This is a genomic window from Methanosarcina baikalica, assembly GCF_031461075.1.
GTDB lineage: Archaea > Halobacteriota > Methanosarcinia > Methanosarcinales > Methanosarcinaceae > Methanosarcina > Methanosarcina baikalica.
Genome location: NZ_JAVKPK010000011.1, coordinates 1 through 57671, shown reverse-complemented (window position 1 = coordinate 57671; position 57671 = coordinate 1). Strand labels below are relative to the sequence as shown.

At 42.6% G+C, this 57671-nt stretch carries 56 protein-coding genes, 1 tRNA gene and 1 other RNA gene (1 of these 58 running past the window's edge); 30 read left to right on the top strand and 28 right to left on the bottom strand.

The window, feature by feature from the left end:
* Both RG963_RS04115 and RG963_RS04110 read left to right on the top strand, forming a co-directional pair.
* A protein-coding gene (locus RG963_RS04115; RefSeq protein WP_310575011.1) for a hypothetical protein crosses the window boundary here: on the top strand, window positions 1-132 show its 3' portion. Its footprint begins 42 nt before the window's first position; 132 of the gene's 174 nt are visible here — the last part of the coding sequence; the start codon falls outside the window, past its left edge; it ends in the stop codon at window positions 130-132.
* Between the two features lie 189 nt (window positions 133-321).
* The gene (locus RG963_RS04110) at window positions 322-1653 is read left to right on the top strand and encodes a formylmethanofuran dehydrogenase subunit B (RefSeq protein WP_310575010.1); all 1332 of its coding nucleotides are present in this window, start codon (window positions 322-324) and stop codon (window positions 1651-1653) included.
* A 142-nt stretch (window positions 1654-1795) separates the two neighbouring features.
* Here RG963_RS04110 and RG963_RS04105 read toward each other — a convergent pair.
* The 9 genes from RG963_RS04105 to priS form a co-directional block, all read right to left on the bottom strand.
* Window positions 1796-1879: transfer RNA gene (locus RG963_RS04105), tRNA-Ser, on the bottom strand.
* Window positions 1880-1991: 112 nt separating this feature from the next.
* Window positions 1992-3338, bottom strand: coding sequence for a TIGR00375 family protein (locus RG963_RS04100; RefSeq protein ID WP_310575009.1), 1347 nt, complete (start codon window positions 3336-3338; stop codon window positions 1992-1994).
* A 64-nt stretch (window positions 3339-3402) separates the two neighbouring features.
* Window positions 3403-4173, bottom strand: coding sequence for a proteasome assembly chaperone family protein (locus RG963_RS04095; protein ID WP_310575008.1), 771 nt, complete (start codon window positions 4171-4173; stop codon window positions 3403-3405).
* Between the two features lie 9 nt (window positions 4174-4182).
* Complete coding sequence (locus RG963_RS04090) at window positions 4183-4338, bottom strand: RNA-protein complex protein Nop10 (RefSeq protein ID WP_310575007.1); 156 nt, start codon at window positions 4336-4338, stop codon at window positions 4183-4185.
* Window positions 4339-4344: 6 nt separating this feature from the next.
* Window positions 4345-5151, bottom strand: a complete 807-nt coding sequence (locus RG963_RS04085; RefSeq protein WP_310575006.1) for a translation initiation factor IF-2 subunit alpha — start codon at window positions 5149-5151, stop codon at window positions 4345-4347.
* 72 nt (window positions 5152-5223) lie between these two features.
* On the bottom strand, window positions 5224-5412 hold the full coding sequence (locus RG963_RS04080; RefSeq protein WP_011020692.1) for a 30S ribosomal protein S27e: 189 nt from the start codon (window positions 5410-5412) through the stop codon (window positions 5224-5226).
* 6 nt (window positions 5413-5418) lie between these two features.
* Window positions 5419-5697: a 50S ribosomal protein L44e gene (locus RG963_RS04075; RefSeq protein ID WP_310575003.1), complete on the bottom strand. Its 279-nt coding sequence runs from the start codon at window positions 5695-5697 to the stop codon at window positions 5419-5421.
* A gap of 392 nt (window positions 5698-6089) precedes the next feature.
* Complete coding sequence (locus RG963_RS04070) at window positions 6090-6797, bottom strand: DNA replication complex subunit Gins51 (protein ID WP_310575002.1); 708 nt, start codon at window positions 6795-6797, stop codon at window positions 6090-6092.
* Window positions 6763-8007 (bottom strand): DNA primase catalytic subunit PriS, encoded by a 1245-nt coding sequence (gene priS, locus RG963_RS04065; protein ID WP_310575001.1) that lies wholly within the window; start codon window positions 8005-8007, stop codon window positions 6763-6765. Before priS ends, RG963_RS04070 begins: the two co-directional genes overlap by 35 nt.
* 285 nt (window positions 8008-8292) lie before the next feature.
* Here priS and RG963_RS04060 point away from each other — a divergent pair, with 285 nt between their 5' ends.
* The 3 genes from RG963_RS04060 to RG963_RS04050 all read left to right on the top strand — a co-directional run bounded on the left by RG963_RS04060 (window position 8293) and on the right by RG963_RS04050 (window position 11412).
* A complete protein-coding gene (locus RG963_RS04060) occupies window positions 8293-9108 on the top strand; it encodes a formylglycine-generating enzyme family protein (protein ID WP_310575000.1) in 816 nt (271 codons plus the stop codon).
* Window positions 9109-9271: 163 nt separating this feature from the next.
* Window positions 9272-9700 carry a hypothetical protein gene (locus RG963_RS04055; protein WP_310574998.1) on the top strand — a complete coding sequence of 143 codons (429 nt, stop codon included), beginning with the start codon at window positions 9272-9274 and terminating at the stop codon, window positions 9698-9700.
* A gap of 17 nt (window positions 9701-9717) precedes the next feature.
* Window positions 9718-11412 (top strand): SUMF1/EgtB/PvdO family nonheme iron enzyme, encoded by a 1695-nt coding sequence (locus RG963_RS04050; protein WP_310574997.1) that lies wholly within the window; start codon window positions 9718-9720, stop codon window positions 11410-11412.
* On the opposite strand, the gene RG963_RS04045 is transcribed toward RG963_RS04050, so the two are convergent.
* Entirely contained in the window at window positions 11383-11604 is a 222-nt protein-coding gene (locus RG963_RS04045; protein WP_310574996.1) for a hypothetical protein, read from the bottom strand. The genes RG963_RS04050 and RG963_RS04045 overlap by 30 nt on opposite strands.
* A gap of 64 nt (window positions 11605-11668) precedes the next feature.
* Here RG963_RS04045 and rqcH point away from each other — a divergent pair, with 64 nt between their 5' ends.
* The 3 genes from rqcH to RG963_RS04030 all read left to right on the top strand — a co-directional run bounded on the left by rqcH (window position 11669) and on the right by RG963_RS04030 (window position 18043).
* Window positions 11669-14086, top strand: coding sequence for a ribosome rescue protein RqcH (rqcH, locus tag RG963_RS04040; RefSeq protein WP_310574995.1), 2418 nt, complete (start codon window positions 11669-11671; stop codon window positions 14084-14086).
* A 46-nt stretch (window positions 14087-14132) separates the two neighbouring features.
* Window positions 14133-15185, top strand: a complete 1053-nt coding sequence (locus tag RG963_RS04035) for an mRNA surveillance protein pelota (protein WP_310574994.1) — start codon at window positions 14133-14135, stop codon at window positions 15183-15185.
* Window positions 15186-15826: 641 nt separating this feature from the next.
* Entirely contained in the window at window positions 15827-18043 is a 2217-nt protein-coding gene (locus tag RG963_RS04030) for an S-layer protein domain-containing protein (RefSeq protein ID WP_310574993.1), read from the top strand.
* Between the two features lie 222 nt (window positions 18044-18265).
* On the opposite strand, the gene RG963_RS04025 is transcribed toward RG963_RS04030, so the two are convergent.
* On the bottom strand, window positions 18266-18985 hold the full coding sequence (locus RG963_RS04025; RefSeq protein ID WP_310574992.1) for a DUF1614 domain-containing protein: 720 nt from the start codon (window positions 18983-18985) through the stop codon (window positions 18266-18268).
* Between the two features lie 175 nt (window positions 18986-19160).
* Complete coding sequence (locus tag RG963_RS04020) at window positions 19161-20036, bottom strand: DNA integrity scanning protein DisA nucleotide-binding domain protein (protein ID WP_310574991.1); 876 nt, start codon at window positions 20034-20036, stop codon at window positions 19161-19163.
* A 438-nt stretch (window positions 20037-20474) separates the two neighbouring features.
* Here RG963_RS04020 and thpR point away from each other — a divergent pair, with 438 nt between their 5' ends.
* The 4 genes from thpR (at window position 20475) to RG963_RS04000 (ending at window position 23735) form a co-directional block, all read left to right on the top strand.
* Window positions 20475-21020 carry an RNA 2',3'-cyclic phosphodiesterase gene (gene thpR / locus RG963_RS04015; RefSeq protein ID WP_310574990.1) on the top strand — a complete coding sequence of 182 codons (546 nt, stop codon included), beginning with the start codon at window positions 20475-20477 and terminating at the stop codon, window positions 21018-21020.
* 475 nt (window positions 21021-21495) lie between these two features.
* Window positions 21496-22485 (top strand): replication factor C small subunit, encoded by a 990-nt coding sequence (locus RG963_RS04010; RefSeq protein WP_310575020.1) that lies wholly within the window; start codon window positions 21496-21498, stop codon window positions 22483-22485.
* A gap of 303 nt (window positions 22486-22788) precedes the next feature.
* Entirely contained in the window at window positions 22789-23301 is a 513-nt protein-coding gene (locus RG963_RS04005; RefSeq protein WP_310574989.1) for a COG2426 family protein, read from the top strand.
* Window positions 23302-23501: 200 nt separating this feature from the next.
* A complete protein-coding gene (locus RG963_RS04000; protein ID WP_310575019.1) occupies window positions 23502-23735 on the top strand; it encodes a 4Fe-4S binding protein in 234 nt (77 codons plus the stop codon).
* A 112-nt stretch (window positions 23736-23847) separates the two neighbouring features.
* Here RG963_RS04000 and RG963_RS03995 read toward each other — a convergent pair whose 3' ends face one another.
* Complete coding sequence (locus RG963_RS03995) at window positions 23848-24069, bottom strand: histone family protein (protein WP_255420828.1); 222 nt, start codon at window positions 24067-24069, stop codon at window positions 23848-23850.
* Window positions 24070-24721: 652 nt separating this feature from the next.
* On the opposite strand from RG963_RS03995, the gene RG963_RS03990 reads away from it, so the two are divergent.
* From RG963_RS03990 to RG963_RS03970, 5 genes are all read left to right on the top strand, one after another.
* Entirely contained in the window at window positions 24722-25675 is a 954-nt protein-coding gene (locus tag RG963_RS03990; protein ID WP_310574988.1) for a class I SAM-dependent methyltransferase, read from the top strand.
* A 564-nt stretch (window positions 25676-26239) separates the two neighbouring features.
* Complete coding sequence (gene oadA / locus RG963_RS03985) at window positions 26240-27961, top strand: sodium-extruding oxaloacetate decarboxylase subunit alpha (protein WP_310574987.1); 1722 nt, start codon at window positions 26240-26242, stop codon at window positions 27959-27961.
* Between the two features lie 22 nt (window positions 27962-27983).
* A complete protein-coding gene (locus tag RG963_RS03980; protein WP_310574986.1) occupies window positions 27984-29465 on the top strand; it encodes an acetyl-CoA carboxylase biotin carboxylase subunit in 1482 nt (493 codons plus the stop codon).
* Between the two features lie 112 nt (window positions 29466-29577).
* Window positions 29578-30555, top strand: a complete 978-nt coding sequence (locus RG963_RS03975) for a biotin--[acetyl-CoA-carboxylase] ligase (protein WP_310574985.1) — start codon at window positions 29578-29580, stop codon at window positions 30553-30555.
* Window positions 30539-31162, top strand: a complete 624-nt coding sequence (locus tag RG963_RS03970; RefSeq protein WP_310574984.1) for an S-layer protein domain-containing protein — start codon at window positions 30539-30541, stop codon at window positions 31160-31162. The genes RG963_RS03975 and RG963_RS03970 overlap by 17 nt, the downstream gene beginning before the upstream one ends.
* A gap of 112 nt (window positions 31163-31274) precedes the next feature.
* Here RG963_RS03970 and RG963_RS03965 read toward each other — a convergent pair whose 3' ends face one another.
* The 6 genes from RG963_RS03965 to RG963_RS03940 all read right to left on the bottom strand — a co-directional run bounded on the left by RG963_RS03965 (window position 31275) and on the right by RG963_RS03940 (window position 36661).
* Window positions 31275-32234 (bottom strand): coiled-coil protein, encoded by a 960-nt coding sequence (locus tag RG963_RS03965; RefSeq protein WP_310574983.1) that lies wholly within the window; start codon window positions 32232-32234, stop codon window positions 31275-31277.
* Between the two features lie 31 nt (window positions 32235-32265).
* Window positions 32266-32889 carry a hypothetical protein gene (locus RG963_RS03960; RefSeq protein WP_310574982.1) on the bottom strand — a complete coding sequence of 208 codons (624 nt, stop codon included), beginning with the start codon at window positions 32887-32889 and terminating at the stop codon, window positions 32266-32268.
* A gap of 128 nt (window positions 32890-33017) precedes the next feature.
* The gene (locus RG963_RS03955; protein ID WP_310574981.1) at window positions 33018-33305 is read right to left on the bottom strand and encodes a DUF424 domain-containing protein; all 288 of its coding nucleotides are present in this window, start codon (window positions 33303-33305) and stop codon (window positions 33018-33020) included.
* A 143-nt stretch (window positions 33306-33448) separates the two neighbouring features.
* On the bottom strand, window positions 33449-35557 hold the full coding sequence (locus RG963_RS03950; RefSeq protein ID WP_310574980.1) for a minichromosome maintenance protein MCM: 2109 nt from the start codon (window positions 35555-35557) through the stop codon (window positions 33449-33451).
* A 125-nt stretch (window positions 35558-35682) separates the two neighbouring features.
* Window positions 35683-36441 (bottom strand): RNA methyltransferase, encoded by a 759-nt coding sequence (locus RG963_RS03945; protein ID WP_310574979.1) that lies wholly within the window; start codon window positions 36439-36441, stop codon window positions 35683-35685.
* A gap of 100 nt (window positions 36442-36541) precedes the next feature.
* Window positions 36542-36661 carry a 4Fe-4S dicluster domain-containing protein gene (locus tag RG963_RS03940; RefSeq protein WP_310574978.1) on the bottom strand — a complete coding sequence of 40 codons (120 nt, stop codon included), beginning with the start codon at window positions 36659-36661 and terminating at the stop codon, window positions 36542-36544.
* A gap of 275 nt (window positions 36662-36936) precedes the next feature.
* On the opposite strand from RG963_RS03940, the gene RG963_RS03935 reads away from it, so the two are divergent.
* From RG963_RS03935 to RG963_RS03900, 8 genes are all read left to right on the top strand, one after another.
* Window positions 36937-37320, top strand: a complete 384-nt coding sequence (locus RG963_RS03935; RefSeq protein ID WP_310574977.1) for a ferritin-like domain-containing protein — start codon at window positions 36937-36939, stop codon at window positions 37318-37320.
* Between the two features lie 516 nt (window positions 37321-37836).
* Entirely contained in the window at window positions 37837-38514 is a 678-nt protein-coding gene (locus RG963_RS03930) for a nitrite/sulfite reductase domain-containing protein (protein WP_310574976.1), read from the top strand.
* A gap of 469 nt (window positions 38515-38983) precedes the next feature.
* Window positions 38984-39766 carry a dihydromethanophenazine:CoB--CoM heterodisulfide reductase subunit HdrE gene (gene hdrE, locus RG963_RS03925; protein WP_310574975.1) on the top strand — a complete coding sequence of 261 codons (783 nt, stop codon included), beginning with the start codon at window positions 38984-38986 and terminating at the stop codon, window positions 39764-39766.
* Window positions 39767-39769: 3 nt separating this feature from the next.
* Window positions 39770-41014, top strand: coding sequence for a dihydromethanophenazine:CoB--CoM heterodisulfide reductase subunit HdrD (gene hdrD / locus RG963_RS03920; RefSeq protein WP_310574974.1), 1245 nt, complete (start codon window positions 39770-39772; stop codon window positions 41012-41014).
* A 95-nt stretch (window positions 41015-41109) separates the two neighbouring features.
* On the top strand, window positions 41110-41745 hold the full coding sequence (locus tag RG963_RS03915) for a DUF116 domain-containing protein (protein WP_310574973.1): 636 nt from the start codon (window positions 41110-41112) through the stop codon (window positions 41743-41745).
* Window positions 41675-42367 (top strand): DUF116 domain-containing protein, encoded by a 693-nt coding sequence (locus tag RG963_RS03910; protein ID WP_310574972.1) that lies wholly within the window; start codon window positions 41675-41677, stop codon window positions 42365-42367. Before RG963_RS03915 ends, RG963_RS03910 begins: the two co-directional genes overlap by 71 nt.
* A 58-nt stretch (window positions 42368-42425) precedes the next feature.
* Window positions 42426-42575, top strand: coding sequence for a hypothetical protein (locus RG963_RS03905; protein ID WP_310574971.1), 150 nt, complete (start codon window positions 42426-42428; stop codon window positions 42573-42575).
* 145 nt (window positions 42576-42720) lie between these two features.
* Window positions 42721-43896: a geranylgeranyl reductase family protein gene (locus RG963_RS03900; RefSeq protein WP_310574970.1), complete on the top strand. Its 1176-nt coding sequence runs from the start codon at window positions 42721-42723 to the stop codon at window positions 43894-43896.
* Between the two features lie 75 nt (window positions 43897-43971).
* Here the strand turns inward: RG963_RS03900 and rnpB are convergent.
* Window positions 43972-44330, bottom strand: an RNA gene (rnpB, locus tag RG963_RS03895) — RNase P RNA component.
* Between the two features lie 342 nt (window positions 44331-44672).
* On the opposite strand from rnpB, the gene RG963_RS03890 reads away from it, so the two are divergent.
* From RG963_RS03890 to RG963_RS03875, 4 genes are all read left to right on the top strand, one after another.
* A complete protein-coding gene (locus RG963_RS03890; RefSeq protein ID WP_310574969.1) occupies window positions 44673-45812 on the top strand; it encodes a methanogenesis marker 9 domain-containing protein in 1140 nt (379 codons plus the stop codon).
* Window positions 45799-46821 (top strand): triphosphoribosyl-dephospho-CoA synthase, encoded by a 1023-nt coding sequence (locus RG963_RS03885; RefSeq protein WP_310574968.1) that lies wholly within the window; start codon window positions 45799-45801, stop codon window positions 46819-46821. Before RG963_RS03890 ends, RG963_RS03885 begins: the two co-directional genes overlap by 14 nt.
* Window positions 46818-47447, top strand: a complete 630-nt coding sequence (locus RG963_RS03880) for a DUF447 domain-containing protein (protein ID WP_310574967.1) — start codon at window positions 46818-46820, stop codon at window positions 47445-47447. Before RG963_RS03885 ends, RG963_RS03880 begins: the two co-directional genes overlap by 4 nt.
* 114 nt (window positions 47448-47561) lie before the next feature.
* Window positions 47562-48281, top strand: a complete 720-nt coding sequence (locus RG963_RS03875; RefSeq protein ID WP_310574966.1) for a dihydromethanopterin reductase (acceptor) — start codon at window positions 47562-47564, stop codon at window positions 48279-48281.
* A gap of 78 nt (window positions 48282-48359) precedes the next feature.
* Here the strand turns inward: RG963_RS03875 and RG963_RS03870 are convergent, their stop codons facing one another.
* The 6 genes from RG963_RS03870 to RG963_RS03845 all read right to left on the bottom strand — a co-directional run bounded on the left by RG963_RS03870 (window position 48360) and on the right by RG963_RS03845 (window position 55314).
* Entirely contained in the window at window positions 48360-49058 is a 699-nt protein-coding gene (locus tag RG963_RS03870) for an ABC transporter ATP-binding protein (RefSeq protein WP_310574965.1), read from the bottom strand.
* Window positions 49040-49993, bottom strand: a complete 954-nt coding sequence (locus RG963_RS03865) for an ABC transporter ATP-binding protein (protein ID WP_310574964.1) — start codon at window positions 49991-49993, stop codon at window positions 49040-49042. The genes RG963_RS03870 and RG963_RS03865 overlap by 19 nt, the downstream gene beginning before the upstream one ends.
* Complete coding sequence (locus RG963_RS03860; protein ID WP_310574963.1) at window positions 49990-50916, bottom strand: ABC transporter permease; 927 nt, start codon at window positions 50914-50916, stop codon at window positions 49990-49992. The genes RG963_RS03865 and RG963_RS03860 overlap by 4 nt, the downstream gene beginning before the upstream one ends.
* A gap of 29 nt (window positions 50917-50945) precedes the next feature.
* Window positions 50946-51893: an ABC transporter permease gene (locus tag RG963_RS03855; RefSeq protein ID WP_310574962.1), complete on the bottom strand. Its 948-nt coding sequence runs from the start codon at window positions 51891-51893 to the stop codon at window positions 50946-50948.
* A 57-nt stretch (window positions 51894-51950) separates the two neighbouring features.
* The gene (locus tag RG963_RS03850) at window positions 51951-53738 is read right to left on the bottom strand and encodes an ABC transporter substrate-binding protein (protein ID WP_310574961.1); all 1788 of its coding nucleotides are present in this window, start codon (window positions 53736-53738) and stop codon (window positions 51951-51953) included.
* 565 nt (window positions 53739-54303) lie between these two features.
* On the bottom strand, window positions 54304-55314 hold the full coding sequence (locus tag RG963_RS03845; protein WP_310574960.1) for a PHP domain-containing protein: 1011 nt from the start codon (window positions 55312-55314) through the stop codon (window positions 54304-54306).
* Between the two features lie 431 nt (window positions 55315-55745).
* Here RG963_RS03845 and RG963_RS03840 point away from each other — a divergent pair, with 431 nt between their 5' ends.
* Window positions 55746-56144 carry a DDE-type integrase/transposase/recombinase gene (locus RG963_RS03840; protein ID WP_310575018.1) on the top strand — a complete coding sequence of 133 codons (399 nt, stop codon included), beginning with the start codon at window positions 55746-55748 and terminating at the stop codon, window positions 56142-56144.
* Between the two features lie 111 nt (window positions 56145-56255).
* Here the strand turns inward: RG963_RS03840 and RG963_RS03835 are convergent, their stop codons facing one another.
* Window positions 56256-56888, bottom strand: coding sequence for an undecaprenyl diphosphate synthase family protein (locus tag RG963_RS03835; protein ID WP_310574959.1), 633 nt, complete (start codon window positions 56886-56888; stop codon window positions 56256-56258).
* A gap of 537 nt (window positions 56889-57425) precedes the next feature.
* A complete protein-coding gene (locus RG963_RS03830; protein ID WP_310574958.1) occupies window positions 57426-57566 on the bottom strand; it encodes a hypothetical protein in 141 nt (46 codons plus the stop codon).
* Window positions 57567-57671: the final 105 nt, after the last annotated feature.

The following is a 57671-nucleotide window of genomic DNA, read 5'->3' as shown; positions in this document are numbered from 1 at the left end:
AGCGAAAAACTTGAACACGGTTTTTTTCTATTGGTGTCTGGAAAGTCCCGGACTCTCTCGGATTCCCCCACCCGTCTTCCTGGCTGCAGGACAAGGCGTATTCCTGAAAACCTGTTGACATTGAAGTACTAGTTCATAAAAATGATACAGTGCTGTATAATTGCTGTGCACTGTTCATTCAGCATGAAAATGAACTGCTGTGCAGCGCACAGAACAATGTTGAGAGGTAAGCAAAATGCAAGATGATACGCGATTATCTATTTTTTCTGAAAAGGGCACCGAAGACTTATTGTTGAAAGTTTATGTCGGAGGGCTGTGACCATGGTTTTCAAAAACATAATCTGTCCGGCATGCGGGGCAGCCTGTGATGATATCCAGGTTGAATTCGGGGAAGAAAAGATTGAAGCTAAAAATTTATGTAAGATGGGGAATGCCAAGTTTAAGGCGATTATAAGTTCCCGAAGGCTCAGGCAACCCCTTATAAAGGAGGGGGGAAAATTGATGGCTGCTGCCTGGGATGAAGCTCTTGAAAAAGCTGCCGATATCCTTGTTTCGGCAAAGCGTCCCCTGCTTTTCATGGGCAGCGAGACCTCATGTGAAGCACATGAAGTGGGGCTTATGATTGGGGAATATCTTGGTGCGATTGTTGATTCTAATACTACGATCGGCAACGGGCCAACAGCCATGGGAATCCAGGAATCCGGAAAAGTAGGTGCAACTGAAGGGCAGAAGAAAAATAGGGGCGACCTCGTAGTTTACTGGGGCACAAATCCTCTTGAATCCATGCCCAGGCAGATGTCCAGATATGGGGTTTTCCCGCGTGGATACTGGACCAAACACGGACGTTTCGACAGGACTATCATTACTGTGGACCCGAGGAAAACTCCAACTGCTACAGCTTCTGACCTGCACGTGCAGCTTAAACCCAACTCCGACTATGAACTGATAAGTGCACTTCTGACGCTTTTACATGGAAAAATTCCTCATCACTCAGTAGAAGAGATTACAGGAGTTCCTATCCCCGTGATGGAAAATATGCTCGATTTAATGAAACACTGTAACTTAGGCTCCATCTCTGTAGGTCTTGGCCTTTCATCATCTCTCGGAAAGCACAGGAACGTCGAAATTGCCATGAATTTTGTAAAGGAGTTGAACAATTATTCTAAGTTTACCTTTGGAATTCTCCGTGGCCACTGCAACGTTGCAGGCTTTAGCCAGATTGCCTCCTACATGTACGGCTATCCCTTCGGGCTTGACTTTACACGCGGGTATCCGCGTTACAATCCCGGAGAATTCACAACCGTGGATGTGCTTCGAGAAAAGGATGTGGACGCCGCCTTTGTGATGTGTACTGATCTTTTAAATCAGATTCCCACCGATTGTGCAGCTTATCTTGCCGAAATTCCTCTGATCTACCTCGATACTTCTCCCTGTCCGACTATGGTTGTCTCAGACATCGTGCTCCCGGGGATAATTGACGCCATGGAATGTGACGGAACCTTCTATAGGCTTGATGATGTGGCTGTTCACGTTGAACCCTTCACGGATTCTCCCTTTGAGTTTACAAAAAGCAACGAAGACACCTTAAAACAGCTTTTCGCAAAAATCAAAGAAAAAAGAAATCATACTGATTTTTCTCCCTTCTACATATAAGGGGGATGAAGAATCAATATCTGAAAATGCTCTCAGATTCTGTGGATTCTTGTGAAATGAAAAATTAGCATATAAAACCGATCTTTTTTGAACAAAAATGATAAATTGAACAAGAGTAATACTAAAATCTGATTTAATTTTACGCCCAGGGCAGGATTTGAACCTGCGCTCTCCCAAAGAAGAAACGGTTTTCGAGACCGTCGCCTTACCACTAGACTACCTGGGCATTTTGCTTTAAATGTAATGAAAATTTTCCGGACATTACCCGATGTTCCTGATGCAGGATTAGTGAATATGCTTTCTCTCTTATATATCTTATTATCAGCGGGATCTATACCTTAAAAATCAAAAAGTGAACTCTGGCCTGCATTATTATCTGGTTCTTCTTTTTCTGTTTCGTCTGTCTCTTTTCGAGGCTTTTCATTACTTTTTTTTTCGGGTTTACTTTTTTTCTCTGGTTTTATCTTTTCAAGGTCTGCAAACGAAATCTGTCCATTGTATCGGGGGTTTACCACTTTCAGGTTTTCAGGCAGCTCCAGCCAGCCATACTGTCCCCCTCCGCCAGGGTGGATTATAACATTGCCTTTCCTGAAGGCCAGGATCGCGTTTACTATCCTGTCATCGTCCACTATTTTAAGAACTTCCGGTTCTGAATATATAAGGGCTTCAACCTCGTTTCCAAAGCGTTCTACAAGCTTATTCCAGGCAGTTTGCACACCTTTTGTCTGGACGCTTGCGTGGCCGAGAGCCATCTGGATTATCTCTGCAAGAGGAATCAGGTGAAGATAAGGGGGACGGTGATCAGGGTGTCTGGATTCTTTAAAATCTGCAAGTTCGTTAATGCGGTCCAAAACCCCTTTCTTTATAATGCCTCCACATATCGGGCAGCGCCATTTATTCTCAACAGCTTCAGGCAACGCATACTGAGTAAAACACTTAATACAGGCTGACCTGTTGTATTTGCCTTCTTCAGGAAAAAACCCCACATTCAGAGTAGCTCTGTATCCCTGTTCTCTCAGAATAGCTTTTTTCAGGCCGTCAAAGGTAATCTCAGGAACCTCAAACTGCGTGAATTCCCTTGCCAGTTTGTTGGTCGAAGGGGAATGGGCGTCGGAGTTTGAAAGAAAAGTCAGGCGGTGCAGCTCTTCGATTCTATCTGCATAATCGCTGTCCGCACTCAGGCCAAGCTCTAGGAACGAAATGTAATCTGTCATATCTCCATAGCAGCTTTTCAGGCTGTTATGGTAGCCGTAAAGTGCTGTCCAGGGAGTAAAGGCATGGCAAGGGCCGATAAGTGCTCCAAGGTCTTTTGCAATTTCTGCAATTTCATTGCCGTCCAACCTGACACTGGGACGGCCATCGGCTTCAAGGTTGCCGAAAGGAGCAATACGTTCTACCAGTTCTTCAGCTTTTGAAATTGAAGGTAAAATGAGAAGGTGATGTACGCGTTTGCTGTCTTCTATCTCGGTAGTAGGGATAAAATAAATGTCTTCGATGCGGATTTCTTCATCCGAAACCGATGCTTTCTTGATTTCTTCGAGCCACTTCGGATGAGTGCAGTCTGCAGTACCTAGCAGTTCCATCCCTTTTTTTGAAGCCTCCCTGGCAATTGTCGGCAATTCCATCTTTCTGGAAGATGCCATGGAGTACTTTGAATGGAGATGGAGGTCTGTATTGACTTTCATTCCCTTCCCTTTTATCAGAGGCTCTAAATTTTAGTTCCTGATTTTTTCAGTTATATATGCTGTCTCAGCCTATGTAGCGCAGGTCTTCTTCAGTAGGTTTGATTTCCGGGAGGGTCTGCTGCTCTTCTTTCTCTTTTAGCTTTTCCAGAATGTTTTCCATTTCCTCGGCTTTTTTCTTAAGGGAGTCGGTGTTTACTTCGATCCCTAACATTTTACATAACACCTTTAGAAGAAACTGGGCACTCTTAGGATCCATAAGATATCCGGGTGTCATACCCATAAGACAGGCAGCATCAATGCCCCGCATCCCGCTGAATGCTACAAGCAGACCAGAGGCTCCTACGATCCCCCCGTTGGGTTCGGATTCCCTGAATTCTATCCCATATTCCTTGATCTCTTCAATCAATTTCGTATTATTGGCAACCCCGAGGACTGTTTCTTCGGAGGTCAGTTTGCCTGTGGGATAACCTCCGAGCGTATAGATCCTGGGTACTCCAAATTCCTCTGCAATGTCAAGGTAAAGAGAACAGAGTTCGTAATGTCCCTGCGAGGTAGTGCTCTGGTGGTCTCCCACAAGGAAAAGGATATCATTCCCGTTTGCTTTCCCGTAGTATATTATGTTGCTTACCGGACGGACAGTGCAGTCTTTATTGACCAGCACCTGAGGTGGAAAATGCGGAGAATAAACCTCCATAATTTTTTCTGCCTCAAGTTCATCTACCAGGTGCTCTGCCACTAGCTTGCCTACGAGCCCTACCCCTGGAAGTCCGACTACCAGTATGGGTTTATTGAGCTCAAATCCTTCTTTCAAGCGGACAAGTGTACTTTGCTGCATAACAATTCCTTATCCTTTCTTTGCCAGTCTGCGGTACCTACCGTAAGGGTCCTTAGGAGAAAAGCGGGCCGGATGTGCGGAGAACGCTTCTCCTCCACAGACCGGACAAAATTCCCTTAAAGTGTACCTGCCGCAATTTTTGCATTTGCGGATCTTTTGTCCCAAAGGGTATCACGCCTTTGTTGATTCGATATGCCGCTTGAAAATCCCGTGTCCGCCAAGCTTTGAAATGGTATCGACTGCTATCTGAGCGGATTTTTTAAGGACTGATTCGGCTTTCTTGTAATCCGGGGCTATTACTTTGATCCTGTATCTTGGAGCCCCTGTGTAACTCACTTCGAGCCTGACATCTTTTCCATCCACATCACTGATAGAGTTTGCAGCACTGAGTGCTTGCTTTATAATCTCTATGCCGTTTGGAAGGTTGCAGGTCAAGTCCACATATCCCGCTATGTCTACGAAGGGCAGTTTGATATTTTCTCCTGCTATTTTTATTATACTCTTTAAGTCTTTCTTATTGACTTTGAGTCCTTTAAAGGCTTTTTCCCCTTCAATAGCAGCTTCTTCAAAAGCGGCATATGCACTTCCGAACTCTTCTACGAGCCTTTCATGCAGAGTTTGAATATTACTTTCATCGGTCTTGGTTTCTTCAGCCACGAACTGGAGCCATTTGGCGGCTTTTTGCTCATTTTTCCATTCCTGGATTTTAGCCCGCCGCTGGTGTTCGTTCACGTCTTTCAATGAAAGGTCGATGTGGCCGCGGGAAGGGTCCACGTTCAGAACCTTGCAGACTATTTTCTGCCCTTCCCTTACGTAGTCCCTGACGTATTTGACCCAGCCTGCTTTAATTTCGGAGATATGGATGAAACCTTCCCTTGCTCCGAATTCCTCAAGCTCGACATAGGCTCCGAAATCCGTTACGTTCTTTACAGTACATACAACAAATTCTCCGACTTCGGGCCAGTTATCGTTTCCCATTCGCACCACTTCTCAAATTTTGTCTTTTATTAATTTTCACTCTTATTTTGTAAAGTACTTTTACCGGTCCGGTTATTCAAGCACTTCCAGAATGTGAGTTGTAATTGTCGATTTTCCACCGGTAGGTTCGGCAAGGGTCCTTCCACAGACAACGCAGGTAATTTTACGGCTAGCGCTTCCGAATATAATCTGTTCGTTTTCGCAGTCGTTGCACTTTACGCGCAGGAACCTGCTTTTTGGCCTCTGGGTATAGTCTACCATTTTATCTTACTCCTTGAACTCGAACTTCTTTGCTCTGAAACAGGGTCTCTGGTGAGCTTTCTTACATACTGTACAGCGGTATCTGAGTGATATACGTTTTGTGGGTTTGTCGCCACCAGGCACCTTGGAGAACTTTCCGCTGTTTCCTATACCTTGTTGTCTCTTCTTCTGCCTTGCAATGTGGGTCATGGATGAAGCCTGACCCTTCTTGACCCTTTCGACTACGTGTTCGCTATGGGTCTTGCAGAACGGGCAGTAAGTTCTGAACCGCTTTGGAATTTTCATTCTTTACACCTTTTTAATGATTATTGGTATTGTAGCTCGCCTTCTCCGGCTTTCGCGGAAAGGCATTGTAATTAGTTATTTAATATAGACATGACGTTTATGTTTGGCGTTTTGATCCTGGGAAGATCTTATTTTGGAAGCCTTTGATTAGATAAACTTGAAAATTTTCCAACCTCTATTCGTCTCGATATTGCGATTGGCAGTCCTTTATCGATGACGAGGTCAGAGCATGCTAACAAGGTTAAGCTACACAGATATAGCTACACATATAAATACTCATACTATTGCCTGAGAGACTTTCCTGCCTTCATGCCTGAACTTAACATTTTCAAGATTTTCAAACTGGATGCCTTCCTTTTTTCAAGCTAAAATAAGCTGTAAATCTCAGGAAATTAATCTTTTCCGGCCTTTTCCTGTCCGGCAATCATTTTAGCTGCATTTCGCTTTATCAGCCCTGCTGCGTTGAGTTGCGGCAAAACAACGACTTCTTCGGCACTGACTGTATAATTTCGGCCGTCTGCACCTGTGAAAGTAGGCAGATCCTTCAGCATCCGAACAACAACGTATTCTTCATTTATATCATTTTTGTCTGGCCCTTTCCCTGTTTCATTTCCGGCTGCAGTTCTGGGGATCTTCTTTCCGGTCTCCTTTTCTTCCCTGACACTGGCAGAAATCTGCCTTCCCCTTTCTATTTCAGGCCAGATTGCAATCTTTTCGGAATCAGGGTACAGAATAGGGCCTAGAAGTTCTATTTTTGCGGTCTCAATTCCCTGCAGTACAAGGTCATAAAGCCTTTTTTCTACAGGAAGCAGCTTTTCAATATCTTTTGCAATGGGTTTGTCTGCATGAGATTGAAAAGTTGCCATGGTAATAACCTTCCCGATCCTTTTCATAAAGATAGTTTCAAGGGCAGAAAGCGCTCCCTCATGCTCGTCATGAAGCATCTTGAATTCAGGAGAACGGGAGTTATTGATTTTTCCAATATCCTCTTCAAGCTGCCGGAGATATTTCTCAGCTTCCAGGTAAAAATCAGCCTGAATTGCCTTCAATTTTTGGTTCTGTTCCTTATACAGGATTTGGCTGATTTCTTCTATGTCCATACTCCGCAACACCTCTACAAATCAAATACACGGCCGCATACTCAGGAACTTCCTGTATACCCTCTTCTATTTTTAAATCCTTGCCCTTCATCTGCACCGAAAAAGGCTTTGAAACTGTTATTTTTACCGACCTTTCATCAAAGACGACGGCATCGTTAAGCGGATCAAATTTCTCTAGTTCGGATAAAGCAAGTTTCTTTACAAGCATCCCGGATCCGCCATGCAAGGAGCCCGGCACCCGGATCAACCGTTTGATGTCCGCAGTTACAGGTTCATCAACGCTGGCTCCGAATCTGTGCAGAAAATCCTCAACTGATTCACGCATAAAATAGGCAGCAATATCCTTAAAGTTTCTGACATCAAAGTCCAGCCTTCCTCTCTCCAGGATGTCCTTTAAACCATTTTCGCTACTTGTAATATTGATCAACTTTTTTATTGTAGTATCCCCAACCTTCTCATGCCTGCGGAGTTCAGGGAACATATCCTTCTTGTATCTCTTTCCGCATTCGGCTTTCATGTAATCCGTAAGGTAAAGTGCAATCCTCTTTCCCCATCCGGAATCATATCCTGCAAGCGTACACTTCATTGGCACATTCTTTATCCCTTTGAAAGTCTTCGACCCTGTCCCGAATTCCCCATCCATTGCAACTTCCCTGAAAAAATATTTGAAATCGAGATCTTTCCCGCTGACATAATTCACAATTTCCCTTCTCTCAGCACTCCCAAGCGTCAGGACTTTCGGACTCGTAACGTGGAAGTGGTACCCTCTCCCCCCGGAAAACACCAGCTCAACTTCCTGTTCTAAAAATCCGAAATCGTCTAAAAGAAAATCCATGAGCTTGAAAGTCTCCTTTTTTACAAGCTCAAGCATATCCGAATAATTTTTAGGGGCATTTGGCAGGTGGTCTGCATCAAGGTCGAAAATCAGCTCTGCCCCAAGCCAGTTCTTTTCATTCATCTTCTTTGCATCAGGATATTCATAATAAGCCGTAGAATTGTAAACATGGGCAGGAGACATGCCATAAAGATAATCAAGAGCCTCGCCTGACGAGCCGAAAGATTTGTGCCTATGCATCATCTTTTCAGGCATATCGTCATAGAAGATAAAAGCCCACTCTCTGTTAGGCAGGTGGTCAGGGAGACCAATTTCGGCATTTTTGTAATAATTCTGAAAGCGGGATTTTAGAAAACGGGCGGTTCTACTGTCCATGGTTCTAGGTTTTTCCGGGTTTTGGATCTTTTTGTTAGGATTTAGTTAGGGGTTTTCTAAGATAAATTAACTCATATTTTACTTTTGGTTATATGAGTTTTTTTAAAATAGTTTAACAGTCAATCCGGGTTTAGATAAATTCTTTTTAGTATGATGGGTTGCATAGCTGTTTTTGGTCCAAGATGTTCTATGGCAGTAAGATTTAATTTTTAACATGAACTACAATAAATGCTATAGAATTATAGAGCATGATATAGTAATAATAAACTTTAGTGGGTGGGCCTTGTGGAAAGCAAAACTAATCTTAAAAATTATATTAATACAGTTAGAGAATACCTGAAAAAAGAAGAGATTGAGAGCTCATCTGTTCTGGCAAACTCTGGAAACCCGGAAAATCATGAAACCTTTTCCAGTCCTTCTACAGGCATGGAATTTGTACTGATCCCAGCCGGTGAATTTGAAATGGGTTCACGTCCTGAAGAGAAGGACAGATTAGATTGCGAATACCCGGTCCATAAAGTAACAATTAAAAACTCTTTTTACCTGGGTAAATCGTCTGTCACGCAAAAACAATGGAAGAAGATTATGGGAAATAACCCTTCACACTTCAAGGGTGAAGATCGGCCTGCTGAGATGATGTCCTGGGAAGATGTTCAAGAATTTGTTAAAAAACTGAATTCAGAAGAAAGCACTGATAAATACCGCTTACCTTCAGAAGCTGAATGGGAGTATGCCTGCAGGGCTGGTACGCAAACAAGGTATTTTTTTGGTGATGATGAGTCAAAGCTTAATGAATATGCCTGGTACGCTGAAAACTCAGGTAGTAAGACTCACCCAATTAGCCAGAAAAAACCAAACCCCTGGGGCCTTTACGATATGCATGGGAATGTCTGGGAATGGGTACAAGACGAATGGCATGAAAATTACAATGGGTCTCCTTCAAATGGAATCGTGTGGAAAGATGAAGACAGTTCAGATCGGGTTTCTCGTGGGGGCAGCTGGTACTGCACTGTTCTATTTTGTCGTTCAGCTGGCCGTTTCAAGCGCGAAGCCGAAAGCCGTTTCGGCAACCTGGGCTTTCGCCTCTTGAGAGAACTGTAACCTTCTTATTTTTTGCAAATAATTTTCAGATAGCCAGTTATCCTAAATATTTCGGGACAATTTTATTTTTGTAAAAATGTTACTTCTTTATGAATGTAAATAGCAAACCATATATTCCCTAAAGAAAATCTAAGTTTTTAATTGTGGAATAACTGGTGGCAAAATGCAAGGATTTCCTGATAAATTTAATTTTTCTCTCATATTGAAATCTGGCGGTGTTGAATATTCTTCGGAATACTGGCAGGAACAGTGCTGCCAGTTATACAGTTCAATTTGCAGGAGTATACCTGATGGTTGGATAGAACCTTTAAAACTTAAGTGCTCTGAAGGGGAGCGAACTGACTTATCAACTATTTTTAGCACACTTGCAGTTTTCGGTATAACAGGAGAAGTTTTCGCTACTATAATCCTTGATGCGATGAAGACATGGCTTGAGTACAGGCCAACTGCTGAAATTGAATTAAAATACCCTGACGGAAGTACGGTTAAAATTTCAAAATTGCCTCTTACAAAAGTATCTAAATTTTTTGAAGAAAACCCGCAGCTATCAATCTGTGAAGGTCTGAGTCGTTTCATGAATTCTAATGAATAATATCATGTGTTAGCATCATGACTGGCAAGAGAATCGGGCTTGTTATTGGAAATAATTATCCTGATTCAAAAAAGGAATTACGTTTTGCAGTAGCTGATGCTCTTTCGATGAAGGAAGTCCTGCTGAATAAAGATATTTGTGGATTTGATGAAGTTGAAGAATCAATAGACAGTACCTTTATAGATGCAAGGATCAAAATTGAAAAAATATTGAAAAACGCAAATCATGACGACCTTGTTTTCATTTATTTTTCCGGTCATGGAAAAAAACATCTGGATAATGGACTGCGTTTGCTATTCAAGGACGCTAAAGAAGATTGTCCTCTGGCAACATCATTAAATTTTGATTACATCAACAGGTGCATGAGATATCCGTCGCTTAAATCAGTTATTATCGTTCTTGATTGCTGCTATAGTGGTGTTGCCGGAATAAAAGGAGACGACTTAGAAGAAGCACTTTCTAATTACTCCTCTGGATCAGGTACTGTTATTCTTACATCTACAGGTCTGATAGGATCACCGAAAGCAAAGGAAGATACAGAACTCAAACACGGAGTTTTTACTAAATACTTGCTGGAAGGTCTGGAAAATGGCAGCGCAGACGAGGATGAAGACGGTTTCATATACATAAATGATTTGTATGAATATGCCCGCAAAAAAACGGCAAAAAGATGTTCTCAGTCTCCCGTTATGAAAACCCAGGTAGAAGGAAAAATTCTAATCGCAAAGAATCCCTTGAAAGTTAAAGAGAAGGAATTCATAAGAAATAAAAACAAATTGGTAAAAAATATCCGAAAAGAACTTCCAGCTACTATTTATGACATCTCCATGAATGTTCTTGTTGATTCCTATGAAAAACCAGAGGAATTAACAGAAATCGATGGAGAAATAAAAAATTCTCTGGAGGATCTTCTGGCCGGCAGAATGAGTGTTAAGACGTATATTCATACTGTTCAATGCTACTTAGAAAATGAAGATATTGAAAAATCGTATGTTCTGGAAAAGTATCGGGAACAAGAAATCCCTAAAACCTTCACCAGCTCTTCTACAAATATGGAATTCTTACTGATCCCCGCAGGCGAGTTCATGATGGGTTCGGAAGATAATGGTCAAGAGAAACCGGTTCACAGAGTAATAATTAAAAACTCTTTTTATATGGGTAAATATCCAGTCACTCAAAAACAGTGGGAGAAGGTTACGGGAAATACTCCTTCAAGCTTCAAAGGTGAAGAACGGCCTGTAGAAAGTGTTTCGTGGGAAGATGTTCAAGAATTTGTTAAAAAACTGAATGAAAAGGAAGGCGCTGATAAATATCGTTTACCATCAGAAGCTGAATGGGAATATTCCTGCCGAGCCGGAACAAATACAAGGTATTCCTTCGGTGATGATGAGTCAAAGCTTAATGAATATGCGTGGTACGATAAAAATTCAGGTTCTGAAACTCATCCAGTTGGCCAGAAGAAACCTAATCCTTGGGGTCTTTATGATATGCATGGGAATGTCTGGGAATGGGTTCAGGACAGATGGCATGGTGGCTATACTGGAGCTCTTTCTGATGGTAGTGCCTGGGAAGATGGAGATGGCTCGTACCTAGTATATAGGGGCGGTAGCTGGATCCGCAGTGCTCGGGACTGTCGTTCAGCTTCTCGCGACAGAGTCGGCCCCAGGAACTGCAATGACTACTTAGGCTTTCGCCTCTTGAGGGAACTCTAAACTTTTTTCTTTTTCCGTCCTTGCGGAAAAGCCGCACCGAAGGTGCGGGACAAGATAGGTCGAAGACGAAATTTCCGATTTCTTTTCCTTCCAATCCCTTTCAAAACTTCTACTAAAACTATCTCCATCAATAAGTCCTCTTGAGCGAAGCGAAAAGGACTTCGTGCTCCCGAAGCGAAATTCGGGAGGCATAACTCTACTGTAAAAAGAATTCTACAGTAACACTTATACATGAATCCTCTCTTATATCCACTTCATGAAACAGGATATGTCAAGTGCCGACGTTGCTGCAGTCGTTGCCGAGCTGTCAGCGGGTCCTAAATCCATTATTGATGCGAAGGTAGGGAAGATCTACCAGCCAGCCAGTGGGGAGATCCGCATCAACCTTTACGTTTATCACCATGGCAGGGACAACCTGGTTATTGAGGTTGGGAAGCGCATCCATCTAAGTAAAAACTTCAGGGTAAGCCCCACGCTTCCGCAGGCTTTTCCAATGCTGCTTAGAAAATACCTGTCTGGGGGCAGGATCATGTCTGTAGAGCAGCACGACTTTGACAGGATCGTGAAAATCGGGATCGAGAGGGCAGGAGTCAGAAATACTCTTATTGTGGAGCTTTTTGCTCGGGGAAACTTGCTTATTGTTGATTCGGAAAACAAGATTATCCTGCCCATGAATCCTGTGACTCTGAAGGACAGGCGGCTTCGGAGTGGAGAAATTTACGAGTTGCCAGTGGCACAGATGAGTCCGGTAGAGGCTAAGGTTTCTGACCTTATGGAGGCTTTTTCCAGATCTACGGCTGATATTGTCCGGACGATTGCCACAAGATTCAATCTGGGGGGAGTTCTGGCAGAAGAAGTTTGTGCCAGGGCAGGAATTGATAAATCAAAGTCTGCAAAGGAAGCAACCGAAGAAGACGCTTCCGGACTCTGCAGCGCTATGCAGGAACTCTTTTCTCCGCTCTTCAGTGGGAGGATGGCAGGTAAGAGAGGGGAACAAACAGAACCTGGAGTTGAACTTGAGGCTGAAATTGAACCTGAGGTTAAGGTTGAACCTGAGGCTGAAATTGAACCTGAGGTTAAGGTTGAACCTGAAGTTGAAATTGAACCCGAAGCTGAGGTTGAATCTGAAGTTGAAATTGAACCACAGGCTGGAATTGAAGCCGAAATTGAACCCCAAATTGGAGTTGAAGCCGAAGCTCCTAAACTCAAACCCCAGCACGTGAAAAAAGAAATTAACGGAAAGATAGAAACTTTCGATGTGCTGCCTTTTGACCTTATTCGCTACTCAGGATTTGAAAAAGAATATTTCGACTCATTTAATACTGCACTTGATGAGTTTTTCGGGAAAAAGGCTCTGGAACAGGTTGCAGAGGTAAAAGAAGCTGAGAAAAAAGAGAAAAACCTTGGGGTCTTCGAACGGCGGCTTCTCCAGCAGGAAGAGAGCCTTGCGAAGTTTGAAAAAGAAATTGAGAAGAACAATACAATTGCAGAAATTGTTTATGCAAATTACCAGCTTATCGAAGAGCTTTTTTCCGTACTCAACGGTGCAAGAGCAAAGGGTTACTCCTGGGACGAGATCCGCTCTATCCTGAAACAGGCAAAAAAAACCATGCCTGCTGCGCAAAATATTACAAATATTGACCAGAAAACCGGGACTGTAACTGTGGAGCTTGACGGGAAGAGCGTCAACCTTGACATCAGGAAGACAGTGCCTCAGAACGCTCAGGAATATTATGAAAAGGTCAAAAAATTCAGCAAAAAGAGGGAAGGCGCGCTCAAAGCTATCGAAGATACCAAAAAGGCTATGGTGAAAAAGGCCGCATCGAAGGCTGCAAAGGCAGGGAGAAAACTGCTGGCTTCCCGGAAAAAGCACTGGTACGACAGGTTCAGATGGTTCGTGTCCTCAGACGGTTTCCTGGTTGTGGGCGGCAGGGATGTAGATACCAATGAGGAAGTTTTCAAAAAATACATGGAAAAGAGAGATATCGTCTTCCACACCCAGACGCCTGGTGCTCCCCTTACGGTTATCAAGACAGGCGGAGAAGAGGTTCCCGAATCTACTCTGCAGGAGGCTGCACAGTTTTCAGTTTCTTATTCCAGCCTCTGGAAAGCCGGGCATTTCAGCGGGGACTGCTACTGGGTCAAAGCCGAGCAGGTCACAAAAACCCCGGAATCCGGAGAATATGTGAAGAAAGGGGCTTTTATCATTCGTGGAGAACGTAATTACTTCAAGGACGTGCCTCTTGGCATTGCAGTCGGGCTTGAACTCAAAGGCGAAACAAGGGTAATAGGCGGGCCCGTATCTGCTGTCCGGAAACAGGGAGATTATATTCTGGAAGTGGTTCCCGGTACTTTTAACCAGAATGACATTTCGAAAAAAATATATAGGATTTATGCGGACGAACTCAATGATCCCCGTTTCGTAAAACAGATTGCATCCCCTGACCTGGTTGCCATGATGATCCCTCCCGGAGAATCGGACTTAAAGAGACAGAAGCCGGAAAGGAAGGGACAGAGAACCGAGCCTGAAGGAAAAGAATACGGAACTCCTGAAGTAGAAGGTGAACCTGAAGACATCGGGGAAGAAATTGAAGAGGAATTCGGAGAGGAATTCGGAGAGGAAGCCGGAGAAAAAGTCGAAGAAGATATTAAAGGGGGACTTGAAGAGGAATGAGAAAAGGAAGTGAAGAGGAGATCGAAATGAGTGGAGTGGAAAAGGTATGAGAGTTACAAACCGTTCCCTTAAGGGAAGGGAAGGGGAAATTGCAGTAACAGCCGAAACCCTCGACGACCTCTGGCATCTGAAATATATAATTGAAAAAGGCGACCTTGTTTTTGCGGTTACCAAGCGAAAGGCTGATACAGCAAGTGACAAAATTCGCCCTGAGAAGGTTGAGAAAGTAAAGGTCAGGCTTGGGATAAGGGTTGATGAAATGGAGTTTCACAAGTTTGCAAACAGGCTGAGAATACATGGCATGATCGAGCAAGGAATGGACGTGAGCTCCTATCACACCTTCAATATCGAAATCGGGACTAATCTTTCCATTATCAAAGAGCACTGGAAGAATGACCAGCTCCAGCGGATTCTGGATGCCGAAGAGGCTTCGAAGCGCCCGAAGGTCGTTATGGTTGCAGTGGAAGAAGGTGATGCAGATATCGGCTTTGTTCACCATTATGGGATAGAGATTTATTCCCATATCCGGCAGTCTTCAGGAAAACGGGAAACGAGCTTAAGAAACGAGTTTTTCAGGGAAATTGTTGAACAGCTCAGGCACGCGGTTCCTGAAGACGCATCTATAGTTATTGCAGGGCCAGGATTTACCAAAGATGATTTCTTGAAGTATTTCCATGAAACTGAGCCTGCTATGGCTTCAAAAGCCCTGACCGAAGATACATCCATGATCGGAATGTCCGGTTTTCAGGAAGTTCTCCGCAGAGGCGCAGTCGACAGGATCATGCAGGAATCCCGCATAGCCCGCGAATCAGCCCTTATGGAAGACCTTATCCGGGAAATCTCAATGGACGGCAAAGCTGCCTATGGTTTTGCAGATGTTAAAAATGCTCTTGGGTACGGCGCTGTCGAAACCCTGCTTATTGCTGACGAAACCCTGAGGGAAGGGCGCGAAAAAGGGGAAGATGTCAACAAACTTCTCATGGAAGTCGAACAGGCCCAGGGAAAAGTTGTTGTTTTCAGCACTACTTTTGAGCCCGGAGAAAAGCTTCATAAATTGGGTGGAATTGCGGCTCTCCTCCGTTTCAAAGTGAGGGGCTAATTATATCTGAGCCTGTGTGTCCTTCAGCTCCAGGCTCTTATCTGTTTATTACATCGGAGCGCGGGGGTCACGAATACTCTGACCTTCAAAGGTCGTCATACAATTACTTTCAGTATTACTTAAATTCCTTTTTTACAATTTAAAGGCTTTAACCTCCTTATTTTTTACCCTACTTTGACAGAAGCATACATTTTTTAATGTATAAATGGGCTTCATGCTTCTGTTTTATTCATACAGTTCAAATTTGTATTATATGGTTATTGATTTTTGACATATATAATTTTGCCGAACTGTAATACGTCAATGCAACGTGTTTTTTGTATGAAAATACTGCATAAATTAACATACGATGTCAAAGTCGGGTTTTTACGCATTTTTGCCTTTTACTTGAATTGTCAGACAGCCTGTTTGGGGTAGAATGGCAGCGTGCAATTTGATTTTTCATTTGTTATTTCGTTTGTTATTTCGTTTGTTATTTCGTTTGTTATTACTCTTATTTTTAGGTTTAATTAGTAAAATTTATTAACTACTTAGATTTATTTGTTGTTACTTTTTATAAAATATATAACACTATTTATTGATATTTTCTTGCTTATTGTGTTTAAATGTTGATAACAAAAGAAAAAGAGTGATAATACATTATGAAACCCAATATCCAAAGAACTTTGTTTTCACTTTTTGTTTCATTTATAGTTTGTTTGATGCTTGCCCCTTTGGGTTTTGCAGCTCCGGCTCCAGTTATCTCTGGATTTCCTTTTGACACCAATGAAACCTTATCTGACGGTTTTAGCTGGAATGCGACCACTTTTGGCGGCTTTAACTACCCTGTAAATAAACACAAGGATTTTGTAGCTTCTGAAAACTGGTGGGGTGAACGCCTTCAGTATGTCGAAAAAGATGGCCAGAATGAACTCGGAAATAGCAACCCTGGAAACCATGTGATAGGCGAAGAAGAACTTGTGTATACTACCCGTCCGTTTTCCTCCAAATATGAACTTGTTTCCGACCTTGAACTGAACGCCAATACAACTCCTGAGAAGCTTGGTGGGATGTTCTACTATAAGCTTCCCTTGTTTGGAAAAACATATGTTACCGTTGGAAACGATTCTACCCAGCTTGCAAACCTTGTAGTTTCTCAGACTTCCAGCGAGAAAAAAACATTAAAGGCCGGAGATTCCTGGGATCTTGGGAGTAATTATTCTCTGGTAGTTAACCAGGTTGACGTTGAAGGCGAAAAGGTATGGTTTGCACTATATAAAAATGGGGAAGAACTCGAGTCAGGAATTGTAAATACAAATGGAAATGTTACTGATAAAACCTTTACTGCAACTGCGGATTTCGGAGATAAAAAAGACCAGCTTTACTTTATCACTTACGTAGATACTGTATTCACAAGTGCTGCTGATTCCTTTGCAGTCTTTAAGTATACCTGGCTCATTGACAAAGATGACGTGATGCTTATCAAGAACGGAGACGAATATCAGGGTTTTGAAGTAAAGGAATCTTCAGAAAGTGAGATCGTCCTGAAAAATTCAAAATCTATCACTCTGAATCTTGATAAGGATAAAAAGACTTATTTCACCGATTCCTGGTATTTCCAGACCTCAGATGAAGGTAAGGGCAGCACTTCTCCTCAAGGCTATATTATCTACCCTGCAAAAGAGCTTAGTAGCCCTGGAAATTACACTTTGAGAGGTTTTCCTTTTGACACCAATGAAACCTTATCTAACGGTTTTAGCTGGAATGCGACCACTTTTGGTGGCTTTAACTACCCTGTAAATAAACACAAGGATTTTGTAGCTTCTGAAAACTGGTGGGGTGAACGCCTTCAGTATGTCGAAAAAGATGGCCAGAATGAACTCGGAAATAGCAACCCCGGAAACCATGTGATAGGCGAAGAAGAACTTGTGTATACTACCCGTCCGTTTTCCTCCAAATATGAACTTGTTTCCGACCTTGAACTGAACGCCAATACAACTCCTGAGAAGCTTGGTGGGATGTTCTACTATAAGCTCCCCTGGTTTGGAAAACCGTATGTTACCGTTGGAAACGACTCCACCCAGCTTGCAAACCTTGTAGTTTCTCAGACTTCCAGCGAGAAAAAAACATTAAAGGCCGGAGATTCCTGGGATCTTGGGAGTAATTATTCTCTGGTAGTTAACCAGGTTGACGTTGAAGGCGAAAAGGTATGGTTTGCACTATATAAAAATGGGGAAGAACTCGAGTCAGGAATTGTAAATACAAATGGAAATGTTACTGATAAAACCTTTACTGCAACTGCGGATTTCGGAGATAAAAAAGACCAGCTTTACTTTATCACTTATGTAGATACTGTATTCACAAGTGCTGCTGATTCCTTTGCAGTCTTTAAGTATACCTGGCTCATTGATAAAGATAATGTGATGCTTATCAAAAATGGAGACGAATATCAGGGTTTTGAAGTAAAGGAATCTTCAGAAAGTGAGATCGTCCTGAAAAATTCAAAATCTATCACTCTGAATCTTGATAAGGATAAAAAGACTTATTTCACCGATTCCTGGTATTTCCAGACCTCAGATGAGGGAAAGGGCAGCACTTCTCCGGAAGGGTATATTATCTATCCAGCAACCGATGTTACTGTAGAGGATAAAGCTGTTTCAGGCATCAATAATTCTGAAAATGTCTCGAATGAGTCTGTATCCTCTACACACTCTGCTCCTCTTATCGAGAGTAAGCCTAACGATTTAAAAGATGGTAGCAGTAGTCTTCCTGAGGAAAAAGCCGGAATAGAAACTCCCGCAAAAACTTCTGGTTTCGAGGTGCTTGCAGGAGTTTTCGGAATAACTCTTTGTCAGACTTTTCTAAAAAGGAGGGGTTAAGAGAATTATCTTGAAAATTCTAATTAAAAAAGGGTGGTCACTTTAAATCCCCCTTTTTTCTCTTCACTTTTCTCTTCCTTTTTCCTGGCATGAAAGCGCTTTCAAGTGCTTTCATTTATTTGGACATGTTATTCGAAGAATATCATGTGCGTATTTTCAGTTAATTCTCTTTACATTTTTAACCTTATGACTGCTTTCTGATCTCTGTTAACTGATTCGTTGTTAAATCAGGAGAAGGGCAATAAACCCACTTAAAAATATTCCGTCAAACGTTCCTGCTCCCCCTATACTTGCAATCGGAGCTCCCAGGTTCCTGATTTTTCTCAGGTTAAGGAGGTCGGCTCCTATTAATGTTCCGAGCACTCCTCCTACATAGGCAGTGACAACGCGGCACTGGTCAATCGGGCAGTCCGGAATTTGAAAAACCGAAGTCAGCAGGATCGCAGCAAGGGCAGCCGTAAGTGGTGGAACCAATGCAGGCGTCGCGATTCCTAGCCCTCGAATTGGCCTCGCTATGGAATAGGTTATGAGTGTAACTATTAAGACCCCAGCCCCTGCAAGAAGGAGAGATGAAGGGAATTTTATAAGGAGATAGGCTGAAATCAGGACAGGGATGATTGCTCCTCCTACATTGACGGCAATTGTTGTTTCGTTTCTTGTCATGCGCCGGATTGGGACCCTGTAAGAAACGCCAAAAACACGGACATAGTTATCTCTAACTACCGGAATTTCGGACTTCAGGGTTGCCACAGGAATATTGATGCTGCTTCCGACAAGGGACAGTACCAGAATAAGGAGTGCATCCCCTGTAGAGAAGCCAATTTTCATAAAGGCGGAAATAATAACTCCAAAAAAGAGAAAACCAAGTCCGAAGATTAGAATAAGAATTAAAAGAAGAAGGAATGTAAGGCTAAAAGGAATGTAAAAAAGTTGCCTTCTCATGAACTCACCCTACTTTCTTAATTTCTCTGCACATTGAGAAATATATTTTCTTTATGAACCTCTGTATTTTTTATCTCTATACTTTATTGAAAATATCCGGTCTTTAACAGTCTGCAATTAAACATTTCTGCAGTGCGATTAAATTTTTTATTATCATGTTCAGATGTATCTTATTTTAGATGTATCTTATTGCAGGCCTCATGCATTCCATGCAGATTATTTCTTTCGCATCTTTATATATCCTGAGAACTCCACCCGACTCTGATATAGTAACTGCGATCGCAACCGTATCTCTGCTGATTGCGGCTGCTGAAACATGCCTGCCCCCCAGTCCCTTTTCGATATCTACGTTTTTCCCATCAACATCAAGGTAGCGCCCCGCTGCATGAATAATGCCTGATTCATCTACCACAAAAACTCCATCAAGCTGGGCAAATTCTTTTATGGACTCCCAGTTTCTCTTGTCAAGGACATTCCGGTAAATTTCATCATGGCCTGCATAAGGATTAAGGATTATTTGGTGAGAGCGTTTCAGGACCTCTTCGGAATCTCCTATAATAAAGGCAGTTCCTATTTTTTGTCCTTCCCTTCCTGTTAGGGCAATGTCAAAAGAAATTTTCATAATTGCACTCATTACTTCCGGTTTTATCCTCTCCTGACACTCCTTTACGGCCTTTACAATGGGGTTTTCGTCGAGATTATGTACGATAATCGAACTGGAACCGCGGGTTTCAATCACGCCTACGATAATCCCGCCTTTTTGTTCTCCAAGCACGTACTCTATAGCTGCAGCCTGCTGCAGGTGGTCAGCATTGCCTGCGGCTTGCTGGCTGATCTGGTCGCTAAGCTCCTTTAGAGGGTTCTTTCCATCTTTTCCTGTGGCGACCAGATGGTCTATTATGCTTTTCGGGCGCATGGAAATGTAGTAGACCGGAATCCCCCCCGTTTCGATCCCTTCAAAATTTAGTTCCCCGGAAACCATAATTGCGGCAGCATCAACTTCCATGGAAATCCGGGCTGCCGTTTCTGCAATTATACGTGCTCTATCCATATGATCCACCGCTTTTTTATTCTTTTGGCAATCTATTTGCGGTTCTGCTTTTTGTTTTTGAAGTTAATATTATTTCTTCGAACTAACATTATTTTTCTCAAATTAGTGTTATTATTTTTTTAACTTAATGTTTTTTTCTCTGGTTTACGTTGTTTTTCCCAGGTTAACATTAAAGACAACTACATAAATACTTAAGCTTGTTTACTCTTCTGTACTGTTATATCTTATATATTATAATTGCCCTGTGGTTGCTTTGATCTCTTCTTCTTTTCCCCTTCTCGCCTTTTTGCACTTCTTTCTCCTCACCTCTTTTTTCTAATAGCATCTTCAGGCAGGTTTACAATTCCTCCTAAAACAATATTCGAATTCACCTTTTCTAAGAAAAAGTTCACAGGAAGATTTTTCTGGTTCTTTTTTCAATTAAGATTGGTGAAAGCTTTGATCAGGACATTTATAGCATTGGAGTTAGATCCCGGTTTTACGGAGAAGATCCGGGAGCTTCAAGATAGATTCTCTGATTTTGATCTGAAGTTTGTTGACCCTGAACTCGTTCACATAACTTTGAAGTTCCTGGGGGATGTGGATGAATCAACGATTCCAGCGCTTTCCGCAGCTCTCGATTCCATTACATGCGAGCCTTTCGAAGCGAGAGTCGGGGGACTTGGGGTTTTTCCCAAGCCTGCAAACCCTAAAGTTCTCTGGCTGGGCGCAGCCGGAAATTTCTGGGCGTTGCATGACGATGTAGAGAATTTACTGAAGCCTTTCAAATTCGAAAAAGATAACAGGGAATTTACTGCCCATGCCACTCTTGCCAGGGTGAAATTCCTCAATAAAGATCAGAAAAACGCTTTCATAAATATACTTAAAGAGTTAAAAGATGTAGAACTTGGTAGCATGTGGGTAGATAAAGTGGTTTTAATGAAAAGCACACTGAATTCAGAAGGTCCCATCTATGAAACCCTGCATACTGTGTACATGGGTTAAGCCTTTTTAATTTTCCATGCTTCCAGACAGGTTATTCCTCTGGAACCGGCTCATACGGTTTTCTCCTTTCCGAGGAACGTTTGTATAGTAGGGGAGTCACAGTAGGGAAATCGTCGTCTTTTTCGGGAATTCCAAAGTGCACCGGAGATCAGCTGGACGACGCTCCCGAACTTTTCTGGCCTGAAAGCCCTCCGCAGACAAGGAAAATGTGTCGATTTTTCCATACTTTTTTCTGTTTAGAAGTGCGGAAGTGAGAGGTGTATTACTCGTTGACTTTTAAAATCATAATCTCTATAATTTTTAAGCTATGTTATTCTTTTATTCCTTGCTTCCTATACGTTCGTATCCTGGCTGTAATTCCGCAGAATCATCGCTCTTCGAAATGCAGTCGATATGCAGCAAAAATCGCAAACATTCGAAAGTTTAAATATTATCTTCTCTAATTAAGGTGCAAGCATTAATGGAGGACTAAACGATTAAAGAAGAGATCTGGATCGAAAAATACAGGCCTGTCAGGCTGGAACAGGTGATAGGGCAGGATGAAGCCATCGAACGCCTGAAGTCCTATGTTGCAACGAAAAACCTCCCCCATCTCCTCTTTTCCGGGCCTCCGGGTGTCGGGAAAACGGCCTCTGCAGTTTCTATTGCAAGGGAGATTTTCGGGGAAGCCCTCTGGCGTGAAAATTTTACCGAACTCAACGCATCGGATGAGAGGGGTATCGATGTTGTCCGGACAAAAATTAAAAACTTTGCAAAAACTGCCCCCATAGGAGGAGCCGGATTCAAGATTATCTTCCTGGATGAAGCTGATGCACTGACGCCGGATGCTCAATCTGCACTCAGAAGGACTATGGAACGCTTTAGCAGCAATTGCCGTTTTATTCTTTCCTGCAACTATTCTTCCAAGATTATCGAGCCTATCCAGTCCCGTTGTGCAGTCTACAGGTTCAGACGTCTTTCCGATGAGGCTATCAAAAAACGCCTTGAATACATAGCTAAAGATCAGGTTTTATCCATCACTGAAGATGGGTATGAAGCTCTTATTTACGTGGCCCAGGGAGATATGAGGAAGGCAGTGAATTCTCTTCAGGCTGCTGCCTTCATAGATCCGGAAAAACCTATATCCAGGGAAACCATTTACAGGACTACTTCAACCGCAAACCCTGAAGACATTATAAGCCTGGTAGAAACTGCCCTGCTTGGGAATTTCAGGGCTGCCAGAAAGGAACTCAACAGGCTGCTCTATGAAGAGGGGCTCTCCGGTGAGGATATAATCGGGCAGATTTACAGGGCGATATCCAGTATGGACAATCGGATAGTTCTGGACCTCGGGCTTTCTGAAAAGCGCATAGTCGAACTGGTAGATATAATCGGGGAAATCGATTTCAGGCTCACTGAAGGAGCCAGCGAAAAGATTCAGCTCGAAGCCTTGCTAGCGCATTTTGTACTTTCTAACGCAGATTGAGTTCGAGTGAATCTTAAGTTCAAATGAATCGAGAATGAATCTCTACAAGCCAGGTCTCTGAAGAAAGGTTGAAGGGTATCGAATCTGACCTTTTTTTTAAACTAAGAATATTAACCCAAGAATCTTAAACTAAGAATATTAACCCAAGAATCTTAAACTAAGAATATTAAACAAAGAATATTAACCCAAGAATCTTAAACTAAGAATATTAAACAAAGAATATTAAACAAAGAATATTAAGAATATTAAGAATATTAAGAATATTAAACCAAGAACATATGGAATTAATAAATCCTGATTACTATGTCTGTTGAAACATTATTAATAGAAATGTTAGGGTCTGTTCCCCACTGGATTGCAGTCCTTATTCTGGGAGCTCTTCCCGTCTCGGAACTGAGAGGGGCAATTCCTGTTGCCATGGGTATCTATGGAATGGGGCCTTTCGAGGCCTTTTTCTTCTCAGTGCTTGGGAATCTTCTTCCTGTGATTCCCCTTCTGCTCTTCCTTGAACCGGTCTCGAATTATCTCAGACGCTACCGGATATTTGATACCTTTTTCATCTGGCTCTTTTCAAGGACCCGCCAAAACAATACCGAAAGTTTTGAAAAATATGGACTCCTTGCTCTGGCGATCTTCGTAGCCATACCCCTGCCGGCTACAGGGGCCTGGTCAGGTTGCGCAGCAGCATTTGTGTTCGGGGTGAAGTTCAAGCACTCGTTTCCTGCGATTGCTGCAGGGGTTATGATGGCAGGAATTCTAGTAACCGTCCTTACTGTCACAGGTATAGGTCTCGTTGATCTGGTTTTCGGAGTTTAACTTCCTGTGAGGTTCTTCAAAATCCTCATATATTTTAAAAGATATCAAATATTTTTTAACAGAACAAATCTAATTTTATTATTATATTTTTTTGGTCAGCTCCTGTTTTTACAGCTTCTTGCGGTTTACTCGCGTTGTCTGGCAGTTTTCTGGAATTTTCGAGGTGATTTTATAGCAAAGGCAGGTTAGAAAAACAAAAAATAGTACAGTCCAAAAAGTGCGTTGGGTGTGGAATCTGTTATTCCGTTTGCTCTGTGAATACAAAACTGATGAAGAGTGACGATTTTTATCCTGATACCGTTGAACTGGCAATTCGGATCGTAGACAGAGCTACAATTATCAGTGACGAAGCCTGCATCCGCTGTGGAATCTGCTCAAAGATTTGCCCTGTGGAATCTCTCACTGTATTGGGGCTTGAATCCGCAACCTCATAACTAATATTAAAGTAAAAATGAGGAAATGCTGTTTCTCAGCATTTTATTTTTATTATCTACCTTAAAGCAGATCTCACTGGAAACTATATTTTCAGGGGTTTCCGGCTTTAACTTACAGCATCTCTTTTGCTAATTTTATGTCTTCAGCTTTTACGGTTTTTCTGCCTGCATGCTCTGCAAGTTTTATTGCTTCTCTGGAAATTTCAAGTCCGTATTCTTCCAGAATTTCCGTAAGGGCCATTCCAGCACTTTCACTTACTCTATGAGCACCTGCAGTTCTTATTAGACGCTCAATTGGTGCGAATGGTATCACTTTTGCCATATTATCCTCCAATCTACTTTTGTTGCTAATATGTATTCCTTTTAATCCTTGATTTTGTAATTAGATTCTATAAATACCTTTGCTTATATTGGAGTCTTTTACTTCTTATTTCGCTTTTAATGCCTTTTTGTTCCTTTATTCACTTCTCAACTACTTATTTCTTTTTTTGTTTATGAATAATTTTATAAGAAGTTTTCCCTGCCTTGCGCCTCGCCCGAGTTGCGCCACCCGAATTGCGCCTCGGGAGTACGCGGTCCTTCTCGCTACGCTCGAGAGGACTAATTTTATGGTTTAAAGCAATGAACTTCTCCACCTAATTGTACTTCGGGATCACAGGAAATCGAATATTTTCTGGGAGTTGCGATGTAATCGCAACAGCACGGGGTCCTTCTCGTTGCGCTTGAGAGGATTAATTTATAATGTTTGGTTTTTTCGCTCTAGTTTCTTTTAGTTCAAGCGGACTAATTTTTCAAGGTTACAATCTTACAAAATTACAGTTATTTTTTCCTGTTTTTCGCATTTTTCCTTATTTTTCGGTGATTATAGAGTTTTGAGTGAATTTTTCGGCTGGTTCTTGCTTTACAAGGTTTCTAAATTTGGAAGGGGTTAAATGTAAATCTCTTTTTCGAAATCTTGATATTAGATTATCCGAATCTAAACAAATATGCTTTTACAGGAACTCCTTGGCATCAATGAAGAGATCTATTTTGTGGAAGAGAGTTATCTCGCCCAGAGATCCATTGAGCGTACGCTGCAGTATCTCAATGGAATCCGAAACTTTTCAGGGGAACAGCTGCGGCTCCTGAGGGTTCGGGAAGGGAAGCACACGCTCGGTCTGTTGCTCTTTAATCCGGCAGATGAGGACGTACCTGTTGATTTCTGGTCGGTTTTTACGGGAGCACTTGCAGCATCTCCTTTGAAAAATGAGTTTGAAGCTCTTGTAGATTCGCTTCTTACCTTTAATCTACCTGAAAAAGATATTGAGATGTCTTCCGAAAGCTGGCGGAATGCTGTAAATGAGTATTACTCCTTAATGCTAGTAAACCGGAACCTCTGTCCAGGTTGTGCTGTCAGGCCTGAGCCTTACAGTTGCATTTTTTCTGAAAATCGTGTGCAGAGAGTAGCAGGAATCTTTGATATTCTTCAAAAAAAGGGATTTTATCCTGAAGGTAGGCTTCTTGAAGTCTGCTGTGGGAACGGGATGTCCACACTTGCTCTCTACAGGCTTGGGCTGGACCCGCTGGCTGTAGAAATCAACAAATGTGCAGTTTGCCAGGGACTTGAGCAGGGAGTGCTGAACCCTCAAAGAGCCATGGTAATGGACGCAACTGTTCTTTCCAGGTACTTCGAGCCAGGAAGCTTTGATACCGTGATGGGATTTATGCTTGGGCTTGTCTATGAATTTAACAAACAACTCTGGACAGGCATTATGAGAGAGGCGGTCTCGGTTGCAGGCGAAGACGCTCTCCTGCTCTTTACAGTTAGCAGCAAACCCGAGATTGAAATTCTTGCCGAGGCCCTCCTCAGAGCAGGGGTAAAAGGTGAGATTGTGGACAATACGGACTCTGAGGGAACATACGATCAATGGTTTTTTGTAGGGAGAAAAGAAAGCACTTAATTTACATACAGAGGGTAGATCTATGGAGACTCTTTCTTTGTCTCAAGCAAATCTGCCTTTTAATTTTCTAATTTTTAAGTATTTTCTCAACTTTATATATTTTAAAGCCCATTTGGATATTCTGTTTTCTCTCAGGTCAAGGAGTCCTCCTCTTCTAGATTTGAACTCTTTTTAATCATACATTTTCTCCTTGAAAACTATGCTTATTTAATGTCAACAGCCGAAAAGTATATACTTGTTAACAATGGTATATTACAGAATTCATATCAACGTGATAACTGTCGAGTATTGCGTTTTAGTTTGTAAAATTCATTTTCCTCTGCTTGCTTTCAGGGAATTCGGCTAAATCTAACCGAAAAACCCTTTCTCCGGCAAAATCAAGGGAAATTGCATAGGAATTGCAGGCAGGGGATTTACACACTTTACTCAAACCGGATCAAAATTTCAACCCGGATAGTTCTGGAAATATCAAACAGAATCCACCGGATAAAAGTTAGTCCCGAAGAGTATGCTATCAGGATAAGCAGAACAAGTTATTTTGATTCGATTTTAAGAGGTTCATCCATGAGTGTAAAAATTACCGAAACCGTCCTCCGGGATGCTCACCAGTCTCTCCTGGCAACCAGAATGCGGACAAGAGACATGCTCGAAATGGTTGAACAATTGGACCAGATCGGGTATTTCTCCCTTGAAATGTGGGGAGGCGCTACCTTTGATAGCTGTATCCGCTACCTCAATGAAGATCCCTGGCAGCGCCTGAGGGAAATCAAGAAAAAGATGAATAATACCAGTGCTCAGATGCTGCTCAGGGGCCAGAACCTCGTAGGGTACAGGCACTATTCGGATGACGTGGTCGAGAAATTCGTTACTAAATCCTACCAGAACGGAATTGATATTTTCCGTATCTTCGATGCTGTCAACGATGTACGGAACATGGAAATGTCAATTAAAGTAGCAAACAGGCTTGGCGCTCACGTACAGGGTACGGTTTGTTACACCATTAGTCCGGTGCATACAGTTGAGAAATACGTGGAACTTGCAAAACAACTTGAAGAACTCGAGTGTGATTCCATTTGCATTAAAGATATGGCAGGCCTTCTCTCACCTCACGAAGCCATTGATATAATCAGTGCCATCAAGAAAGAGATTTCCCTCCCTATTTCCCTGCACTGCCACTGTACCTCAGGAATGGCTCCTATGAGCTATATGGCAGCCTGTAGTGCAGGAGTGGATATTCTGGATACTGCACTTTCTCCTCTCGCCTGGGGGACTTCTCAGCCTCCAACTGAGACTGTTATTGCAGCCCTTAAAGGCACTCCTTATGATACTGGCCTGAATTTGGGAGCTTTTGAGGAGGTTGTCGATTATTTTAAGGGCTTAAAAGAGAAATATAGGGGAATTCTTGACCCGATTACCGAGCAGATCGATACGAAGGTCCTTATCTACCAGATTCCTGGAGGAATGCTATCAAATCTGGTTTCTCAGTTAAAGGAACAGAATGCTCTTGACAAATACGCCGCTGTTCTTACTGAAATGCCAAGGGTTAGAGAAGAACTTGGATATCCACCTCTTGTTACTCCCACAAGTCAAATAGTCGGTACTCAGGCAGTGCTTAATGTACTCATGGGCGAACGCTACAAGGTTATTCCCAAAGAAGTAAAAGACTACGTCCGCGGGCTTTACGGGCGATCACCTGCTCCGATTAGCCCGGAGATTATAGGCAAGATAATCGGAGACGAGGAACCTATTCACTGTCGGCCTGCAGACCTCCTTAAGCCTGAATACGAGAAGAGGAAAAAAGAAGCAGAGGAAATGGGCATCGCAAAGTCCGAAGAAGATATACTTACCTACATCCTCTATCCGGCTATCGCCCCCAAGTTCCTCAAAGGAGAAATGGAAGAAGAATCTCTCGCAGCAGTTGCCCCCTCCCCTGCAGTTCAGCAGGAGTATACAGTCCCAACCCATTTCAAGGTCGAGGTGGACGATGAGGTTTACGAGGTCAAGATCGAGCCTATAGGTGGTGGAGTTTCCATATCCGAAGCTTCCCAAAGAAAGCCGAGTGTCGAGTCCGTTAAAGGAGGTATTAGCAGCTCAATGCAGGGTATGGTTCTTTCTCTTAAGGTCAAGGTTGAAGACATAGTGGCAGAAGGAGATACAGTCGCTGTCATCGAAGCTATGAAGATGGAAAACTCTGTCCATGCTCCCCATTCAGGTACCGTAAAAGAAATTTTTGTTTCCGAAGGAGATTCAGTATCTCCCGGTGACATAATCCTGTCAGTTGAATAAATATAACGAGGTGGAAGGTGTTATGTTCAAAAAAGTACTCATTGCAAATCGCGGTGAGATTGCGATAAGGGTCATGCGTGCCTGCCGGGAACTTGGGATTTCCACTGTGGCTGTCTGTTCGGAAGCCGACAAAAATGCCCTCTTTGCCAAATATGCAGACGAGGCCTACCTTATAGGCCCGGCTCCTTCCAGCCAGAGCTACCTCAATATGGAAGCTATCCTCGCAGTTGCAAAAAATACCGGGTCCGATGCAATCCATCCGGGATACGGCTTCCTTTCCGAAAACCCTGTCTTTGCAAAACGCTGTGAAGAAGAAGGGATCATATTCATCGGCCCTCCCAGCCATGTCATTGCTGAGATGGGGAGCAAGATCAGAGCCAGGAATCTTATGATAAAGGCCGGTGTACCCGTTGTGCCCGGGACAAAGGACGCAGTTGAGGATGTGGACGAAGCTCTAAAGGTAGCTCAAGAGATAGGCTATCCGGTTTTGATTAAAGCATCCGCAGGAGGCGGTGGAATCGGGATGAAAGTAGTTCATTCCAGGGAAGAACTTGCCACTGCGCTTAGTTCTACCAGGCAAATGGCTGGCTCAGCTTTTGGAGACTCTTCGGTTTTTATCGAAAAATATGTAGAGGAACCCAGACACATAGAGATTCAGATTCTGGCCGATGGGTATGGGAACACAGTTTACCTCTCGGATAGGGAATGCTCTATCCAGAGAAGGCATCAGAAGCTTATTGAAGAAGCTCCGTCTCCTATCATGACCCCTGAACTCAGGGCGCAGATGGGAGAAGCCGCCGTAAGAGTAGCAAAGACGATTGGCTACGTAAACGCAGGGACAGTAGAGTTTCTTTATTCAAAAGGTAAATTTTATTTCCTTGAAGTCAATACCCGTTTGCAGGTGGAACATGGAATAACTGAGATGGTCACCGGTATTGATATTGTAAGGGAGCAGCTCAGGATAGCCTGGGGAGAAAAGCTTGAGTTTGAGCAGGAAGATATCGTTATCGACGGGCATTCTATTGAGTGCAGGATCAATGCAGAAGATCCGTTAAATGATTTTGCTCCTTCTCCTGGAAAGATCCGGGGATACCGATCTGCAGGTGGTCCGGGAGTCAGAGTGGACAGCGGAGTACATACAGGTTATACGATTTCTCCGTATTATGACTCAATGATCTCGAAGCTCTGTGTCTGGGCAAAAACTAGAGATGTAGCGATTGCCAGAATGGAAAGAGCTCTTTACGAGTATGTGGTTGTGGGAGTAAAGACCAATATACCCTTCCATAAAGCAGTTATGCGCAACCCGGCGTTTCGCAGGGGTGATCTTACAACTGCTTTTATTGAGGATCATAACATTCTGGAGGCTGTTGAAGAGGTTGTCAAAGCAGATGCCGAAAAAGGTGCTACTCTGGCTTCGGCTCTTGAAGCAAAAGACAAAAAGGTTGCGGCTATTACGGCTGCCGTGCACGCCTATGTGAGCATGGCAGAGAAGACACAGCGGTGACGGGTCCACTCCTGAGAAACAGGAACACTATATTCTGGTCAGTTTTACATGGAACAATTTGAACTAATAAATTATATACGGTGGAACGTATACATTTGTATGGGGTGCACGGATGGGAGATAAAAGGTCTCGAATTATCAAGGCACTTAAAGATGCACAGAGAAATCCCGTTTCAGGAGAAGAATTGGGGGTCAAGCTCGGGATATCCAGGACGATGGTCTGGAAGTATATCAAGTCCCTTCAGGCTGATGGTTATGAGATAGAATCGTCTCCGAAAAGAGGCTATGTTCTGAAATCCGTACCTCAACTCCTGTACCCGGAAGAAATCCAGATGGGGCTCAAAACAACTCTTCTGGGACAGAGTATTCATTATTTCGAAGAAGTGAATTCTACAAATAATGTTGCAAAAGAAATTGCGGCTTCCGAAGAAGAAGGAACGCTTGTGATCGCTGAAATACAGAAGGGCGGCAGAGGCCGCATGGGAAGGGAATGGGTTTCCCCCCATGGCGGGATATGGATGTCTGTGATCCTTAAACCCGGAATTCCTCTCAGGCATGCATCGAGGCTTACTCTGGTTACCGGGCTTGCGGTGGCAAACGTAATTCGCAATATGGGTCTCGACGCCCGCATTAAATGGCCAAACGATGTCCGGATCAATGGAAAGAAAGTCTGTGGAATTCTTACTGAGGCAAAAGCTGAAGTGGATAGAGTGGAGTATGTTGTGTTGGGAATAGGGATTAATGTAAATATGGACTTAAAAGATATTCCCGAGTCTTTCCGTACAGGTTCCACAACTCTGAAAGTCGAGCTTGGAAGGCACATAAAAAGGGTTTCTTTCCTGCAGGATTTTCTCCTGGAGCTTGAGCAGCAGTACATAAATTTCAAGACCCAGCCTTTCTCACATATTCTAAACGATTGGCTTGCTCTTTCAGATACCATCGGAAGAGAAGTAAAAGTCACGACACCTTCACGAATTATAGAAGGTAAAGCCGTAGGAGTAACCCCTGACGGAGCTCTTATAATTAGAAAAGCAGACGATACCAAGGAAGAAATTATTGCAGGTAGATGCATTTATGTACGTCCCAGATAAACACGGAAGAAAGGAAGATAAGGAGACAAACCTTATTCCTGTATTTTCCTTTTTCCTTCTTATCTCCTTATTATTTTCAGTTGTCTTCTACTCCATGTCACCTGCTTTAGCTGCTGACAACAATGAAAAGCTCTCCATTGTTCTGATCAATGGAGAAGAGATCTATGTGAGGTCAGGCAATTCCAATACTTTTTTACAGGACTATCAGCTTTATGTAAAAGGCACGGATACCGAAGGCAAAAGAGTCTGGATTGAACTTAGCAGAAAAGGGGTTCCCCTTCAGGATGCCATTGTCACTGAAGGCTCTCAGTTTGTATATTTGCAGAATTCTACCGAGGTTCTTAATCTGACTGTGAATACGGTCTATGCAGGAGCAGACGGAGTGCTGGTCAGGTTCTCACCTGTATATCAATATCTCGATCCCGAACTTCCTATGCCTCAGACGACACCGATCGAATCTATTACCAATTCTTCGAACAATAACTCTTCCGATTCCCCGGGACTGGAAACCCAGGCCGAGGGTTTTGATATGCCCCTTTTCCTCCTTGTCCTAGGGACTGTGCTTCTCGTTACGGGTTTTTTTGCAGGAAAAGCGAAGAAAAAATAGATTTTCTTTAATGGTGTAACTGGAAAAGAAGTTCAATGTAAAAGAAATAAGCCGGGGATGGTTTCTTTAAAATCTATTTTTCTCCCCGGCTTCTTATGAGTTTCCTGATTTTTTACTCGTTGGAGAATTTGACGTCCCCTTTTTCGATAAGGAGCTTAAGGTCTTCCAGGCTTAAACGAGCGTTTTTCTGGAGCTTTTCGCGGGCATCACTGTGTTTCTGGCTTACTTTGTGCTCTTCTTTAGTAAGCTGCAGGTCTTTTAACTTGTCAAGATACAGGGAGAGTTCTTTCCGGCTGTTAGCAATGATGGTTTTAAGGGGATCAATTTTTTCTTTGATTAAATTTATATTTGTGATTTTATCTGTAAGCTGGGAATGGTACATATTTGCTTCTTTTCGGATTTCATCGGCTGATTTGAAATTTTCGAGCATTTCAAGGTGGCACGCCTGGGATTCATCTGAGAGTACCTGGATTTTTTCATGGAATTCGTCTCCCTCTTTGTGAATTCCCTTTGACTCTTTGTAACTTTCCTGGATTTGCGCGTGCAATTCATTTGCCTTTTTTGCAGCGTCAAGACGCTTGCTGAGGTCATTCAATTTCTGGAATATTTTAATTTCTACTGCAAGAGGCAGTTCCTTATTAAGAAAAGAGTCAATTTCGGCTTCATAAGCCTTTGAGAGAGATTCCACGCTTCCATGGGAAAGCTTGTTGCACTCATTCCTCTGGTCCTTCAGTCCCGCAATTCCTAAAAACAGTTCTTGCGTCTTGGAATTTACGTCACTTCTTTTTCCCTTGTATTCGCCAATTTGCTTGTTAATCTCGTCTCGTTTATCTCTTAGTTCCTGTGCTTTTGCAACCTTTTCCTTAACCTGCTGGTTCAGGGAGTCTCTCTTTCCTTTCAGTTCGTCGATATCGGTCCTGTTTATTTTCAGGTCCTTAAAAATCGAAGCCAACTGTCTTTCGCTTCTCTCTATTTTACTCCTGAGCTCGTTTACCTTGCCCTTCAGCTCCCGTTCATTAAGGTTTGGAAGGTCGGCCGTTGCAATTTCTGTAGTTGAAACGTCGTTGTTCATGTACTACCACTCGCGTGTTTTCGAAAAAGGGTTATACTTTCAATTTTTCCCAGTAATTCAGGGCTTCTTCGTGACTGCTTATTTTGCTGCTGAGCCATTTGTGCTGGGATTTACTTTTAGAAATCTCTTCATTCTTGCTGCCATCATTCTCTTCAAGCTGCTTTTCAGACTGTATTATTTCGTTCAGTTCAAGATTCGAATTCCTGGCTTCCTTTAATCTGGCATCGGTTTGCAGGAGAAGGTTTTCTCCAGGCCCCGCTGCTCGAATAATTTCGCGCAGGTTTTCCATAAATGACTCTTTAAGTTTCTGCTCCTCTCCGGGTTCTATCTGGCCTTTGAGTTTTTTAATATCTTCCTTGAGTTTACTGGCAGTCATCTGGTCCAGTTTAGGGAATAGTTCTTTTTCGAGAATTGCTTCTGCCTGATGGTAAAACTGTTGCCGTTTCTCCTTCAGGATCTCTTTTCTTTCCGCCATTCGGATTCTGGAATTCTTTGAATTCTTTACGTCCTCTTCAACCTGGGTCAGCCTGCTGTCCAGTTCTTCAAATTCTTTCCGGTCTTCTTCCAGAAACCGTCTGTGTTTTTCCACAACCGCGGAGATCAGCTCCCCTTCTGTTAGCACTCTGATCCCGGCTTCTTCGATGTTTCCATTCACTGTATCACATCTGTATTTGTATTTTATATATATGTTATTCTATCCTGGAAATAACTACCCTAAAAGCTAAACCAGACTGATTTTTTGCTGCATTTAGCTTTTCGATGGGTCAATCCGACACTACCTGGTTAAATCCTGAAGATCTGGGCATGGGGCACACCGTCGATCAGTATCACTGAATCCTGATCAATTAACCCACACTCTATGGCACACTTAATAGTTTTTTCCCCAAATATATTTGCAGTCGTAGCATTTTGAAGGGCTTTTTGAAGTTCTTCCTCGGAGACACATTCCCCTTCATAAAAAGCCCTGCTGATCTCAACTACGGTGTTGCCGTTAAGGGTTTTTCCGAGCACTTCTTTATCACAGGCTGCAACAAGAACATGCTCCCTATTTTTATATATTTTTAGATACATATTCTACCTTTTAAATAGTATTTGCCCTTTTAGTATTTACAGCTTAACCGTCTCACATAATTGAAATGTGAGTAACTTCCCGCTTCGGGGGATCTGGAAGATGTATCTTCTTTGCGATCATCAGAGCTTTAATCCGTCTCAAATTAATTGACAAGCCTTATATGGTTCTGATCCGGAGAAAGCAGATCTCCTCCTTGCTTCATTTTCTTAATATACTCTTCGGCATGAATCCTATCTATCCCATGCTTGCTTTCGGCTTCTGTATACACTTCTTCCAATGGGGCCCCTTCTTTTCCGGGATGTCTCTCACTTAGCTTTTTAATTATATCTTTAAGATTTTTTATCTTGTTCCTCTGACTCATGCTTGTGCCAGATGCAAGTATATCTGCGTCAAGAGCTCCTGTATCAGGGTCAATGCCCACATTTTTCAGGCAATTCATTACGATTTTGACAGTTCGTTCTGCATCTTCAAGAGTGATTATATTGCTCAGACGGACTCTTGCGCTCGCTTCCGAGAGACGAACAAGGGCTTCAAGTTGCCTGGCTGTTACAGGCACAGGTGTGTCTTTGCTTTCTCCTGTTTTTCGAAGACCCGTATAGAAATTTATCAGGTGAGAACGTGCATCGCTCTCCATTACCGGATAAACGTTTTTTCGGGCGTATGCAACGTATTTTCGCATGATTTCGGCTTCTATGACAGGTTCTATCACTTCCATTTCAGCTTCTACATGCTCTTCCGTAATCTGGGATCCCGGAAGTTTTTGTCGCTGTTCGAAAAGTTCTCCTGCATAATGAGACTGGATAATATGGTTTGCAATCCTGCTGTCCAGGGCGTGATTAGGAGTGTCGAGCAAAACAAAGATAAGGTCAAAACGGGAAAGAAGCGCCGGAGGCATGTTTATCTGCTCTGCGAGGCCTTCATAACGGTCAAAACGTCCGTATTTGGGATTTGCAGCTCCCAGAAGGGCGCAACGGGACTTAAGAGTGGCAATAATCCCGGCTTTGGCTATACTTATGGTCTGCTGTTCCATTGCCTCGTGCAGGGCGCTTTTGTCCTCTGTCTTCATTTTGTCCATTTCGTCAACCGCAGCGATACCCATATCAGCCATTACAAGGGCGCCGCCTTCGATTGTCCATCTCCCGTCGTTCAGGTCATCTTTTACGGCAGCTGCGGTCAAACCGCTTGCAGACGCACTCCGGCCTGACGTAAACACCCCTCTAGGGGATAGTTTGACCACATAGCGCAGGAGCTGGCTTTTTGCAATCCCCGGGTCTCCTACAAGCATAACATGGATATCGCCCCTTATCCTGGAACCGTCGGGAAGGTTTTTCACCACGCCTGAAAACAATTGAAGAGCAAGGGCTTCCTTTATGTCCTCATACCCGTAAATTGAAGGTGCAATAGAGCCAACAATTTTGTCGTAGATTACAGGGTCACGGGAAAGTTCAAGAATCTGTTCTTCATCTTCAGCAGTTATTTCAAGCTCGTCGTAATCCTTATCCAGGTGTTCGATGGAATTTGCTTCTATCACAAGATCATAGAAGGTAGATTTTCCGTCTTTCAGAGTACGTTGCCTGGATTTCAGGACTCCGTTAATTATGACCCTGTCTCCAGGGGTGACATTTCCTGTTAGGTCGTCTTCAGAATCCACCTCAAGGCTCTGGGGCTGTGAACCTCCTTTGAGGTTTTCGGGAGATTCCTGAATCTGGAGTTTCTGGGCATCGATAAAGGTGGAATCTTCTATCATTACTTTAAAAGGCCCTTTCTTCCCGCAGGTGTCATTTTCACAGCCTGCAAAGGGTTCCTCGAATTTGAAGCTGTTTTGTTCCACCACGGTCAGATGCCCGCACCTGAGGCACTGGAAAGCAGCTTTCGTGATCCTTGGCCTGACCTCTGTAGCTTTCCTTATCATACCTTCTATTGCAACAAACCGGGAGAGATGTTTGCTTCTGAGTTCTCTTATAGATATTCTGTTCGGGATTTTTATTATCCTTACATGAGCCTGCTCAAGGCTCTTCTCCACAGGAAGGTCGATTTCCTTCAATGCTGCTTCAGCTGCTTGTATAAGTTCCCCGGGATGCTCAAGAAACTCTTTTGAGAGCTCTCTGTCATATTTCTCTATATCCGTAAAATCCACGCCAAGGCTTCGCTGGTCCGGATACTCGTTTGCAAGCTGGAGGATTTCATTCCAGTAGTAATCTTTAAAAAACCTTTTTAGCTTTTCATCCCACTTGCTTTCTGTCTCAGTCATATCATTCTCTGAATTATTTGGCTTTAGGTAAAATTTTCATTCTTCAAGGTATTTTCTTTTTAAAAACGATTCTAAAAAAAGCTAAAAAATATATCATAAATTCTGACGTAAGAACAGGTTTATTCTCATATGAACTTTTCCATGCTTTCCGAATCTTCTATTTCCGGGCCTTCAGAATCTTTTAATGCATATCCTATTTTTCTCTCTGTTTTCCTTATTATGCCCCTTAAAGTCTGGACCTCCCTCGGAGTCAGTCCAGCCCTTCCGAGTATTCTTCGCAGCATCAAAAAAGTTTTATCTTTTTTATGAGGAGGGTAATCTATTTCCTCCAGCAGTTCTTCCAGATGCCCGTATAAAAGTTGGAGATCAAATCCATCGGCAAGCGGACTGTTTCCTCCTTCCAGTTCCGAAAGTTCGTAAAGTACCACAGCAACTGCGTGGGAGAGATTCATTATCGGGTATATTTCAGAAGTCGGAACCGTGATGAGCATATCAAAGCTTTTGAGTTCTTCGTTCCGGAAACCGCTATCTTCACGTCCGTAAAGAATAGCAACTTTTCCGTTGTAATCTTTGAGTTTCTCTTTGACTTCCCTTACCGTATAAAGAGGAAGCCGGATATGTTCTCCACCCTTCTGGCTCGCAACACCTGTAGTCCCTATCAGCAAGTTTGCACCTTTTACGGCTTCATCAAGAGTTGAGGTGACAGTTGCCCCTTCAAGCACGTCTCTTGCATGGGACGACATTGCTCTTGCCTGTCCTTCGAGTTTGCAGGGATTTACAAGCACCAGGTCCGTATATCCAAAGTTCTTCATTGCTCTTGCAACAGATCCTACATTTCCCTGGTACATGGGTTCTACGAGCACTATACGAATTTCAAGTGACAAATTTCTCAATCCTTTTTTAATATTTAGTTCTCAAGAGTGATTGCATCTTCCATAAAGACAGTCACACACATTCTGCAGCCCAGGCAGTAAGACGGGTCCTTCAAAATGCAGCTCTTTTTTCCGTTTTTTCTTCTATTGAATAAATTCTCGGGCCTTTAGGACAGGAAGCTTTGCATTTACTACAGCCTGTACATTTCTTCTCATCAATATATATTTTCACGCCGATTATTTTCCATTTATTGTGAGCCTGTTATAGCCTATATTTCTTCCCTGTTTTAATTCTTGCTTTTTTGCAATTTCTTCCTCTTTATTTGCATGCAGAAATCTTATTTATTTCCCTGCATATATTAGTCTTAAGTTTACCGGATAAGATTGAGAAGTTAAATCGTAGGGCTCAAGTTTTGAATCTGCCTGAAATGCGGCTAAAACTTAGCTCGAAGAGCGATCCACATTTAAGTATAAATACGATTATTTTAAAGAAGAAATGGTGATTTCATGAGTCTTGAACAGATTTTAAAAAATACTTTTAAAGGAGAGACCACTGAAGTTGGGTGGTATCTTGCAATGTCAAAGATTGCTGAGCAGGAAGGGCTTGCGGATATTGCAGTCTATCTCCGCCAGATAGCAATGGACGAGGCATGGCATGCTACAGAAGTGGCTGAGATCCTCGGACTTGTTAAGGAAACAACCCTTGAAAACCTTGAAATGATGATTGAGGGAGAAGGCAAAGCCGAAGTTGAAAAAGCCGAAGCTGCAGAACTAGCCAGGAAGGAAGGAAACACAAGAGCCGCCCTTTTCTTTGAGAGGGCTTCTCTGGACGAAGCCAGGCACAAAGCGGGACTTAATGGCTTTTTAAGAAGGCTCAAAAAGCAGCAGTGAAAAAATGAAAATGGATCTTTTATCCATCTTTTTTCATATTTACAATTTTTACAGTTGGTAGCTTTAACCGCTAATTATTCTGATTACTCTGGCTATAATCTGGTTAATTTGTTCAAGATATACAGTCTGGTAGCAGGCTATGTTATTACAGTCTTGCAGCAGGCTACGTTATATTAGACATGCAATTTTATATTGTCTTGAGTGAATATATTCTCTGGATCTGAAGTCCTTTCCGGATCCGAGAGATACTATTCTTTTAATCCGGAAAAGTGGCCGGAATATCGGGATTTTTCGCCTTCTGCATGGAGGTCTAATTTCAGGGGGCTGAAGCGGAATTCTTATTGTCTGCCAATCAATCCGTGAGTTGACTGCTCTCTCGGTTTAGCCTTTGTTTCCGATTTCCGATACCGGTTTTAGGTTAAATAATGATATTGAAACTCAAAATAAATAACAGCTAAAAACAACTAAATCCTGAAACAGAAATGAAATAAATCAGGTTATAAGGAGTGGATAAATATGGTAAGCCATGAGTACGTGAAAGGTGATCTTCCAGAGAAGGCTGCAATCCTGCAAAGAGATGGGGAAACTTATGCAATCGCCCCCCATATTCCCGGAGGAATCATCTACCCAAAGACCCTTCGAAAAATAGCAGACATCGCTGAAAAATATGGGGCAGCGGCCCTCAAACTCACCTCTGCCCAGAGGATCGCAATTGTAGGGCTAAAGGAAGAAAATCTGGATGCGGCGTGGGCAGAACTGGATCTGAAACCTGGAGCTGCCATAGGGCTTTGCGTCCGTAGCATCAAGATATGTCCTGGAACTACTTTCTGCAAGAGGGGCAAACAGGATGCTGTCGGGCTAGGATTGAAACTTGATGAAAAGTATCATGGAATGCAGCTTCCTTCAAAGTTCAAAATGGCTGTTTCCGGCTGCCAGAATTCATGTTCCGAACCTATTATAAAAGATCTGGGACTCATGGGGACGGCAAAAGGCTATACTTTGTCTGTCGGGGGTAGTGCAGGTCCGCGTCCGAGGCTTGGAGATGTAGTGGCAAAGGACCTTTCCGAAGAGCAGGCTTTAGACCTTGTTGAAAGGATAATTAATTTTTACAAGGGATATGGGAAGCCAAGAAGGATCGGAGAAGTACTGGATGAGATCGGGATTGAGAAATTCAAAGCCGAAGTGGGGCTGTAAAAAGTTATTGGGGCTGTAAAAAGTTCTTTTCAGGATAAAGTAACTCAATTATCCGGTTTATTTTTTGCAGATTCATTTTTCTCTTTTTCTGCAATTCTCTTTTCACTTTTCTGCAGCCCAATTTCGTCCTTTTTAACCCGAGATATTTTTATAAAGTCGACTTATAATCTTTATATTATAATTTCGATAATATTCTTCTAATTTTTCCTTTTTTCTTCCTCTGTTCGATTACCTCCATGCTTCTCATTTTTGTGGCTCTTGCGGGCCTTTCGATGCAGTGTTTAATAAAGATAACGTTTAAATATAATAGATACAAAGACTAACAGACTATTCAAACCTTATGCAGACAGTCGCTACGGTTATCATTCTGTCTTTACTATCATTGATCCTGTAACATAACAATTGTAAAAGCAGTATTAGTTCCCAGTTTTTGATCCAGACATAGGAGGAATAAATTATTAGTAGTGAAATGGCATACTTCTCTGGGCTCTCAGACGTACTGAGAATTACGTTTGTCCAGATAATGATACTCAGCACAATAGCCATTGTGATTTTCTTATATGGTATGATGATTAACTTCCAGAAATGGGGGGCCGGAGTCACAGGTTACGGCCTTGAGCCTCAGGAAGGAACAAAAGGAAGTGCGATCAGGTTCTTAAAAACCTGGTGGAAACAGGTAACAGAAGAATCTCATCACGGACATGGAAAGCCTATTCTGGAGGTTCTCATTCTTGACATTGTGTTCCAGAGGAGAATTCTCAAAAGAAGCCCTCTTCGCTGGTTCATGCACTTCACTATTTTCGCAGGCTGGATGACCCTGTTTGCTCTGTCAGGGATGATGTTTGCAGTCGAAATGACCGAAAAGATCGGAATCGAGCTTCCATTCACTCCCGCCGAGTTTCGAGATATACTTTCTATCCCGAACTATATATTCGGGTATATCCTGCTTATCGGAGTCCTCATTGCAATAGTGAGAAGACTGTTTGTTTCTGAAGTAAGGGAAGCTTCCATTATGTATGATTGGACTTTTATCGGAGTAGTTTTCTTAGTTACTATTTCCGGTTTTGTTGCCGATGGAATCCGAACAGGAATTATCTGGAACTTTGGGCTTGACCCAGCATCAGCCCCTCCAGCAGCTCTTTTCCATTCCGTAATTTCCCTGCTCTTCTGTATCGCATATATCCCGTACAGTAAATATATTCACATAATCGCCACACCCCTTGCAATTCTTGCAAATAAAGGAGGCGAATAAAAAATGGCAAAACGTACCCCTTCAATCGATACGAAGAATCTTACCGCAGTCCAGCTTATGGAGCTCGACTCCTGTACCCGCTGCGGTGAATGTGTGAAATGGTGTCCGACTTACGCAGCTTCCGGCCAGAAACCAGGATTAGCTCCCAGGGACAAGATCCTGCGCTGGAAGCAGTACATGAACAAGTCCTATGGAATCAAAGCAAAACTCTTTGGTCCTGAGGAAATCCCTCTATCAGAACTCGAAGAATTCAAAGATGATGTGCACGGCTGTACTACCTGCGGTATATGTGGAACTGTTTGTGAATCAGGCATTAATACTGTGGAACTCTGGGAAGCCATGAGGGCAAACCTCGTAAAGAAAGGTATAGGCCCTTATGGAAAGCAGAATATGTTCCCAAAACTTATTGGACAGTACCATAATCCTTACATGAAGGACCAGAAAGACAGACTTGCCTGGGTTCCCAAAGACGTGAAAATTGAAAACAAAGCAGACATTGTCTATTTCACGGGTTGTACTGCAGGGTATAATCAGCTCTCTTTAGCCTTTGCAACCTCACGTGTGCTCAACAAGCTGGGCATTCCGTTTGCCATGCTTGGGGAAGAGGAATGGTGCTGTGGCTCAGCCCTTATAAGGACAGGCCAGGCACATATCAATGATGTGCCCCGTGAAATTGCAAAACATAACGTCGAGGCAATCCAGAAAAAAGGTGCCAAAAAAGTTGTCTTTGCATGTGCAGGCTGCTTCCGTGCTGCAAAGGTCGACTGGCCTAGGCTTCTCGGCAAAGAACTGCCTTTTGAGGTTATTCACATCACAGAGTTCCTCGCAGGCCTGATAAAGCAAGACAAAATTAAATGGGTAAAGCCTATTAACAAGACAATTACTTACCACGACCCGTGCCACCTTGGCCGTCACGTAGGCGTCTACGATGCTCCCAGGTATGTGCTATCCCATATTCCTGGTGTCAAGTTTGTCGAAATGGACAGGGTAAAGGAATTCCAGCGTTGCTGTGGAGCCGGTGGTGGTGTAAAGGCAGGTATCCCTGATCTTGCTCTGGGAGTCGCAGAATCCAGAGTTAAGGATGCCCTTGCAACTGATTCAGATATTCTGTCCAGCGCTTGCCCATTCTGTAAGAGAAACCTGTCGGATGGCCGAGACTCACTCAAAGTTGATCTCGTTGTCGAGGATGTCATCGAACTGGTTGCAGAGGCTCTGGGCCTGAGCACGGAAGTGCCCAAAGCAGCATGAAGCTGGTTTTTCCAGCTTTCTTTATTTTTTTTCTTAATTCCTTTTTTATTGTTTTATAGCAAAACTTAAATACCGATACTTCCTTCCCCTTGAACATGTACATCCCTTACGAATTCTTCGGAAAAGTATTCGTATATCTTGCGTTCTTCGCCCTGGCTGGCACAGCTTTTGCTCTCTTGGTAGGAGCCTATTCTTTTAAAAAACGTAAGATCATTTTTCCGAGCTTCGTACTTTTCATGCTCTATCTATTTTATTTCCCTTCTAAATTATTGTGCAGAGTTTTTAGAATCCGGGAAACTCTTGTGGACGATATCCTTATAGATGTACGAAACGCCTTAATGTTAGAGCGCTTCGTTCACACGAAAGAGAGAAGGGCTGTGTTTCTTCCTCAATGCATGAGACATCCGGAATGCAAGGCCAGGTGTGATCCTGTTCACGGTTATGAATGCAAACGCTGTGGAAAATGTGATATCTCAACGATCTATGAAGCTGCAGATAGGTGCAATTTCAAGGTGTTTATAATCCCTGGAAGTAGTTTTGTTAAAAAGATCTTCAAGAAATACAGACCCCAGTCTTGTCTGGGTGTCGCATGTTATAATGAGCTTGCAGAAGACATGCAGGAGGTATCCTTCATTCCTGTTCAAGGCGTTCTTCTTCTTCGTGACGGTTGTTTCAACACCAAAGCTAACGTGGAAGAAATTATCAGAAAAATGGAGCTGTGTGATGTATAGTTTTATAGGAAAAGCCCTGCTTTTTACCACGCTTTTTTCGGTTTTGATCTCAATAACTGCTCTTTTGATAAGTCGAATCAGCCTGAAAAGAAAAGTATGGCTGGCAGGCTTTTTTTCAAATGTCCTTGATTTTTTCTACCTGCCAATAAAATATTTTTTCTGTAAGTTTTCAGATCCACGAATATTGGATAAATGGGTAGTATCTTTGAAAAACATAGCTCATGCATCAGATTTCTCAAAAACCAAAAATCGCATAATTGTTGTTCCGCATTGTGTGCGTGCACTAGATTGCCCTGCTTCGTCAACAATTTTAGGGATTCAATGTCGAGACTGCGGGAAGTGCATTGTGTCTCAATTGAAACAAGATGCCAAAAAATATGGATACGATTTATATATTACCACCGGTTCCTCGGCCATCATCAATATCCTTAAAAATAAACCTGCAGATGGTATGCTTGGAATAGCATGTGATTACGAGATTAATAAAGGAATGTGCGCTTTAAATGGGAAAAAAATTGTGACTTATGGCGTTCCTCTGTTGAATGATGGTTGTTATAATACAAAAGTGGACTATAAAAAAGTAATTGAAACGATCGAACATTTCAACAAGAATAAGGTGTAATTTAAAGGTTTCTTATTTCTCGGTTGTCAAATTTAAGATCTTTATATCAAGTGATAAGATGATTGATAAATACCTTGAAATTATGGATTTTACGATTGATTATACGATTGATTATACGATTGATTATACGATTGATTATACGATTGATTATACGATTGATTATAAGGATTATCTACTCTGGTCCCTTATGAATTTCAAACTCAGGTAAGAGAAGTGATCAGAACCTTTTGTCAGGTATTCTCTTCTTCTTTCCTCTATCTTTTTATCGTTCCAGCTTTAATCTACTTTAGGAGCAGGTTATTCCTGGGACGTCGGTATATAGCTGCCCTCAGTCCATAAACAGGTGTCTTAGCATGTATGATCTGATTATAATAGGGGGTGGGCCTTCAGGGGCATCAGCTGGTAGGACAGCCGGAAAAAAGGGACTTTCAACCCTTCTGCTCGAGAAAGAAAATTTCCCAAGGTACAAGCCCTGCGGGGGGGCTCTTTCTTCTTATGGTTTATCTTGCCTTGATTTCAAGCTGCCTGAGTCCGTAATCGAGAGAAATATCTCTAAGGTGAGGGTTTGTTTCAAAGACCGTTTTATAGAGGGAATGAAAGAAAGTAGCTTAGCCTCACTGGTTTCCAGAAAAGTCTTTGATAACTTTCTGCTTGAAAAAGCCCGGGAAACCGGAATCGAAGTTCATACCGCGGAAAAGGTCATGGACTGTTTTGAAAAAGAAGATTGTGTTGAGGTCAGAACCACGGATAACACCTATCTGGGAAGGTTTGTTCTTATTGCAGAAGGTTCGGGTGGGGTTCTTAAATACAAAGTAAGGTCGAGAGACAAAAGGACAGAATACTGTCTAGGTCTTGTGTCGGAAATACCTGATGAGGATGAGGCGATAAGGAGTCGGCTTCCAGGCACCATAGATCTTCACTTCGGGGTTGCTCAGGGGGGCTATGGCTGGATTTTCCCTCATTCAGGGTACTATTCTGCAGGTATTATGGGAACAGCTCAGTACCTTAAGCATCCGAAAAGAGTAATGCTGGATTTTCTGCAGGAAAATGGCTTCTCAGGTAACTTTCCTATTAGTTCCCACATTATTCCAGCAGGCGGGATAAAAAGAAAAACGGTAAATTCAAGGCTTTTGCTTAGCGGGGATGCTGCAGGGTTTGTAGATGCTTTTTCAGGAGAAGGCATCGCATATGCCATCCGGTCAGGACAACTTGCTGCGGAGACAGTTTCCGACCTTGTGATGTATGACCTGAAGTTGAATAGACTTAAAGTGTATGAGTCAGGCTGCAGGCAGGAGTTCGGGAATTACCTTGCCACTTCTCTCAAACTGGAGAAAATAATGCACCGTTTCCCTGAGATTTCTTTTAAACTGGCTGTTAACAACAGGGAAATTCTCGATAAATACCTCGATGAAATGGTAATCAATAGAAATTATAAAGACTATGTTCGCTGGTTATTGCTCAATTTCTGTCTGGCTGAACCCATCTCCAAAATTAAGTCCCTACAAATGGAAGGGGCCGATAAGGAATGATATTCAGAGAAAAATACGTAAAATATGGAATAGAAATGGAAACAAAGCTGTGATAATAATTAAAGAAGTTTATGCGAGTGAGGCACGTAAGCTCCCTTCTGTTCCTGCAAAAACTTCCTGTCACCCATCAGTGGAGGAAATGGTCCCTAAGGACTCGTGCAGCGACGGCATTCGGCTATGCGTTTCCAAAAACAATCGGGAGATTCCGGATGCTCTTTATTCCCAATTTCCAACTTGCACCCACGAGGGTTCGCCGTTTCATCCACTCTCCCTGAGACCTCAGCGTTTGCATCATCGCATTTTCAGGGGATGGTTATCGTTTCTGTGCCAGGGCCCGGGCTCTCGCCCGACATCCTTTACAGATGTTCGTGTATCCGGAGCGGTGGGGAGACTTTCCTCAGACCAGATGGCCCGTCAGCCGTCCAGCCTCTCTCGCATTCTACTTACTAATTGGCCCTATATATTTCCTAGTTATTTATATTTATTGGGAACCCGCATCTGCACAGGGTTGAAAAAAGGATTTCTCTGCGATCATATGTTATAGTTTTATTTTCTTCCCATGTGCGATTACAGGTATATCGTTTCCGTATAGTTTATATATATTTTGTGTGTTTGGAATACATCCAAATATTAATATATATGCATTATTATTCGTAAGTTATGGATGGACTTTTTCCATCTTCAAGGCCTGTCTGAAAAATGATTTTCGGTACTTTAATATCTTACAATAGCTATGCTTTGTGTCAGTTTGCAGGCTTATTTTCAAGAGGTAAAACATGAGTGATTGTCTGTTCGATTTGCATATTGGATATGCCCGTTTTAAAAACCCTATTGCACTGGCGCCTATGGCAGGAATTGTCGATAGCGCTTTTGCCAACCAGTATGCAAGCAATGCCGGGCTGGTAGTTCTTGGAGCCTTCAATCTGGATAAGGCTTCAATCGCTGTCGCGTCAGACCTCGTAGCTCGGGGTAGAAAAGAGTTCATTTCCGATGAACCCACGGAGCTTATAAAAAAGGAGATCCGGGCAATAACATCCGGAAGTACCGTTGCGGTGAATGTCAGGAGTAGTACACTTGAACCCCTCATAGAAGCTGCAAAAATTGTCAAAGAAGAAGGAGCAATCCTGGAGTTAAACGCTCACTGCAGGCAGCCCGAAATGCTCGAGGCCGGGCTCGGAGAAGCTCTCCTCCATGACCTTCCGCGGCTTTCTGCCTGGATCAGGGCGATAAAGGAAACGGGAGTCGTGCTTTCAGTAAAAGTGAGGGCAAATGTTGTCAATGATGTCGAACTTGCAAGGCTTATTGATAAGTCTGGTGCGGACATCATACATGTTGATGCCGTAATGGAGGGTATCGGGGCTGACCTTGATATAATCCTTAATTACAGGGATGCTACAAGGCTATTCCTGATCGGCAACAACTCGGTCAAGGATTTTGAGGCAGCAAAGGACATGTTTTCCCGAGGGGCCGATATGGTCTCCGTTGCCAGAGGAGTCATTGAGAACCCTGAGCTTATACGGGAACTGGTGGAAAACGTTAATCTTTACCAGCAATCCATAGGCTGGTATAATGCCCCAAAGCACGTTTGCAGTGAAGGAGACTTCAGGGCTCTTGCTTTCTGTTGCATGCCTGTGAAACCATGTCCTGTGCATGAAAAGTTCCGAAAGCTCGGATACACGGCAGAAGAGTTTGCCAGGACAAAATTTGACTTTGCGAAAGGCACCATGCTGGAATACGGAGGAGACACATGCTTCGGAAGTCTTGTCTGGTGTTGTAAAATCACCAAGCCCTGCTGGATCAGGGATGGAGTGTTAAATACGATTGGCCTCTCTGATGCAGAATATATGAAACTTAAGGAGCAACTGGCAAAATATGTACTGGATCATGCCAGAATTCCGGTAAATGAATCCCATTGATACTGGTTTTTCCTGTCCCATTCCTGGGAAGGGAGAAGACCCATGGATGTCGAGTTTGGTTGCCCGCTGTGCCCAGCTTGCTATGCTGCTGGAGGTCTCTGCTTCTCCCAAGCCAGGGAATGTAGATAAGGAGCACAACTATCCCGATACCTGTTTTGAGCATTTTGTGGCTTCTTCAGTAAGCGTTTACCCTGTTCTTGAGCTGGCTGCAAGAAGCAGCAGTGGGATAGGGGCGCTTATCAGAAGTGCAGTTCGCGAGAGTTCTGCCTGGCAGCAGGGAGGAAATACCCATTTCGGAGCTTTTCTGCTGCTAATTCCTCTTTCAATGGCTGCAGGAAACTTATTCTATTCACACAAAGAATCTTATAAGCTTTCACCTGAAGAATTCGAAGCCCTTGCTGCACGTGCACATGCTTTTGTCCGGGAAACGGACTGTGAGGACGCTGTCGAGTTCTACAGGGCTTTTGATGTTGCAGAAGTCAGGGTCAACAGTGTGGACGAATTTAATCTCGGAGACCCTGAATCAACAGCCGAACTCAGGGAACAGGGAGTTACGCTTTACAAGCTTATGGACATAGCCAGGGGATATGACCTGATTGCAAATGAGTGGACTTCAGGTTTCGGACGCTGCCTTGAGGGAGCAAGAAGTATAACTGAATTCATGCAGGCCCAAAAATCGAGAGCTGAAAACTCAGTTTTGAACTGTTCAGGCACAGGTATCAACGAAGCTATAGTATACACCTTCTTGAAATTGCTTTCCCGGCACAGGGATACTTTCATTCAGACCAAGTTCGACAAAGATACTGCAGATCATGTCTCATTCAGAGCAGGTGAAATTCTCTCGGCCTGGGAGAAGCCTTCAGGCCATACCAGAGATTTTGCATCTTTGCTTCCTGCTATACAGGAGTTTGACTCTGAACTCCTCAAAAAGAGAATCAATCCGGGTTCGACAGCAGATATCATTATTGCAGGACTTTTCATTGCCCTTCTGGGGGGGCTGCGTTTTTGACGAAATTTAATGAATCCGGAGATAGCTGTAAACCATCTATCGACCTCTCTGAATACGGGATTTCGGCAGGTATCTCTGAGACAATCGTAAGTACGGGGCTTGATACTCCCAATGCGGCCCCTATCGGGATTATCAGGAAAAACAAAAAGATCTTTGTCCGCATTTTCAAAGGCAGCCAGACCGGGGAAAACCTGGTCAGGGAAGGGGTTCTTGTAGCAAACGTGGTATACGACCCCCTGCTCCTCGTACGTTCCACCTTCTTCGACATCGAATCTTCCGAATTCGATTTTGTGGATATTGGTGGGAAAAAGTTCCCTGTCCTGAAATCTGCCATTTCCTGGGTGGCTTTCAGGTGCACCAACCTCAAGGATACGGAACAGACTGTGGTATCCGACCTCATCCCGCTCGGGGCGGGTTTTTGTGAGGCGAACAAGAGAGCGATTCCGGCCCCTAACCGCGGCTTCAATGCAGTGCTTGAGGCGACTGTTCATGCAACCCGCTATAAGCTCTCAGGAGAAGAAAAATATCTTGAATTAATCCGGCATTATGAAACTCTGGCCTCCAAATGCGGGGGAGAAAATGAGAAGAAAGCTATGAAATTGCTTTATGAAGTGATCGGGCTCTGAATTCTTTTTGGACTATTCTCCGTTCTGCAACTACAGTTTTACAGTTTCTCTCTTTCATTATCCTGAACCTTTTTTAGAAAATTATATTATCCTCCTCTGGCATGACTTCTTTTCATGAGTTTTCAGAGAATCGCATGGGGTATTACAGGTGCCGGGCATTTCCTGGATCGCAGTTATCAGATTTTTAAGGAAATTAAGCTAAGAGACCCCGAAATTTCCGTAAACACGTATATTTCTCGAGCAGCCGAGGAGGTGCTGCGCATGTATGGGCTTGAGCAGAAGCTTGTAAAAATCTCTGGAGGAGACTACCTTGAAGAGACCTTCCGAGAAAGTGAGCAGGGTTCGAGTTCTCCAAAGGTTGGGCGCTTCCTCCTCGAAAGATACGATGTCCTCTTCGTTACGCCTGCCACCTCAAATACGGTTTCAAAAATTGCTTATGGGATTGCAGATTCCCTTGTAACAAATGCCGTTGCTCAGGCCGTAAAAGGAAGAGTTCCTGTGTATATCGTGCCTGTGGATATCGAAGGTTCAATTATATCGGAAATGCCCTATAATATTGACCGAAAACAGTGCAAACATTGTGAGGCCTGTCCTCCAAGAGAAAACTGCCCTCATGGGGCAATCACTGAAAAAAACGGCTTCACAGACCAGATAGACCTTCTAAGATGCAAAGGCTGCGGAATCTGTAAGGAATTGTGCCTTTATAATGCCATTAAAGGTGGGCCTGTAGAGGTGCTTGTAAGGGATGTGGATATGCGCAATGTTGAGATTGTAAAACAATTGCAGGGAATAACTGTGCTTGAAAGTCCGGAAGCTATTCTGGAGCTCTTTTGAAGTTGCCGTTTCCAGAACTTTTGTAGAAGCTTGTAAGGAAATTTGTCATTTATGAAAAATTAAGGTTTTGAAAGGCATTTAATCAATTATTTTCAGCTGCCCATTTTCAAGCGATCCGCAACTTCCGGACATAAAACGAATAACAGCCTCATCATGGGAGATGAGGAGGTAGCCTATATTCTTCTCGGTCTGCACCTTTTTAAGCATGTGGAGGGTCTGGGCCTGAACCGAGACGTCAAGGGCAGAGGTTGGTTCGTCAAGCACGATGTATTCAGGTTCGAGCAGTAGGATCCGGCCGAGGGCAAGGCGCTGGAGTTGGCCTCCTGAAAGCTGTGAAGGGTAGCGGGAAAGTACTTCCTCTGAAAGGCCTATGGTCATAAGCATCTCTTTTGTCTTCAAGACATGTTCTGTATCTGGAGTCTTGAGGAGTGTAAGGACCTCGGAAACTGATCTCCCTATTTTTTTCCTGGGATTAAAAGCATCAGTAGGGTCTTGAAACATTATCTGGACTTTGCGGCGAAAGGCTGCATGTCCGATTTTTTTCATTTCGGAAAGTGGAGAACCGTTATAATAAACAGTGCCTTCTGTGGGCTTCTCAAGCCCGGCAATAACTCTTCCCAGAGTGCTTTTCCCTTCTCCGGAAGGACCCATCAGCCCGAAAGTCTCACCAGGTCTAACTTCGAACGAAACTTTCCGGAAAATGCATCTCCTCCTGCCTATTATACCTGTCCCGTATATTTTTGAGAGGCTGTCTGCTTTCAGGGATATAGAAAACACCTCACAGTTCTTCCATCAATTTCTTTAAGCTCGGGATGGGCCTCTATACAGCGTTTTTCTCGGAGTGGACATCTTGGGTGGAACCTGCAGCCCGAAGAAAGGTCGCTGAGAGGCGAGGAAATGCCGGGTATGGGAATAAAGCCCTTTTCAGGCAGGCTGTTCAGAAGACCTCTTGTGTAAGGGTGTAAGGGTTTCTCAAAAACGCTTGACGGGTTCGCAAATTCAACAATCTCTCCTGCATACATCACGGCAATCCTGTCTGCAAGCCTCTGTACAAAGCCAAGGTCATGGCTTATGAGAAGCAGAGCAGTCTTCCTTTCCAATTTCAGCTTCTTAAGCTCAGCTTCCAGTTCGTCTACGCATTTTCTGTCAAGCCCTTTGCTGGGCTCATCTGCTATCAGAAGGGAAGGATCAAGTATGGTTGAAGCTGCAATCAAAAAGCGCTGGTTCATCCCTCCTGAACACCATGAGGGGTAATAGTCAATGCACTCAGAAAAGTTTTCAAAGCCCATGTGTTTCAGGGCTATTGCAACTCTGGAAAGAGCTGACTTTTTCTTTTCTTTCCGGTGTACACGCAGGGGTTCTGCAAGTTGGTGCCCTATGGAATATACAGGATTAAGGGCCAGGGAAGGGTTCTGAAAAATAATAGCAATTTCTTTTCCTCTTATTTTTGCCATTTCTTTTTCGTTCAGTCCAAGCAGGTTTTTTCCCCTTAATTCTATATCCCCTTTCACTTTTGACTCAGGAGGAAGAAGGTGCATAATTGCATGTGCAACTACGGATTTCCCGCAGCCTGTCTCTCCTACAAGGGCCAGAGTTTCGCTTTCTCTAATCGAAAAGGAAATACCTGAAAGTACGGTTACGGTTTCTATCCCCTGAAAAGAGACCTTGAGGTTTCTTACTTCAAGCAATGTGCTACTGGAATGGGATTTCATAATGTATTTGCACCTTCTTCTGAGCATTCTTTTTCCTTTGCTTCAAGCCCGAACCCTACAAGTGCGATAGATAGCACACAGAGCGTGATGCAGACTCCGGGCGGTAAGTACCACCACCACATGTCCCTAATAAAACCACCTCGAAAAAAAGCAAAAGAAAGCATGATTCCCCAACTTTTCATGTTTATGTCTCCAAGTCCCAGGAAGGAGAGTGAAGCCTCGGAAATCATTGCCGAAGCTATTGCCAGCATGAACTTAGGAAAAAGGACATGGATAATGTTTGGGAATATGTCCGAGATCATGATGTGATAGGAGGGAAAACCCATGCATTGGGCGCTTTTGACGTAGCCTGCTTCCCTCAGCTGCAGGGCTTTTGAGCGGGTGACTCTGGCGGTGGATTCCCAGGACAGAAGACCTAGAACAGAGATCAGGATCCAGATGTTCGGCCGCAAGAATGCTCCCAGGACTATAATAAGGGGGATTTTCGGGATGAGAAGGACAACATCAGTAAAACCCATTAACAGTTCTTCAATGGGTCCCCTGAAATAGCCTGCACAGAGTCCCAACACAGTCCCAATAAGAGTTGAGATAAGGGCTGCCACAAAACCTATTGTTATTGAGATCCTTGCCCCGAATACAAGTTCTGAAAGGATGTCATTTCCGATGTCGTTTGTCCCCAAGAGGTGTCTTCCCGAAGGGGCTTCATAGGGCATGAAACGTTCGTTTGGGGCATAGGGGGCAAGAAGAAAAGGAAATAATGCCATAAACAGGAAAAAGGTAAAGAGAAGAATACCTATCCAATTAAATAGTGTCAGAGAGCTCTCATGTTTTCGGAAACTCCGGAATGAAACTTCACCAGGCCCTTTGAAACCGGGCTTTTCCTGTCTATTTTCAGAATCCCCTTCAACGCAAGCTTCTTTCATGCAGGAACCTTCAATACAGGCAGGTTGGCTCATGCAGGTATCCTTGCCCTGGGGTCAATTAAGGCATAGAGCAGGTCAGCAAACATATTCGTAAGCAGGGCAGTAAAGGCAATTACCAGAAATGCTCCCTGAAGCAGAGGATAATCTTTTCCCATTATTGCATCGTAGATCAGGAGTCCCATACCGTTTAAGGAAAATACTATTTCTATGAACAGTGCCCCACTGAAGAGAAACCCGAAATCCAGGGCAAGCAGGGTAATAATCGGGAGAGATGCATTTTTTATGATATGTCTGAAAAGTATGCCGGTATCATGCAGGCCCTTTGCTCTGGCATACAACGCGTAAAGTTGCTCCTTTTCTTGAATTACGCTTCCGCGCATGACCAGAAAGTTTCTGGATGTTGAAAAGACAGCCATCACACAGGTAGGCAAAAAGAGGTGATACAGCACACTTCCTATTTCAGGGGTATCATAAAAGCCTTTGGAGGGGAAGAACCCCAGTTTGAAAGCAAAGATATAGAGGGTAAGAAGAGCAAGAAAGTAAGGTGGGATACAGGAGATAACAACAAAAGCGAAACTTGTGAAGCGGCTCGCTTTTCTTTCCGGTTTCCATCCGGCAAGGGCTCCAAGAAAAACTCCCAGAAAGGACCCGATAACCACTGATATCCCCACAAACAGCAGGGTCCATCCCATCTTATTAAGAAGGACTTCTGCTACAGGGGCGTGGAGGTGATAAGAATACCCCAGGTCCAGGTGCAGGAGGCTCGAAAGGTAGGACGTGAACTGCTCGAAGAGGGACATGTTAAGCCCGAGTTCTGCTCTCAGCTCTTCCGTCACTTTTTCTGAAACATAAGCATCTTCCCCGATGAGGTTTTTTACCGGATCCCCAGGCATGAGTCTTGGGAGGGTAAAGTTTATGGCGGTTATGAGCATGAATGAGGCAAAATGCCTGGTTACTTTTCTTGCTATCTCTAACATCGCTCTTATTTTTCCTGCCTTCTTATGCTATCGGATTTTCTTTTCAGTAACTATATTTTACGCCTGTACTTCCCTTATGTTTACAAAAGTGTCCACGTTATATATCCCGTAAAGAGGATCAGCGTACCAGCCTTCGAAGTGCCTGTTAAACGGGGTAACTGAATTGCTCCAGTAAAGGGGAATTGCAGGCAGGTTTTCTGCATAGTAGTCCTGCAGTTCGTATGCGTAATCCTGAAGTTCTGCAGGTTCCGTGGTTGCAAGGATGTCATCGCACAGTTGCAGGAACACGGGGTCTTCCACATTATGCATCACTCCCTGGCCTGTCCGTCTGGAATCAAAATAGCCGCTTCCCCAACCTGCGTGCATAAGCATACCCCAGGGGGTGGAGCGGGTTACTGTGAGGTCATAATCATAACTGTCTTTAAGAGTAACCCAGGTATCTGCATCCACAGTTTTGAGGTCTGCGGAAAGACCAATCCGCTCAAAATATTCCTTAAGAAGCTCTCCTGTGCGGGCGTACTCAGACCGGATAAGAATCTCGAGCTTGATGTCTTTTCGGTCTTTTCCTTCCAGTACCCCGTTCCCGTTGCTGTCTGAATATCCGGCTTTCTCCAGGGTTTCTATGGCTTTTTCGGGGCTGTACTCAAGTTTTTCTGTTTCCTTGAAATTTTCCATGGCCTGAGACACAAAACCGCGATTCGGAACTTCTCCGTATCCCAGGGTCTCGAGCCTGGCAATTTCTTCGTAATTTATGGCATAAGTCAGAGCCTCCCTGAATTCCGGGTCAGAAAACGGGGCTTTCTTCAAATTAGGGGACAGGAAAACAAGTCCGATGTCTGTCTTTTCCAGAAAGTCAAAATCTCCAGTTTTTTCTAGTTGCTCAATACCGGAATAAGGGTATGAGCCTGCGTATTTATAGTATGTGTCAACGTCCCCGTTTTTAAGAGCCAGGGTGGCAACGTCCACATTTGAGTATAAATGTACCTCTACATTCTCAAATTCTGACACCTTTCCTTTCCAGTAAGGGTTTTTCTCGAAAATGAGTTTTCCGGCATTGAGGTCTATCATTTTGAGATAGTAGGGTCCGCAGCCTACATAAGGGCCGTTACTTAGGTATTCTATGGGATTTTCGATTGTTTTCCATATATGTGCAGGCAGGATGTTGTATGTCACAAATTCTATATTGACTCGGGTGTAAGGCTTGTTAAATTTAAAGGTCACGGAATTGTCGGCCTCTGAAACCGTTGAACTTTCCAGGGTTTCATTGATCCAGCCGGCCCAGGGCGTTTTTTTTCCGTAGTAACGGATTGAGAACTCAACGTCTTCTGGGGTCACCTTCTCTCCGTCGCTCCAGTAGAGGTCGTCTTTGAGGTAAAAGGTCCAGCACGTGTTATTTTCCGAAACATTATAACTTTCCGCAAGCTGCCCTACCAGACGTCCCTCCGAGTCCATTTTCATGAGGGGTGGGTTTGAGAGATGGGCAAAAATCCCAAGATTTGAATCCCCTATGAGGGATGCAGATTTTACAACGCTTGGGGTTGCGATTTTCAGGACTGCTCTTCCAGAATCTGCTGATTGCTGCACATCTTCGATTGCTGCTTTAGAGATTGTTTCTGAAGTCTGCAGTTCTCTCTCTTCTCCCGGATATAGGTTTTTTAAATATGTGATAATCCCGTCAAAAAGTCCGTCTTTTGAGATTGTAAGGCTATTTTCAGAATCTTCCGGCACTGCCGTTCCTACCGGAAGCAGGGTTGCAAAAAGGGTGAAAATGAGCATTGTAAGGGCCATTCGTCGCTTCAATCCCGCTTTTAATTCCAATCCTATGAAATGTTTTATCTGTTTCATCCTGCTGCCTTCCCCGTTTTAAGATCTTTTCCTAGATTGTAAAAATATCATCAACGTTTTATCCTGTTCTTCTCTTCAACAATGGAGGGGGTGAATGGAAATGTGCATGGAAATTTAAATAAAAATCTAATCGTAAACTTAATGTATTCTTTTTCTGGTTTTTATTTAGATATTTTAATACCATTAAGAATAAAAATAATTAAAAATAATACTAAAAATCAATTTTTTATGTTATGGGACATAAACAATTTCATAATATAAACCTTTTGTTTTTTTTCAAATTTATCCAAAAACAGATTGAGGAAAACCTGGCTTTTACGGTGCCGAATTTGAATGAAGTTAATAACCCTACTTTGACAGATTTTACTAATTATTATAGTATTTTCATACAAAAAACATGTTGTATTGACACATCACAGTTTAGTAAAATTTCAAATATCAAAAATCAATAAACAAATGATATAAAATTTAATTGTATGAAGAAAACAGAAGCATGAAGCTCATTTGTACATTACAAAATGTATGCTCCTGTCAAAGTAGGGTAATAAACCGGAAAAATTTGTCTTTATTTTTGTTTTTCCATTTCGATTTGTTTTTCAATTTCTTTCACAATGATTTTTTCCGAATGTAGGTAGAAAGAAGCCGGAAGCCCTGTATTTGAGATCATATAAAGCAGGCTCATGGTTGTCCTGTTGAGTCCCGGGAAACAGTTTAATAGAGCACTTCTGGAAATCCTGACCATAGCATCCAGGGATTTTATTCCCGTAAGGTAACCTTTTATGTCTCTGTTTTTCTGGCTTTTTTCAAAAATCAGATCTATCCAGGTGTTCATTTCATCGATCAGGAGTTCCCTTGTAAGGTCTTCGGGGACTATGTAATTTTTCCCCTTTTCGATATTCCTGAAAAACTCTTTGAAATCCTCTCCTTTTGCAAGGGTGTATACCTTCCCGAGTCTTCCTGAATGGGTATCTGTTGTCGCAGCAATACCTTTTCCAAATCTCTCTGCAAGGGCAATTGTAAGTTCGTTTTTCTGTTTGAGTTCATTCATATTATATTCCAGTACAGGGAAGAGTTTTGCCAGCCTGGGTACTGCAGACGGATTCGGTTCGTGATGGAACTCGAACCAGAAAGGATGATTGTAAATAAAAGGAAGTTTATGTCGCCTGAGGTATTTGATAAAGCTTTTAAGGTCATGTTCTATTTCCGCAATTTCCCTGAGTTCAAAGAACTCCTCCTTATCAAGCTCGAAAACGTTAATATGCAGCTTGTGTCCTGCAAATTCCGGGTCATACACATTCATTTCAACCCCCGGAACGAGCTTTTCACGGTCCCACCCGAGAATTTCGTACGCCTCGATGGTATCGTGGTCAGTAAACGTGATGTAATCCATTCCTATCTTAAGGGCCTTCTCATAAAGGCTCTCCGGATGCAGGTCTCTCACAGGAAGCACATCAAAGGAACAGGTTGTATGCACATGCAGGTCTGCTCGCCTCCATCCCTCTTCCATAAGCTCAGCTGCCCGTTCCGGAGTTATCAGCTTTTCCTCGTAATTCCTCGGCCTTCTCCCCATAGGCATAGAATCCGGTTACTTTAATTTTCGTTTGATTATTTTTATTAAGTCTTAAATCTCTCCCTATATAGTATATCCTTTTTTTAGATTAAGGTTTTCCAGAAGAATTCTTATCAGAATTTAGAGTAGTTTGACTTCGAAATAAAAAGTTCTCAAAGAGTTTTTTCAACGATTTTCTTAAAGCCTGCTTTCGGCAGGTCGACATTAAAAATTAGAATATTTTTTCCGATATCGTTTTTGAATATTAGCTAACTATATATTGGGTTTAAAGTTGGTTAACGTGTGGCTCAACTCCCACGACATATATAAGTACTGAATCATTTTTTCATTGAAGTTTTGTATGAGAAATTAATAATTGGTCATATGTAAACCTAACAACTGCACACAATTATGGAGCATCATTTCAAAATCGCCATCAGCAAAAATATTGAAAATTAATTGTCGACCTGCCGAATGTAGGAAATAGAAAAGCTGCAAAGAGATTTCTTAAGAAATCTTTGGGGTCAAAGAACAAACAAATGCCAAGAGTAATAACAATTGATAAGAATCCAGTTTATCCACCTGACATACAAGAACTTAAAAACGATAGAATATTACCTAAAAACGTAATCCTTCGGCAAATTAAGTATTTGAATAACATTATAGAACAAGATCATAGATCTATAAAACGAATAGTGCGTCCAATGTTAGGCTTTCAGTCATTTTATACAGCTATTAAAACTTTAAAAGGAATTGAAATAATGAATCTGTTAAAAAAAGGACAGGTTGATACTTTAAATCGATGTGTTCTTGATGAAGTCAACTTTATAAATAAGTTATTTGGAATACCTGCCTAAATCTGGATGTTATCTGAGAAACATTCTGCTTTTTTACATTCTTTGGTGTGAAACTAAAATTTTGCTTCAATATTAAGATTTTTTGCAACAGAACCACCTGTTATCATGTTTTTACCCACCTAATGTAATATCTTGATCTTGATAAAAATCTAATGCACTATACATGTGTTCTGGCTTAAAATCTGGCCACATCTCATCAACTACATATATGTCAGAGTATACCGTTTGAATTGGAAGCATTCCACTGAGTCTACGTCTTCCTCCCCAGCGAATGAGTAAATCTATTCTTGAAATATCTGCCGATGCAATGTTTTCTACCATTTTTTCTTTATCTGAGTTATCAAATGCATACGTTAAGTCCCAATACCAGCCATAATTTATCAAAAAATTTATCTTTATTTTACCTTGTCCAACTTTAGTTTTCTTTGTATACGCTAGTAACTCTTTCGGAAACAGATCCGAATTAGTATTCCCTACTACAAGTATCTCGGCATCCCGTTTAGCAATCTCTTGAACTGATTTTATACAAGCGTCCGCAAACGCTTTTTTTTGAACTTTAGGCCTTTTTGTGTTATCTTGAGTAAATCCAAAAAAGGTAACTTCGTCTATTCCAATTTTCATGCATATGTCATATACTTCTAAGCCTGGAATTATTCCATTTTTATATCCGTCATGTTTTTCTAAGCCTCTAGCCAGAGCCCATCTTCTGTTACCGTCTGGTATTATGGCTATATGCCTTGGCAATCTTTTAAATTTTGGAATTTCCAGAATATTTACCTCTCCTATCTCTTTGCTTAAAATTCTATAAGTAATTTTAATTTTTGCTTACACTTTATTTCATCAGAATACCCCACAGCTTGTTTTGAGGAAGTGGGAACTTCTCTAAAACTAGAGAAAAATTACATTATAATGCTGGTGCAAACATATCCCCCATTGCTTGCATAGAAGTACATCAGCTAAACTTTGATTTGAAACTTTTTATGACTCTGTTGAAAAAATTATGAAAGGGATTTACTGAAATAAGTAGGCAGTGTATCGAAATTTCTGTAAATTGGCTCTATAGTACATGCATAGGTTTTCTGGTAAAACTTATTCATTTTGGCAGTTTTAGCCGCAATTTTACCTAAAAATCAGGGTGAAAATGGTGAAAATACAGAGGTTTTATTCAACCTATGTATCATACAGAATAATTACCAGAATCTCTAACAGGACTTTTTACTTCCTGTGCCTCAGGCAGCAGCTTAGAAAGGAGAACAGAAACCTGATTTAAATGTCCTTTCTTTATTTTCCTTTCCTTTTTTTATCTTGTTGTTTTACTTTGTCGTCCACTTCCTTAACTTCCTCAACTGGTTGTTTTATTTTGTCGTTCGTTTCCTTATCTTTCTTATCGCGTTTTGCTGCCTTCTGTTTCTTGGTCACCAAGTTATGAACCTCTAAAAGTCATTTATGCAAATTAATAATTATGAAAACAGTCTATTATTATAAAAAGGTTCATCTTTTTTAACCAATTCTCATAGTTTTCTTTAT

Excerpts from the sequence above, each read along its gene's own strand:
- RG963_RS04110 (WP_310575010.1), top strand. The coding sequence starts at position 322 with ATGGTTTTCAAAAACATAATCTGTCCGGCATGCGGGGCAGCCTGTGAT.
- RG963_RS04100 (WP_310575009.1), bottom strand. The coding sequence starts at position 3,338 with ATGAAAGTCAATACAGACCTCCATCTCCATTCAAAGTACTCCATGGCA.
- RG963_RS04095 (WP_310575008.1), bottom strand. The coding sequence starts at position 4,173 with ATGCAGCAAAGTACACTTGTCCGCTTGAAAGAAGGATTTGAGCTCAAT.
- RG963_RS04085 (WP_310575006.1), bottom strand. The coding sequence starts at position 5,151 with ATGGGAAACGATAACTGGCCCGAAGTCGGAGAATTTGTTGTATGTACT.
- RG963_RS04080 (WP_011020692.1), bottom strand. The coding sequence starts at position 5,412 with ATGGTAGACTATACCCAGAGGCCAAAAAGCAGGTTCCTGCGCGTAAAG.
- RG963_RS04075 (WP_310575003.1), bottom strand. The coding sequence starts at position 5,697 with ATGAAAATTCCAAAGCGGTTCAGAACTTACTGCCCGTTCTGCAAGACC.
- RG963_RS04070 (WP_310575002.1), bottom strand. The coding sequence starts at position 6,797 with ATGGACATAGAAGAAATCAGCCAAATCCTGTATAAGGAACAGAACCAA.
- priS (WP_310575001.1), bottom strand. The coding sequence starts at position 8,007 with ATGGACAGTAGAACCGCCCGTTTTCTAAAATCCCGCTTTCAGAATTAT.
- RG963_RS04055 (WP_310574998.1), top strand. The coding sequence starts at position 9,272 with ATGCAAGGATTTCCTGATAAATTTAATTTTTCTCTCATATTGAAATCT.
- RG963_RS04050 (WP_310574997.1), top strand. The coding sequence starts at position 9,718 with ATGACTGGCAAGAGAATCGGGCTTGTTATTGGAAATAATTATCCTGAT.
- RG963_RS04045 (WP_310574996.1), bottom strand. The coding sequence starts at position 11,604 with ATGCCTCCCGAATTTCGCTTCGGGAGCACGAAGTCCTTTTCGCTTCGC.
- rqcH (WP_310574995.1), top strand. The coding sequence starts at position 11,669 with ATGAAACAGGATATGTCAAGTGCCGACGTTGCTGCAGTCGTTGCCGAG.
- RG963_RS04035 (WP_310574994.1), top strand. The coding sequence starts at position 14,133 with ATGAGAGTTACAAACCGTTCCCTTAAGGGAAGGGAAGGGGAAATTGCA.
- RG963_RS04030 (WP_310574993.1), top strand. The coding sequence starts at position 15,827 with ATGAAACCCAATATCCAAAGAACTTTGTTTTCACTTTTTGTTTCATTT.
- RG963_RS04025 (WP_310574992.1), bottom strand. The coding sequence starts at position 18,985 with ATGAGAAGGCAACTTTTTTACATTCCTTTTAGCCTTACATTCCTTCTT.
- RG963_RS04020 (WP_310574991.1), bottom strand. The coding sequence starts at position 20,036 with ATGGATAGAGCACGTATAATTGCAGAAACGGCAGCCCGGATTTCCATG.
- RG963_RS04005 (WP_310574989.1), top strand. The coding sequence starts at position 22,789 with ATGTCTGTTGAAACATTATTAATAGAAATGTTAGGGTCTGTTCCCCAC.
- RG963_RS03990 (WP_310574988.1), top strand. The coding sequence starts at position 24,722 with ATGCTTTTACAGGAACTCCTTGGCATCAATGAAGAGATCTATTTTGTG.
- oadA (WP_310574987.1), top strand. The coding sequence starts at position 26,240 with ATGAGTGTAAAAATTACCGAAACCGTCCTCCGGGATGCTCACCAGTCT.
- RG963_RS03980 (WP_310574986.1), top strand. The coding sequence starts at position 27,984 with ATGTTCAAAAAAGTACTCATTGCAAATCGCGGTGAGATTGCGATAAGG.
- RG963_RS03975 (WP_310574985.1), top strand. The coding sequence starts at position 29,578 with ATGGGAGATAAAAGGTCTCGAATTATCAAGGCACTTAAAGATGCACAG.
- RG963_RS03970 (WP_310574984.1), top strand. The coding sequence starts at position 30,539 with ATGTACGTCCCAGATAAACACGGAAGAAAGGAAGATAAGGAGACAAAC.
- RG963_RS03965 (WP_310574983.1), bottom strand. The coding sequence starts at position 32,234 with ATGAACAACGACGTTTCAACTACAGAAATTGCAACGGCCGACCTTCCA.
- RG963_RS03955 (WP_310574981.1), bottom strand. The coding sequence starts at position 33,305 with ATGTATCTAAAAATATATAAAAATAGGGAGCATGTTCTTGTTGCAGCC.
- RG963_RS03950 (WP_310574980.1), bottom strand. The coding sequence starts at position 35,557 with ATGACTGAGACAGAAAGCAAGTGGGATGAAAAGCTAAAAAGGTTTTTT.
- RG963_RS03935 (WP_310574977.1), top strand. The coding sequence starts at position 36,937 with ATGAGTCTTGAACAGATTTTAAAAAATACTTTTAAAGGAGAGACCACT.
- RG963_RS03930 (WP_310574976.1), top strand. The coding sequence starts at position 37,837 with ATGGTAAGCCATGAGTACGTGAAAGGTGATCTTCCAGAGAAGGCTGCA.
- hdrE (WP_310574975.1), top strand. The coding sequence starts at position 38,984 with ATGGCATACTTCTCTGGGCTCTCAGACGTACTGAGAATTACGTTTGTC.
- hdrD (WP_310574974.1), top strand. The coding sequence starts at position 39,770 with ATGGCAAAACGTACCCCTTCAATCGATACGAAGAATCTTACCGCAGTC.
- RG963_RS03915 (WP_310574973.1), top strand. The coding sequence starts at position 41,110 with ATGTACATCCCTTACGAATTCTTCGGAAAAGTATTCGTATATCTTGCG.
- RG963_RS03905 (WP_310574971.1), top strand. The coding sequence starts at position 42,426 with ATGATTGATAAATACCTTGAAATTATGGATTTTACGATTGATTATACG.
- RG963_RS03900 (WP_310574970.1), top strand. The coding sequence starts at position 42,721 with ATGTATGATCTGATTATAATAGGGGGTGGGCCTTCAGGGGCATCAGCT.
- RG963_RS03890 (WP_310574969.1), top strand. The coding sequence starts at position 44,673 with ATGAGTGATTGTCTGTTCGATTTGCATATTGGATATGCCCGTTTTAAA.
- RG963_RS03885 (WP_310574968.1), top strand. The coding sequence starts at position 45,799 with ATGAATCCCATTGATACTGGTTTTTCCTGTCCCATTCCTGGGAAGGGA.
- RG963_RS03875 (WP_310574966.1), top strand. The coding sequence starts at position 47,562 with ATGAGTTTTCAGAGAATCGCATGGGGTATTACAGGTGCCGGGCATTTC.
- RG963_RS03865 (WP_310574964.1), bottom strand. The coding sequence starts at position 49,993 with ATGAAATCCCATTCCAGTAGCACATTGCTTGAAGTAAGAAACCTCAAG.
- RG963_RS03860 (WP_310574963.1), bottom strand. The coding sequence starts at position 50,916 with ATGAAAGAAGCTTGCGTTGAAGGGGATTCTGAAAATAGACAGGAAAAG.
- RG963_RS03855 (WP_310574962.1), bottom strand. The coding sequence starts at position 51,893 with ATGTTAGAGATAGCAAGAAAAGTAACCAGGCATTTTGCCTCATTCATG.
- RG963_RS03850 (WP_310574961.1), bottom strand. The coding sequence starts at position 53,738 with ATGAAACAGATAAAACATTTCATAGGATTGGAATTAAAAGCGGGATTG.
- RG963_RS03845 (WP_310574960.1), bottom strand. The coding sequence starts at position 55,314 with ATGCCTATGGGGAGAAGGCCGAGGAATTACGAGGAAAAGCTGATAACT.